The sequence below is a fragment of the Phenylobacterium sp. genome (assembly GCF_046463815.1).
Classification (GTDB): domain Bacteria; phylum Pseudomonadota; class Alphaproteobacteria; order Caulobacterales; family Caulobacteraceae; genus Phenylobacterium.
The window spans coordinates 1-54,502 of the sequence record NZ_JBKBRO010000009.1; the positions used below are offsets into that span (position 1 = coordinate 1).

At 70.6% G+C, this 54,502-nt stretch carries 54 protein-coding genes and 1 pseudogene (1 of these 55 cut by a window edge); 29 read left to right on the forward strand and 26 right to left on the reverse strand.

Translation table 11 applies throughout. From position 1 onward, the window contains the following. A pseudogene (locus ACK4TT_RS07395) lies at positions 1-105 on the forward strand (IS5/IS1182 family transposase); the annotation flags it as partial. Positions 106-114: 9 nt separating this feature from the next. Here ACK4TT_RS07395 and ACK4TT_RS07400 read toward each other — a convergent pair. From ACK4TT_RS07400 to ACK4TT_RS07410, 3 genes are all read right to left on the reverse strand, one after another. Further along, complete coding sequence (locus ACK4TT_RS07400) at positions 115-990, reverse strand: trypsin-like peptidase domain-containing protein (RefSeq protein WP_410212720.1); 876 nt, start codon at positions 988-990, stop codon at positions 115-117. A 151-nt stretch (positions 991-1,141) separates the two neighbouring features. Continuing rightward, positions 1,142-1,864 carry a lysozyme inhibitor LprI family protein gene (locus ACK4TT_RS07405; RefSeq protein ID WP_410212721.1) on the reverse strand — a complete coding sequence of 241 codons (723 nt, stop codon included), beginning with the start codon at positions 1,862-1,864 and terminating at the stop codon, positions 1,142-1,144. 38 nt (positions 1,865-1,902) lie between these two features. Further along, positions 1,903-2,475 carry a hypothetical protein gene (locus ACK4TT_RS07410; RefSeq protein ID WP_409634961.1) on the reverse strand — a complete coding sequence of 191 codons (573 nt, stop codon included), beginning with the start codon at positions 2,473-2,475 and terminating at the stop codon, positions 1,903-1,905. Positions 2,476-2,612: 137 nt separating this feature from the next. Between ACK4TT_RS07410 and ACK4TT_RS07415 the strand changes: the two genes are divergently transcribed. The 6 genes from ACK4TT_RS07415 to ACK4TT_RS07440 all read left to right on the forward strand — a co-directional run bounded on the left by ACK4TT_RS07415 (position 2,613) and on the right by ACK4TT_RS07440 (position 9,634). After that, on the forward strand, positions 2,613-4,697 hold the full coding sequence (locus ACK4TT_RS07415; protein WP_410212722.1) for a S9 family peptidase: 2,085 nt from the start codon (positions 2,613-2,615) through the stop codon (positions 4,695-4,697). Beyond that, positions 4,694-5,233, forward strand: coding sequence for an N-acetyltransferase family protein (locus ACK4TT_RS07420; protein WP_410212723.1), 540 nt, complete (start codon positions 4,694-4,696; stop codon positions 5,231-5,233). The genes ACK4TT_RS07415 and ACK4TT_RS07420 overlap by 4 nt, the downstream gene beginning before the upstream one ends. A gap of 185 nt (positions 5,234-5,418) precedes the next feature. Then, a complete protein-coding gene (gene ahpC, locus ACK4TT_RS07425) occupies positions 5,419-5,982 on the forward strand; it encodes an alkyl hydroperoxide reductase subunit C (protein ID WP_409634969.1) in 564 nt (187 codons plus the stop codon). Between the two features lie 84 nt (positions 5,983-6,066). Continuing rightward, positions 6,067-7,650, forward strand: coding sequence for an alkyl hydroperoxide reductase subunit F (gene ahpF / locus ACK4TT_RS07430; RefSeq protein WP_409634972.1), 1,584 nt, complete (start codon positions 6,067-6,069; stop codon positions 7,648-7,650). Positions 7,651-7,706: 56 nt separating this feature from the next. Beyond that, entirely contained in the window at positions 7,707-8,498 is a 792-nt protein-coding gene (locus tag ACK4TT_RS07435; protein WP_409634974.1) for a tryptophan 2,3-dioxygenase, read from the forward strand. Continuing rightward, entirely contained in the window at positions 8,474-9,634 is a 1,161-nt protein-coding gene (locus ACK4TT_RS07440; RefSeq protein WP_410212724.1) for a class V aminotransferase, read from the forward strand. The genes ACK4TT_RS07435 and ACK4TT_RS07440 overlap by 25 nt, the downstream gene beginning before the upstream one ends. Here ACK4TT_RS07440 and ACK4TT_RS07445 read toward each other — a convergent pair. Beyond that, positions 9,631-10,650 carry a 2'-deoxycytidine 5'-triphosphate deaminase gene (locus ACK4TT_RS07445; RefSeq protein ID WP_409634979.1) on the reverse strand — a complete coding sequence of 340 codons (1,020 nt, stop codon included), beginning with the start codon at positions 10,648-10,650 and terminating at the stop codon, positions 9,631-9,633. The two genes, ACK4TT_RS07440 and ACK4TT_RS07445, sit on opposite strands and share 4 nt — an antisense overlap. 372 nt (positions 10,651-11,022) lie before the next feature. Here ACK4TT_RS07445 and metZ point away from each other — a divergent pair, with 372 nt between their 5' ends. After that, complete coding sequence (metZ, locus tag ACK4TT_RS07450; protein WP_410212725.1) at positions 11,023-12,207, forward strand: O-succinylhomoserine sulfhydrylase; 1,185 nt, start codon at positions 11,023-11,025, stop codon at positions 12,205-12,207. Here metZ and ACK4TT_RS07455 read toward each other — a convergent pair. The 6 genes from ACK4TT_RS07455 to ACK4TT_RS07480 all read right to left on the reverse strand — a co-directional run bounded on the left by ACK4TT_RS07455 (position 12,204) and on the right by ACK4TT_RS07480 (position 19,976). Then, positions 12,204-13,115 carry an Hsp33 family molecular chaperone gene (locus ACK4TT_RS07455; RefSeq protein ID WP_410212726.1) on the reverse strand — a complete coding sequence of 304 codons (912 nt, stop codon included), beginning with the start codon at positions 13,113-13,115 and terminating at the stop codon, positions 12,204-12,206. The genes metZ and ACK4TT_RS07455 overlap by 4 nt on opposite strands. 50 nt (positions 13,116-13,165) lie before the next feature. After that, positions 13,166-14,104, reverse strand: a complete 939-nt coding sequence (gene argF / locus ACK4TT_RS07460; RefSeq protein WP_409634988.1) for an ornithine carbamoyltransferase — start codon at positions 14,102-14,104, stop codon at positions 13,166-13,168. Next, positions 14,101-15,282: an aspartate aminotransferase family protein gene (locus ACK4TT_RS07465; protein ID WP_409635546.1), complete on the reverse strand. Its 1,182-nt coding sequence runs from the start codon at positions 15,280-15,282 to the stop codon at positions 14,101-14,103. Before ACK4TT_RS07465 ends, argF begins: the two co-directional genes overlap by 4 nt. 225 nt (positions 15,283-15,507) lie before the next feature. Beyond that, positions 15,508-18,615, reverse strand: a complete 3,108-nt coding sequence (locus ACK4TT_RS07470) for a TonB-dependent receptor plug domain-containing protein (protein ID WP_410212727.1) — start codon at positions 18,613-18,615, stop codon at positions 15,508-15,510. Between the two features lie 267 nt (positions 18,616-18,882). Continuing rightward, on the reverse strand, positions 18,883-19,476 hold the full coding sequence (locus ACK4TT_RS07475; RefSeq protein ID WP_409634994.1) for a hypothetical protein: 594 nt from the start codon (positions 19,474-19,476) through the stop codon (positions 18,883-18,885). An 8-nt stretch (positions 19,477-19,484) separates the two neighbouring features. Then, positions 19,485-19,976, reverse strand: a complete 492-nt coding sequence (locus ACK4TT_RS07480; RefSeq protein ID WP_409634997.1) for a hypothetical protein — start codon at positions 19,974-19,976, stop codon at positions 19,485-19,487. A gap of 163 nt (positions 19,977-20,139) precedes the next feature. Between ACK4TT_RS07480 and ACK4TT_RS07485 the strand changes: the two genes are divergently transcribed. Further along, the gene (locus tag ACK4TT_RS07485) at positions 20,140-20,988 is read left to right on the forward strand and encodes a helix-turn-helix domain-containing protein (protein WP_409635000.1); all 849 of its coding nucleotides are present in this window, start codon (positions 20,140-20,142) and stop codon (positions 20,986-20,988) included. On the opposite strand, the gene ACK4TT_RS07490 is transcribed toward ACK4TT_RS07485, so the two are convergent. After that, positions 20,978-21,796 (reverse strand): ABC transporter permease, encoded by an 819-nt coding sequence (locus tag ACK4TT_RS07490; RefSeq protein ID WP_409635003.1) that lies wholly within the window; start codon positions 21,794-21,796, stop codon positions 20,978-20,980. The genes ACK4TT_RS07485 and ACK4TT_RS07490 overlap by 11 nt on opposite strands. A gap of 215 nt (positions 21,797-22,011) precedes the next feature. On the opposite strand from ACK4TT_RS07490, the gene ACK4TT_RS07495 reads away from it, so the two are divergent. From ACK4TT_RS07495 to ACK4TT_RS07505, 3 genes are all read left to right on the forward strand, one after another. Continuing rightward, positions 22,012-22,509, forward strand: a complete 498-nt coding sequence (locus ACK4TT_RS07495; RefSeq protein WP_409635006.1) for a GcrA family cell cycle regulator — start codon at positions 22,012-22,014, stop codon at positions 22,507-22,509. A 214-nt stretch (positions 22,510-22,723) separates the two neighbouring features. Continuing rightward, positions 22,724-24,181 (forward strand): exodeoxyribonuclease VII large subunit, encoded by a 1,458-nt coding sequence (gene xseA / locus ACK4TT_RS07500; protein ID WP_410212728.1) that lies wholly within the window; start codon positions 22,724-22,726, stop codon positions 24,179-24,181. Positions 24,182-24,209: 28 nt separating this feature from the next. Next, positions 24,210-24,431: a DUF2093 domain-containing protein gene (locus tag ACK4TT_RS07505; protein ID WP_410212729.1), complete on the forward strand. Its 222-nt coding sequence runs from the start codon at positions 24,210-24,212 to the stop codon at positions 24,429-24,431. 9 nt (positions 24,432-24,440) lie between these two features. On the opposite strand, the gene ACK4TT_RS07510 is transcribed toward ACK4TT_RS07505, so the two are convergent. Beyond that, positions 24,441-25,352 (reverse strand): lysophospholipid acyltransferase family protein, encoded by a 912-nt coding sequence (locus ACK4TT_RS07510; protein ID WP_410212730.1) that lies wholly within the window; start codon positions 25,350-25,352, stop codon positions 24,441-24,443. 238 nt (positions 25,353-25,590) lie between these two features. On the opposite strand from ACK4TT_RS07510, the gene ACK4TT_RS07515 reads away from it, so the two are divergent. Together ACK4TT_RS07515 and hisN are read left to right on the forward strand one after the other, a co-directional pair. Next, positions 25,591-25,962 carry a helix-turn-helix domain-containing protein gene (locus ACK4TT_RS07515; RefSeq protein ID WP_409635016.1) on the forward strand — a complete coding sequence of 124 codons (372 nt, stop codon included), beginning with the start codon at positions 25,591-25,593 and terminating at the stop codon, positions 25,960-25,962. 31 nt (positions 25,963-25,993) lie between these two features. Next, a complete protein-coding gene (gene hisN, locus ACK4TT_RS07520) occupies positions 25,994-26,818 on the forward strand; it encodes a histidinol-phosphatase (RefSeq protein WP_409635020.1) in 825 nt (274 codons plus the stop codon). A gap of 43 nt (positions 26,819-26,861) precedes the next feature. Here the strand turns inward: hisN and ACK4TT_RS07525 are convergent, their stop codons facing one another. From ACK4TT_RS07525 to ACK4TT_RS07540, 4 genes are all read right to left on the reverse strand, one after another. After that, on the reverse strand, positions 26,862-28,313 hold the full coding sequence (locus ACK4TT_RS07525) for an alpha/beta fold hydrolase (protein WP_410212731.1): 1,452 nt from the start codon (positions 28,311-28,313) through the stop codon (positions 26,862-26,864). 9 nt (positions 28,314-28,322) lie between these two features. Next, positions 28,323-28,631, reverse strand: coding sequence for an SCP2 sterol-binding domain-containing protein (locus ACK4TT_RS07530; RefSeq protein ID WP_410212732.1), 309 nt, complete (start codon positions 28,629-28,631; stop codon positions 28,323-28,325). A gap of 85 nt (positions 28,632-28,716) precedes the next feature. Then, positions 28,717-29,583, reverse strand: a complete 867-nt coding sequence (locus tag ACK4TT_RS07535; RefSeq protein ID WP_409635029.1) for a class I SAM-dependent methyltransferase — start codon at positions 29,581-29,583, stop codon at positions 28,717-28,719. A gap of 87 nt (positions 29,584-29,670) precedes the next feature. Then, positions 29,671-30,501 (reverse strand): class I SAM-dependent methyltransferase, encoded by an 831-nt coding sequence (locus tag ACK4TT_RS07540; protein WP_409635032.1) that lies wholly within the window; start codon positions 30,499-30,501, stop codon positions 29,671-29,673. A 240-nt stretch (positions 30,502-30,741) separates the two neighbouring features. On the opposite strand from ACK4TT_RS07540, the gene ACK4TT_RS07545 reads away from it, so the two are divergent. After that, a complete protein-coding gene (locus ACK4TT_RS07545) occupies positions 30,742-31,194 on the forward strand; it encodes an Hsp20 family protein (RefSeq protein ID WP_409635035.1) in 453 nt (150 codons plus the stop codon). A gap of 66 nt (positions 31,195-31,260) precedes the next feature. Here the strand turns inward: ACK4TT_RS07545 and ACK4TT_RS07550 are convergent, their stop codons facing one another. The 3 genes from ACK4TT_RS07550 to ACK4TT_RS07560 are packed head-to-tail and all read right to left on the reverse strand — an operon-like array spanning position 31,261 to position 34,229. Continuing rightward, positions 31,261-32,457 (reverse strand): pentapeptide repeat-containing protein, encoded by a 1,197-nt coding sequence (locus tag ACK4TT_RS07550; protein WP_409635038.1) that lies wholly within the window; start codon positions 32,455-32,457, stop codon positions 31,261-31,263. A gap of 4 nt (positions 32,458-32,461) precedes the next feature. Then, positions 32,462-33,727: a pentapeptide repeat-containing protein gene (locus tag ACK4TT_RS07555; RefSeq protein ID WP_409635041.1), complete on the reverse strand. Its 1,266-nt coding sequence runs from the start codon at positions 33,725-33,727 to the stop codon at positions 32,462-32,464. A 49-nt stretch (positions 33,728-33,776) separates the two neighbouring features. Next, entirely contained in the window at positions 33,777-34,229 is a 453-nt protein-coding gene (locus ACK4TT_RS07560) for a bifunctional diaminohydroxyphosphoribosylaminopyrimidine deaminase/5-amino-6-(5-phosphoribosylamino)uracil reductase RibD (RefSeq protein WP_409635044.1), read from the reverse strand. Positions 34,230-34,294: 65 nt separating this feature from the next. Between ACK4TT_RS07560 and ACK4TT_RS07565 the strand changes: the two genes are divergently transcribed. Next, positions 34,295-35,326, forward strand: a complete 1,032-nt coding sequence (locus ACK4TT_RS07565; RefSeq protein ID WP_410212733.1) for a tetratricopeptide repeat protein — start codon at positions 34,295-34,297, stop codon at positions 35,324-35,326. Here the strand turns inward: ACK4TT_RS07565 and gpmA are convergent. After that, a complete protein-coding gene (gene gpmA, locus ACK4TT_RS07570; protein WP_409635050.1) occupies positions 35,323-36,036 on the reverse strand; it encodes a 2,3-diphosphoglycerate-dependent phosphoglycerate mutase in 714 nt (237 codons plus the stop codon). The genes ACK4TT_RS07565 and gpmA overlap by 4 nt on opposite strands. 82 nt (positions 36,037-36,118) lie before the next feature. Between gpmA and ACK4TT_RS07575 the strand changes: the two genes are divergently transcribed. From ACK4TT_RS07575 to ACK4TT_RS07590, 4 genes are all read left to right on the forward strand, one after another. Then, positions 36,119-36,364 (forward strand): hypothetical protein, encoded by a 246-nt coding sequence (locus ACK4TT_RS07575; RefSeq protein ID WP_410212734.1) that lies wholly within the window; start codon positions 36,119-36,121, stop codon positions 36,362-36,364. Then, entirely contained in the window at positions 36,361-37,326 is a 966-nt protein-coding gene (locus ACK4TT_RS07580) for an SIS domain-containing protein (RefSeq protein WP_409635056.1), read from the forward strand. The genes ACK4TT_RS07575 and ACK4TT_RS07580 overlap by 4 nt, the downstream gene beginning before the upstream one ends. A gap of 115 nt (positions 37,327-37,441) precedes the next feature. Continuing rightward, a complete protein-coding gene (locus tag ACK4TT_RS07585) occupies positions 37,442-38,944 on the forward strand; it encodes a phosphomannomutase/phosphoglucomutase (RefSeq protein WP_410212735.1) in 1,503 nt (500 codons plus the stop codon). Positions 38,945-39,006: 62 nt separating this feature from the next. Then, positions 39,007-40,308, forward strand: a complete 1,302-nt coding sequence (locus ACK4TT_RS07590) for a UDP-glucose dehydrogenase family protein (RefSeq protein WP_410212736.1) — start codon at positions 39,007-39,009, stop codon at positions 40,306-40,308. Positions 40,309-40,352: 44 nt separating this feature from the next. On the opposite strand, the gene ACK4TT_RS07595 is transcribed toward ACK4TT_RS07590, so the two are convergent. Next, positions 40,353-40,511 carry a hypothetical protein gene (locus tag ACK4TT_RS07595; protein WP_409635065.1) on the reverse strand — a complete coding sequence of 53 codons (159 nt, stop codon included), beginning with the start codon at positions 40,509-40,511 and terminating at the stop codon, positions 40,353-40,355. Positions 40,512-40,666: 155 nt separating this feature from the next. Beyond that, a complete protein-coding gene (gene glmM / locus ACK4TT_RS07600; protein ID WP_410212737.1) occupies positions 40,667-42,019 on the reverse strand; it encodes a phosphoglucosamine mutase in 1,353 nt (450 codons plus the stop codon). A gap of 122 nt (positions 42,020-42,141) precedes the next feature. Here glmM and glmS point away from each other — a divergent pair, with 122 nt between their 5' ends. Then, positions 42,142-43,959, forward strand: coding sequence for a glutamine--fructose-6-phosphate transaminase (isomerizing) (gene glmS, locus ACK4TT_RS07605; RefSeq protein WP_409635071.1), 1,818 nt, complete (start codon positions 42,142-42,144; stop codon positions 43,957-43,959). A gap of 77 nt (positions 43,960-44,036) precedes the next feature. On the opposite strand, the gene ACK4TT_RS07610 is transcribed toward glmS, so the two are convergent. Continuing rightward, positions 44,037-44,291 (reverse strand): hypothetical protein, encoded by a 255-nt coding sequence (locus ACK4TT_RS07610; protein ID WP_409635074.1) that lies wholly within the window; start codon positions 44,289-44,291, stop codon positions 44,037-44,039. 267 nt (positions 44,292-44,558) lie between these two features. On the opposite strand from ACK4TT_RS07610, the gene ACK4TT_RS07615 reads away from it, so the two are divergent. The 3 genes from ACK4TT_RS07615 (at position 44,559) to ACK4TT_RS07625 (ending at position 47,566) form a co-directional block, all read left to right on the forward strand. Further along, on the forward strand, positions 44,559-45,428 hold the full coding sequence (locus tag ACK4TT_RS07615; RefSeq protein WP_409635077.1) for a UTP--glucose-1-phosphate uridylyltransferase: 870 nt from the start codon (positions 44,559-44,561) through the stop codon (positions 45,426-45,428). A gap of 71 nt (positions 45,429-45,499) precedes the next feature. Continuing rightward, positions 45,500-46,708 carry an NAD-dependent epimerase/dehydratase family protein gene (locus ACK4TT_RS07620; protein ID WP_410212738.1) on the forward strand — a complete coding sequence of 403 codons (1,209 nt, stop codon included), beginning with the start codon at positions 45,500-45,502 and terminating at the stop codon, positions 46,706-46,708. A gap of 3 nt (positions 46,709-46,711) precedes the next feature. Next, complete coding sequence (locus ACK4TT_RS07625) at positions 46,712-47,566, forward strand: SDR family oxidoreductase (RefSeq protein ID WP_409635083.1); 855 nt, start codon at positions 46,712-46,714, stop codon at positions 47,564-47,566. Here ACK4TT_RS07625 and ACK4TT_RS07630 read toward each other — a convergent pair. Together ACK4TT_RS07630 and ACK4TT_RS07635 are read right to left on the reverse strand one after the other, a co-directional pair. Then, a complete protein-coding gene (locus ACK4TT_RS07630) occupies positions 47,563-48,459 on the reverse strand; it encodes a DMT family transporter (protein ID WP_409635549.1) in 897 nt (298 codons plus the stop codon). The genes ACK4TT_RS07625 and ACK4TT_RS07630 overlap by 4 nt on opposite strands. Further along, positions 48,456-49,205 (reverse strand): alpha/beta fold hydrolase, encoded by a 750-nt coding sequence (locus ACK4TT_RS07635; protein ID WP_410212739.1) that lies wholly within the window; start codon positions 49,203-49,205, stop codon positions 48,456-48,458. The genes ACK4TT_RS07630 and ACK4TT_RS07635 overlap by 4 nt, the downstream gene beginning before the upstream one ends. A 61-nt stretch (positions 49,206-49,266) precedes the next feature. Between ACK4TT_RS07635 and ACK4TT_RS07640 the strand changes: the two genes are divergently transcribed. The 5 genes from ACK4TT_RS07640 to ACK4TT_RS07660 all read left to right on the forward strand — a co-directional run bounded on the left by ACK4TT_RS07640 (position 49,267) and on the right by ACK4TT_RS07660 (position 54,293). Further along, complete coding sequence (locus ACK4TT_RS07640) at positions 49,267-50,430, forward strand: glycosyltransferase family 4 protein (RefSeq protein ID WP_410212740.1); 1,164 nt, start codon at positions 49,267-49,269, stop codon at positions 50,428-50,430. Then, positions 50,430-51,410, forward strand: a complete 981-nt coding sequence (locus tag ACK4TT_RS07645; RefSeq protein ID WP_409635092.1) for a glycosyltransferase family 9 protein — start codon at positions 50,430-50,432, stop codon at positions 51,408-51,410. The genes ACK4TT_RS07640 and ACK4TT_RS07645 overlap by 1 nt, the downstream gene beginning before the upstream one ends. A gap of 115 nt (positions 51,411-51,525) precedes the next feature. Continuing rightward, positions 51,526-52,047, forward strand: coding sequence for a translation initiation factor IF-3 (gene infC, locus ACK4TT_RS07650; protein WP_292137086.1), 522 nt, complete (start codon positions 51,526-51,528; stop codon positions 52,045-52,047). A 10-nt stretch (positions 52,048-52,057) separates the two neighbouring features. Continuing rightward, positions 52,058-52,918, forward strand: coding sequence for a subclass B3 metallo-beta-lactamase (bla, locus tag ACK4TT_RS07655; protein WP_409635095.1), 861 nt, complete (start codon positions 52,058-52,060; stop codon positions 52,916-52,918). An 82-nt stretch (positions 52,919-53,000) separates the two neighbouring features. Continuing rightward, positions 53,001-54,293, forward strand: a complete 1,293-nt coding sequence (locus tag ACK4TT_RS07660) for an MFS transporter (RefSeq protein WP_409635098.1) — start codon at positions 53,001-53,003, stop codon at positions 54,291-54,293. 117 nt (positions 54,294-54,410) lie between these two features. On the opposite strand, the gene ACK4TT_RS07665 is transcribed toward ACK4TT_RS07660, so the two are convergent. Then, positions 54,411-54,502 carry the 3' end of a hypothetical protein gene (locus ACK4TT_RS07665; protein ID WP_409635101.1) on the reverse strand. 106 nt of this gene lie beyond the right edge of the window, so the window shows 92 of its 198 coding nt (coding positions 107-198); the start codon falls outside the window, past its right edge — the gene reads right to left on this strand; the stop codon is at positions 54,411-54,413.

Below are 54,502 nucleotides of genomic sequence, written 5' to 3' on the forward strand. Positions count from 1 at the left end.
TGCCGCCTCAAGGACTTCCGACGCATCGCCACCCGCTACGACAAGCTCGCCTGCACCTACGCCGCAGCCGTCTGCCTCGCCGCCATCGTCATCTGGTGGTTATGAGTCTGGACCCTAGTCCTTCGCCGCCTCTTCGGCCGAGGCGGTGCGGGCGCCGGCGACCGGCGCCGCCTGGTTCACGGGGGCCTGGGCCACCGTGGCGGGGGCCAGCGGATTGCGCAGCAGGGCCAGGGTCTCGCGCACGTACTTGGCGTGGGTGACGATGCCGATCTCCAGCCGCTCGCTGTTGAGCTCGACCTGCTGGGTGAGCAGGCCGGCGATGAAGCCCGCGCCGGGGACGGCGCCGCCCTGGGTCACGTCGGCCACCTGGGTCAGGCCCTGTGGCGCTCCCCGGGGTTGCTGCGGCCGGCTGACGAACACCGGCCCGCCCGAGTTTCCGGCGAAGACCGCGAAGTCGAGCAGGAAGGTCGGGAAGATGCTGGCCGGGGCGATCGGATAGGAGGCCACGCGGCCGGCGCGCAGGATCGGGAAGCCCGCCTGGTTGGCCGAGAGCCCGCGCGGGAAGCCCAGGGCCATCATCTCGTCGCCGGCGGTCACATGGTACTGGGCGAAGGTGTCGTCGGTGGCCAGGTAGCCCTCAGGGATCGCCGCCTTGGCGAACTCGGGCGGGGCGGTGATGGCGATGGCCGCCACGTCGCGGGTCGGGTGGTGGATCCACAGCGGCCCGCCCTTGTCGTCGCGGATCTTCAGCGGCTGGGGCGAATAGCTCCAGCTCCCGTCGGCGTTGGCCACCCGGTAGCCGATCCGCGCGGTGGCGGCCGGCATCTTCTCCAACACGTGGTTGGCGGTGACCAGGACGACGCGCGGCCGCCCGTCCGCCGTAGGCGCCGAGATGAGGAATCCCGTTCCGACGGTGCGCGTCCCGTCGCCCAGCGGCTGTTCGAGCTGTACCGTCGCGTGGATCAGCTCGACCGCAAGATCCATGACCATGGCGGCCCCGACCTGGATAAGTAGCCCCTCGCGTCTTGTGCGCGATCTCGATGTATTTCGAATGAATCAGACTCTCGGGTCGGCGTCGACCCAACATCCCCGTGAGGGCCTTGCGCCAGAACGACGCGCCGGAGGCGGCTCAGGGCTGTGGTCAGGGCGCGCCCGGCTCCGGCCGAGGCTCGGGCAGCAGAGGCGGCGTGCTGTCCACGAACCGCAGCCAGTTGGCCCAAAGCTGATGCGTCCTCGCCTTGGTGATAGCCGTCATGCAGCTCAGGTTCATCACGACACGGACCGTCCCGCCGCTCCACGAATTGAAGACCGCGCCGCACTCGGCGTCGCGATAGGTCGACCAAGCCTTCTGCGCCTCGTCGAAGCTCTTCACCGCTTCCCGAGCGCCTTCGTCCTCCTCGGCGCTCTCCACCAAGCGCGCCCGGGCGGTCGCGACGTAGCGGACCAGTTCCCGTTCCGCCCGGTCCGAGTAGATGGCCGCGCAGTCGTTCATCCCCTCGGTCGTCATGCCGTCGCAGGAGTCCGGCTTGTCGGAGACCGCCATCAGCATGTCGATCCGCTCGCGGTAGGCGGCCTCCAGGCAGGTCGCGTCCCGGCACGCGTCGCGCCTCTTCAGCCATCGCGCCTGCTCGGCCCTCACCTTGTCCGGCGTGTTCGACCGCTCCAGCGCGCCGTCGAAGGCGCCCGCCAACTGCGAGTCCAGCGTATCGAGGTAGGCGTCGCAGATCAGCTTCTCCACCGCAGTCGCCGCCTTCTTGCAGTCGAGGCCGGCGGCCCGAGCGTCAGCCACGCCGAACGCCAGCGCCGCGAACAGCGCGCAAGCCATCCCCACGGCGATGCGACGACCGATCTGCAATGAGAACACTGCGCCCTCCCTTGGCCGCTTGGAAACGACGCTCGGGTTCACCGCGGGCCAATCTGGTTGAGCTTCACCGGCTTCGGAACACCGGTCGAAACCGAGAAGACCTCCACATGGTCCAGATGACGAGCGGGCATGTTCTCTCCGACATACATGTCATCAGCCGCCGCCTTGGCCCATGCCGTGAGATTGTCTGCGACCGGCTTGGCGCGCGACGGGTCCCGGACGAACAGCGTGAACGTCGGCTGCTTCGCACAACTGCGACCGCTGCCGCCACAGTTGAAGTAAAGGATGGCGGTGGCCACGATCTTCCCGGAGGGTTCGAGCACAACGGCGCCCTTCTCGTCGCACGAATGAGGACGACAGGCGGTGAAGCGATAAAGCTCGCCGATCCTCACCGGATCGTCGGGCGCGCCGCCGAGTACGTTCAGTTGCTGCTCTGCGCGGTCCCCCGAGTAGCTATAGTTGGCCCTGCCGTGCCCCACGAACGCGGTGACCGCCCGCTGAAACGCGCGGTCCCAGAACAGCAGATTGGTGTGCGGGCAGGCCGCGAGATTCTTGAGGCCGCAGTCAGCGCCTGAGGCGAGGGCGGCCAGGGCCGCCAGCGTCACGAGCATCGATCCGCTCCCTACGGCTTGGGCTTGGGCTCGGGAAGCTTGCCCGCCGCAAGCTCCCACTGTCCAGAACAAAGTGAGCACATCCGAAATGCCCGAAGGTCCTTGAGCCCGGCCCGGTCCCGGCGCATCTAGCGGCCATGAGCCTCCCCAAGCCGCCCGCCGCGCCGAAGCGCCCCGTCACCCTCGAACAGCTCGGCCGCACGCGGACCGACGACTACGCCTGGATGAAGGACGAGAACTGGCAGCAGGTGCTGCGCGACCCCGCCGCGCTGCGGGCCGACATCCGCGAGCACCTGACGGCCGAGAACGCCTACACCAAGGCCGTGCTGGCCGGGACCGAGGCGCTGCAGGCCATGCTGTTCGCCGAGATGAAGGGGCGCATCAAGGAGGACGACAGCACCGTCCCCGCCCCGGACGGCGCCTTCGAATACTACGTCCGCTACGAGACTGGCGCCGAGCATCCGATCCACGCCCGCCGGCCGAGAGGCGGCGGCGAAGAGCAGGTGCTGATCGACGAGAGCGAGCTCGCCAAGGGCAAGGCCTATTTCCACGTGGGTCACGCGGGCCACACAAGGGACCACGGCCTCTTCGCCTGGGCCGCCGACGAGCAGGGCAGCGAGTACTACACGATCCGGGTGAAGGACCTTTCGACCGGCCAGGAGGTGGGCGGCGCGATCGAGAGCGCCTACGGCGACTTCACCTTCTCGCCGGACGGTGCGTGGCTGTTCTGGATCTGGCGCGACGAGAACGCCCGGCCCTCGAAGGTCTTCCGCCGGCCCGCGCGCGGCGGCGAGGACGTGCTGGTCTACGAGGAGATGGACGACGGGATGTTCCTGGGCGTCGGGACCACCGCCGACGACGCCTTCATCCTGATCCACGTGGGCAACCAGGAGACCACCGAGCTCTGGCTGATCCCGGCCTCCGAGCCCACGGCCGCACCGGTCGTGGCCGAGCCGCGCCGGACCGGGGTGAAGTACGAGCTGGACCACTGGACCGACCGCTGGGTGATCCGCACCAACGATGACGGCGCGGTGGACTTCAAGCTTTGCGTCTCGGAGGCCGCGGTCCCGGCCAAGGCGACCTGGCGCGACTTCGTGGCCCACGAGCCGGGGCGCTACATTACCGGTTTCGCGGCCTACGCCGGGCGCCTGGTGCGCGCCGAGCGGGTCAATGCGCTGGACCGGCTGGTGGTCATGGACCGCGCGGGCGCAGAGCACGTGGTGGCCTTCGACGAGGAGGCCTATGCCCTGCACCTGGAGACCGGCTTCGAGTACGAGACCACGCTGACCCGCTTCGTCTACCAGTCGCCCACCACGCCCCGGCAGTGGTTCGACTACGACATGGCGAGCCGCCAGCGGACCCTGCGCAAGACACAGGAGATCCCCTCGGGCCACGACCCCGCCCGCTACGTGGCCCGGCGGCTTCATGCCAGGGCGGCCGACGGCGCCGAGGTCCCGATCACCCTGCTGATGCTGAAGGACACGCCGAGGGACGGCTCGGCGCCGGTGCTGCTCTACGGCTACGGCAGCTATGGCCACGCGATGGAGCCCAGCTTCTCGATCCGCAATCTCAGCCTCGTGGACCGGGGCTGGATCTGGGCCGTGGCCCACGTCCGGGGCGGCTCGGACAAGGGTTGGGGCTGGTTCCTGGATGGCCGGCGCGAGAAGAAGGCCAACACCTTCACCGACTTCATCGCCTGCGCCGAGCACCTGATCGCCGAGGGCTATGCGACCAAGGGCCGGATCGCGGCCTACGGCGGCTCGGCCGGGGGGATGCTGATGGGGGCGGTCGCCAACCTGCGGCCCGACCTGTGGGGCGCGATCATCGCCGCCGTGCCCTTCGTGGACGTGCTGAACACCATGAGCGACACGTCCCTGCCGCTGACGCCGCCCGAATGGCCCGAGTGGGGCAACCCCATCGAGGACGCGGACGCCTACGACCGCATAGCCAGCTACAGCCCCTACGACCAGGTCAAGGCCCAGGCCTACCCGCCGGTGCTCGCCACCGGCGGGCTCTCGGACCCCCGCGTCACCTACTGGGAGCCGGCCAAGTGGGTCGCGAAGCTGCGCGACCACACGACCGGCGAGGCCCCGATCCTGCTCAAGATCAACATGGAGGCCGGCCACGGGGGCGCCTCCGGCCGTTTCGACTTCCTGAAGGAGATCGCATTGGATTATGCCTTCGCCATCTGGGCGATCGAGGGGGGCTGGAAGACGGCATGATCATCCGGGCGGCGGAACCGAGAGACGCCGAGGCCTTGGCGGCCATCTACGACCACCACGTCCTGCACGGTTTCGGAAGCTTCGAACTGGAGCCCCCGGGCGTCGCCTGGATGGACGCCAAGCGGCGCGACCTGCAGGCGCTGGGCCTGCCCTTCCTGGTGGCCCAACTGGGCAATCGGGTGCTGGGCTATGCCTACGCCGGGCCGTTCCGGCCGCGCCCCGGATACCGCTACACGGTGGAGGACAGCGTCTATGTGGCCCCCGACGCCATCGGCCGCGGCGTGGGTCGCGCGGTCCTCGCCCGCGTGCTGGACGAATGCACGGAGCTCGGCGTTCGGCAGGTGATCGCGGTGATCGGGGATTCCCGGAACGCGGCGTCCATCGGCCTGCATACGGCGCTGGGCTTCCAACACTCCGGCGTCGGCCGGAGCCTGGGGTTCAAGCACGGCCGCTGGGTCGACATCGTGTGGATGCAGAAGGCCCTGAACGGCGGCGACGCCACCCCGCCCGAAGGCCCGGGCATCCGCCTGAGCTAGATTTTCAGAGGAACCGCGGGCCTCTCTCCTCCCCCGTCGGGGGAGGAGAGCATGGGGACGGCTTCGGCACACCCGCGCCTTGATCTGGCGCATAGACGCTCCCAATGAGGCAGTCTTGATAAAATCAATTTTCCTTATGGCCTCGGAGCGACTACCTGAGGCCCTGCCTTAACTGGGAGTGCAACATGTCTCTGATCAACACCACGGTGAAACCCTTCACGGCGCAGGCCTTCAAGGAAGGCAAGTTCGTCACCGTTTCGGACGCCGATCTGAAGGGCAAGTGGTCGGTCGTCTTCTTCTATCCCGCCGACTTCACCTTCGTGTGCCCGACCGAGCTCGAGGACCTGGCCGACAACTACGCCGAGTTCCAGAAGCTGGGCGTCGAGATCTATTCGGTCTCCACCGACACGCACTTCTCGCACAAGGCCTGGGCCGACACCTCGCCGGCCATCGGCAAGATCAGGTACACCATGGTGGGCGACCCCTCGGGAGTCGTGACCAACAACTTCGGCGTGATGCGCGAGGGCCAGGGCCTGGCCGACCGCGGCACCTTCCTGGTCGATCCGGACGGCGTGATCCAGTTCATGGAGATCACCTCGGAAGGCGTGGGCCGTAACGCCGCCGAGCTGCTGCGCAAGGTCAAGGCCGCCCAGTACGTCCGCAACCACCCCGGCGAAGTCTGCCCGGCCAAGTGGGAAGAAGGCGAGAAGACCCTCGCCCCGTCCCTGGACCTGGTCGGCAAGATCTAAGCGCCCGCCGACGACGACCCCGGCGCCGTCCCTTGAGCGGTCGGCGCCGGGCCTCTCCCCCTCCCCGAACGCTTCGGAGCCCCCATGCTGGACGCCGCCCTGAAGGCCCAACTGAAGGCCTACCTGGAAAACATCCGCCAGCCGGTGGAGCTGGTCGCCTCGCTCGACGACGGCCCGAAGTCGAAGGAGCTGCTGGAGCTCCTGAACGAGATCGCCGAGGCCTCGGACAAGGTCGCCGTGGTCACCGGCGGCGACGATGCGCGCAAGCCCTCGTTCGCCATCACGCGGCCCGGCACGGACGTGTCGGTGCGCTTCGCCGGCATCCCGCTGGGCCACGAGTTCACCTCGCTGGTGCTGACCCTTCTGTGGGTCGGCGGCCATCCGCCCAAGGTGGAGCCCGAGGTCATCGAGCAGGTGAAGGCGCTGGACGGCGACTTCCAGTTCGAGACCTATTTCTCGCTCTCGTGCCAGAACTGCCCCGACGTGGTGCAGGCGCTGAACCTGATGAGCGTTCTGAACCCGAGGATCCGGGCCGTCTCCATCGACGGCGCGCTGTTCCAGGACGAGGTCGAGGCCCGCAAGGTCATGGCCGTCCCCACCGTGCTGCTGAACGGTGAGCCCTTCGCCCAGGGCCGCATGAGCCTGGAGCAGATCCTGGCCAAGCTGGACACCGGCGCCCAGGCCCGCGCGGCCGAGAAGATCAAGGCCAAGGACGCCTTCGACGTGCTGGTGGTGGGCGGCGGCCCGGCCGGCGCGGCGGCGGCCATCTACGCCGCGCGCAAGGGCATCCGCACCGGCCTGGCGGCCGAGCGCTTCGGCGGCCAGGTGCTGGACACCATGGCCATCGAGAACTTCATCTCCGTCCCGCACACCGAAGGCCCCAAGCTGGCGGCTGGCCTTGAGCAGCACGTCAAGGACTACGAGGTCGACGTGATGAACCTCCAGAAGGCGGTGAAGCTGGTCCCGGCCTCGCAGCCCGGTGGCCTCATCACCGTCGAGCTGGAGAACGGCGCGGCGCTGAAGTCCCGGACCGTCATCCTGGCCACCGGCGCCCGCTGGCGGCAGATGAACGTCCCCGGCGAGGACGAATACCGCAACAAGGGCGTGGCCTACTGCCCCCACTGCGACGGCCCGTTGTTCAAGGGCAAGCGCGTGGCGGTGATCGGCGGCGGCAATTCGGGCGTCGAGGCGGCCATCGACCTGGCGGGCATCGTGGCCCACGTCACCCTGATCGAGTTCGACAGCCAGCTCCGCGCCGACGCGGTGCTGCAGCGCAAGCTGGCCAGCCTGCCCAACGTGCGCATCGTCACCTCGGCCCTGACCACCGAGGTCAGGGGCGACGGCCAGAAGGTGACCGGCCTCGTCTACAAGGACCGCAACTCGGACGAGGTGCATAACGTCGACCTGGAGGGAATCTTCGTCCAGATCGGACTCGTGCCCAATACCGAGTGGCTGAAGGACTCCGTCGCGCTCTCGCCCCGCGGCGAGATCGAGACCGACCACCGCGGCCAGACCTCCCTCCCCGGCGTGTTCGCGGCCGGCGACGCGACGACGACGCCCTACAAGCAGATCGTCATCGCCATGGGCGAGGGTTCGAAGGCGGCGCTGTCGGCCTTCGACTACCTCATCCGCCAGCCGGTCCCGGAAGCGGAACAGGCCGCCGCCTGACGTGACGTCAATCCGGCGCCTTCATCGGCGCCGGAAACCCGCATAGGGTCCGCGCCATGTCGGAACCCATGACCTATGCGCGCTACCTCGCGCTGGACGAGCTGCTCGCCGCCCAGAAGCCCAGGAGCGACCGCCACGACGAACTGCTGTTCATCGTCATCCACCAGACCAAGGAGCTGTGGCTCAAGGAGATCATCCACGAGGTCGAACTGGCCAAGCGGCTGATCGTCGAGGGCGACGTGGAGCCCGCCTACAAGGCGCTGGCCCGCGTCTCGCGCATCCAGACCATCATGACCCTCTCGTGGGACGTGCTGGCCACGATGACCCCCGCCGACTACCTGAGCTTCCGCGGCGACCTGGGCACGAGCTCGGGCTTCCAGTCGCACCAGTTCCGGACGCTGGAGTACCTGCTGGGCCTGAAGGACGAGAGCTTCCTGCGCTTCCACGCCGAACGGCCGGACGCGATGGCCCAGCTCAAGGCGGCCCTGGAGGCCCCCAGCCTCTATGACGTGGCCATCGCCCAGCTTCCCCGCCACGGCCTGGCCGTGCCCGAGGCGGTGCTGGACCGCGACTACGCCCAGCCCTACGAACCCTCGCCCGAGGTGGAGGCGGCCTGGCTCGCCGTCTATCGCGACACGGCCAGATACTGGGAGCTCTATCAGCTCGCCGAAAAGCTGGTGGACCTGGACGATGCGCTCGTCACCTGGCGCCACAAGCACGTGCTCACCGTCGAGCGGATCATCGGCGGACGGCCCGGCACGGGCGGCACCGAGGGCGCGGGCTACCTCGCCAACACCCTGAAGCGCCGCTGCTTCCCCGAGCTGTGGTCGCTCAGGACCAGGCTGTGAGCGCGCGCAAGGACCTGTTCTCCCGGGCGCTGGCCGCGGCCCCCGGGCGGCTGCACCTGGCCGCCCACAGCCACCACCTGTGGCCGGACGCGACCTTCGCCGCCCACATGCAGGCGTGGGAGGACGCCGCCTCGCTGGCCGACCGCAAGTGGGACCAGGCGCTGGGCGAGGTCTATCCGGCGGCGCAGGCGCTGGTCGCCCGGGAGCTTTCCCTGCCCTCGCCCGAAAGCGTGGTCTTCGCGCCCAACACCCACACCCTGCTGACGGTGCTGCGCTCGGCGATCGGGCGACGGCCGGCCCGCGTGCTGGCCAGCGACGGGGAGTTCCACTCGTTCCGGCGGCAGGCGGCGCGCTGGGCCGAGGCCGGCGACATCGCGCTGACGCTCATTCCGTCAGAGGCGCCGGACTTCCCCGCGCGGTTCCGGACGGCGGCGCAGGAGGGGGCCTTCGACCTGATCTTCGTCAGCCACGTCTTCTTCAAGACCGGCCGCGTGTTCGAGGACGCCTGGGACCTGGCGGCCCTGTCGCGGCCCGAAGGGCCCTGGGTGGTGGTGGACGGCTACCACGGCTTCCGGGCGGTCCCCACGGACCTGTCGGCCGTGGCCGATCGGGTCTTCTACCTGGCCGGCGGCTACAAGTACGCCATGGCCGGCGAAGGCGCGGCCTTCCTCCACGCCCCGCCGGGATTCGGACCCCGGCCGGAGCTCACCGGCTGGTACGCCGAGTTCGGGGACCTGGAGGGCCCGCCGGGCGGGGTGGGCTATGCCCGCGACGCCGGCCGCTTCCTGGGCGCCACCTTCGACCCCTCAGGGCTCTACCGGTTCACGGCGGCGGGGCGGATGCTGGAGGCCGAGGGCCTGACCACGGCCAAGGTCGCCGACCACGTGGCGGGGCTCCAGCGCCGGCTGGTCGAGGCCCGGCCGCTGCCGGACGCCGAACTGATCAATCCCCTGGACGGGCGGCCGCACGCCCGCTTCCTCGCCTTCCGCCACCCGAAGGCGCAGGCGTGGAAGGCCGCGCTGATGGAGCAGAACGTGGTCGTGGACGTGCGCGACGACGTGCTCAGGATCGGCCTCTCCATCTACCACGACGAGGCGGATATCGACCGCTTCTGTGAGACGTGCCGGGGGCTTTAATCGCCCCAGGGCATGAAGTGCTTGGAGAGCTTGAGGCCCTGGCGCTGATAGTGGGAGCCCAGGTCCCCGTACAGCCGCGTGGGCCGTTCGGTCAGGGGCTCGTAGACCAGCCGGGCGACGGTCTGGCCGTCCTCCAGGATGAAAGGGGTCTCGTGGCTGCGGACCTCGAGCACGCCCTTGGAGCCCTTGCCGTGGGCCTCGTCGGTCCCGAAGCCGGGATCGAAGAAGCCGGCGTAGTGGACCCGGAACTCGCCGACCGACGGATCGATGGGGGTCATCTCGGCGGCTTCCAGGACGGGGATCTCCACCGCCTGCTTCGAGGCCAGGATGTAGAACTCGCCCGGGTCCAGCAGGAGCTGGCCGTTGCGGGGCAGCAGCGGCTCCCAGAAGTCGCGCGGATCGTGGCCGTCCACGTGGTCGAGGTCGACGACGCCCGCGTGGCGCCGTCCCCGGAAGCCCGCCACCTCGCCCGTCAGGTCGACGCCGACGCTTTCCACCCGCAGGCGCGGCGGCTCGCCGGCCTTGAGGCGGAGCTGGTTGAGGCGCGTGCCGGTGCGGACCAGGACCGAGAAGGTCTGGGGGGCGATCTCGATGTAGGTCGGGCCCTTGTAGTGCTCGGCCACGTCGTCGAAGGCCATGCCCCGGTCGGTGTGCAGGCGCACGAAGACGTCCACCCGGCCGGTGGAGCTCTTCGGATTGGCCCGGGCGGAGATGCCGGCCGGCAGGGCCAGCCGCTCCTGCAGTTCGGCGATGTAGACGCAGCCGCGCTCCAGCACCGCGCCCTTGGTCAGGTCCAGCTCGTGCATGGCCACGTCGGCGATGCGCTCGCGCACCGTGTGGCGGCCGGGCAGGAACGAGGCGCGCACGCGCCAGGCCCGGGCGCCGAGCCGGAGGTCCAGGCTGGCCGGCTGGACCTGGTCGGGCTCGAACGGGGAATCGGCCGCGATCGCGCCCTGCGCGATCAGGCCCTCGATGGATTGGCAGGGCAGGATGCCGGGGCGGTCTGTCGCGCTCATGGGCGGCGAAGACTTAGCCGAGAACGGCGATGTGGCAAGCGACAGCTTCACCGCGCGGCGATGAGGAAACCACGAAAGACACGAAAAGCACGAAAGGCGGCCTCCTGAGAGGCCGCGTAGCGGCGACTCCACAAGGATCAAACCACGGAATACACGGACGGCGTCGGCGCTTTCCGTGTCCTTCCGTGTAGTCCGTGGTTCCTTCAAAGGGACGCCGCCGCTGGCGCGGCGGCACGGGCGTGAGCCCTTTCGTGCTTTTCGTGTCTTTCGTGGTTCAGCCATCCCGGTCCACGGCGCGGCAAACCGGCCCTTGACCCGGCTGGCGCGAGGGGGTTCGTGGCCGCAGCTTTTCTGAAGGCCTTGGAGGCGGCGATGGCGGAAGACCCGCACGATTGGGAGCTCGAGACCCAGGCGGTGCGCGGCGGCCTCATGCGCACGCCCCACGGCGAGATCTCGGAAGCCCTCTTCCTCACCCAGAGCTTCGCCTACGACAGCGCCGCGGCGGCCGACCGCCGATTCTCGGGCGAGGAGCCGGGGTTCATCTATCAGCGCTTCGGCAACCCCACGACCGAGATGTTCGAACAGCGGCTGGCGCTGATCGAGGGCGCCGAGGCCTGCAAGGCCACCGCCTCGGGCATGGCCGCCGTGCAGCTCGCCCTGATGGGCCTGGTGCGCGCGGGCGACCACATCGTCGCCGGCCGGGCCCTGTTCGGCTCGTGCCGCTGGATCCTCTCGGAATGGATGCCCAGGTTTGGCGTCGAGACGACCTACGTCGACGCCACCGACCTCGCGGCGTGGAAGGCCGCCGTGCGACCCAACACCAGGGTCTTCCTGGTGGAGAGCCCGGCCAACCCCCTGCTGGAGGTGACCGACATAGCCGCCGTCGCCGAGGTGGCGCACGCGGCCGGCGCCAAGCTGGTGGTGGACAACGTCTTCGCCACGCCGGTCTTCCAGAAGCCGTTGAAGCTGGGCGCCGACGTGGTGGTCTATTCGGCCACCAAGCACATCGACGGCCAGGGCCGGGTGCTGGGGGGCGCGATCCTGGGCTCCGCCGAGCTCATAACCTCGGCCTACAAGGACATGCACCGCCACACCGGCCCGGCGCTGTCGCCCTTCAACGCCTGGGTGCTGCTGAAGGGCCTGGAGACCATGGACCTGCGGGTCCGCCGCCAGACGGACAACGCCGGCAAGGTGGCCGACGCCGTCGCGGCCCACGCCAAGGTGAAGCGCACCGTCTACTGCGGCCGGGCCGACCACCCGCAGGCGGCCGTCATCGCCCGCCAGATGACCGGCGGCGGCAATGTCCTGGCCTTCGACCTGGGCGGGCGCGAGGCGGCGTGGCGGTTCCTGGACGCCCTGGAGATCGTCGACATCTCCAACAACCTGGGCGACGCCAAGTCCATGGCCACCCATCCCTCCACCACGACCCACCGCTCCATGTCGGAGGACGACCGCCAGGCCATCGGCCTGACGCAAGGCTGGGTGCGGATGAGCGTGGGCCTGGAAGGCGCGGGCGACCTCGTGCGCGACGTGACCCGGGCGCTGGACGGCGCCTAGGCCGCCGCGCCCAGGTTCTCGGGCTCCACGGCGTACACGCGCGAGCAGAACTCGCAGGTGACGCGGATCTTGCCGTCGGGCTCGACCATGCCCTCGCGGTCCTCGGCCGGGAACGACTTCAGCACCGTCTCGATGCGGTCCTGCGAGCAGCGGCAGAAGGCGCGCAGCATCTTCGAGCCGAACACCCGCACGCCGTCCTCGTGGAACAGCCGGTAGAGCAGGTGGTTCGAGGACAGCGCCGGGTCGAGCAGTTCGTCCTCGCCGATGGTCTCGAAGAACGCCTGGCTGCGGTCCCACGCCTCGATGGTCGAGCCGCGCGCCTCGTCCTCGGCGATGTACTGGATGAGGAAACCGCCGGCCCGCCAGGCCTCGCCGCCTTCGCCGTTTGCGGTCTGGCCGACGGCCAGGCGCACCCGGGTGGGGGTCTGTTCGGACTGGGCGAAGTACTGCTCGGCGCAGAGCGCCAGCGTCTCGCCCTCGATGGCCGTGATGCCCTGGTAGCGGTCCATGTCGGACCCCTGGTCCACGGTCATGATGAACACGCCGTCGCCCAGGAGCGAGCGGGCGCCGGGGCGCTGGAAGCCATGGCTGGCGGACTCGACCTCGTCGGCGTCGTAGCGGCAGTAGCCCCTGAGGCCGCCCGAGGTGTCGTAGTCGGCGACGACATAGCGCACCGGGCCGGAGCCGCGGGCCTCCACGATCAGGCGGCCGTCGAACTTCAGGTTCGAGCCCACGAGGGCGGCCAGCGCGCAGGCCTCGCCCAGCAGGTTGGCCACCGGTTCGGGATAGTCGTGGCCGCGCAGGATCTCGTCGATCGCCGGGCCCATGCGGGCCACGCGGCCGCGCACCGGCTCGCCATCGATCTGGAACGCGCCGACCAGGTCGTCGGGAACGGAAGGATTGGACATGGGCGCCAATATAGGTTGCGCCGCGCCGGTTGCGAGCGCGGCGCTCCGCCTCAGATGGCCCCGAAGCACCAGGCCAGGATCGACTTCTGGACGTGGAGCCGGTTCTCGGCCTCGTCCCAGACCAGGCTACGGGGCCCGTCGATCACCGAGTCCGTCACCTCCTCGCCCCGGTGAGCCGGCAGGCAGTGGAGGAAGATCGCGTCGTCCGCCGCCTCGTCCATCAGCACGTCGTCCACCTGGTAGGGCTCGAGCGCGTCGAAGCGCTCGTCGTGGTCGGTGTCGCCCATCGAGACCCAGGTGTCGGTGATCACGCAGTCGGCGCCACGCACGGCCTCGCGCGGGTCGTCGATGGCGATGACGTCCCCCTGCTGCTCGGCCGCGCGGGCCAGGTCCACGAGGTCCGGATGGTAGATGGCGGGCGTGGCGATGCGCAGCTTGAAGCCCAGCTTCGGCGCGGCGTGGATGAAGCTGGCGCAGACGTTGTTGCCGTCGCCCACCCAGGCGAAGGTCCGGCCGTGGACCGAGCCGCGATGCTCCTCGAAAGTCATCAGGTCGGCCATGATCTGGCAGGGGTGGCTCTTGTCCGACAGGCCGTTGACCACGGGCACGGCCGACCAGTGGGCGAAGCGCTCGACGTCCTCGTGCGAGTTCGAGCGGATCATCACGGCGTCGACCATCCGCGAGAGCACGCGGGCGGTGTCCTCGATGGGCTCGCCGCGGCCGAGCTGCATGTCGACCGCGTTGGAGATGATCACGTCGCCGCCGAGCTGGCGCATGGCCGCGTCGAACGAGAAGCGCGTCCGGGTGGAGTTCTTCTCGAAGATCATGGCCAGCGTCCGGCCATGGGCCGGACGGTCCTCGTCGGGCTTGCCCTTGGGCCAGCCGATGCGGGCGGCCTTGCGGGCCTTGGCGTCCTCCAGGATCGTCCGCAGCTCGGTTCCGTCGAGCTTCCAGAGATCGATGAAGTGCCGGGGGGCCTGGGCGCTCACGCGGCCGCCTTCGCTTTGGCGCGGGCGGTCTCGCAGGCGCGTTCCAGCTTGCCGATGGCCTCGCGGGCCTCGTCCAGGGTCAGGGTCAGCGGCGGCAGCAGGCGCACGCAGTTGTCGCCGCCGCCGGCGATCAGCAGGTGCTCGTCGCGGGCGTGCTGCATGAACTCGCGGTTGGGCGTGGCGAGCTTGACGCCGATCAGCAGGCCCTTGCCGCGGATATCCACGACCACGTCGGGATAGCGGTCCTTCAGGCCCGAGAGCTGCTGGTTGAAGTAGCCGGCCAGCTCGCGGACGTGGGCCAGCAGCTCGGGCTTCACCAGTTCCTCGACCGAGGCGATGCCGACGGCCATGGCCAGCGGGTTGCCGCCGTAGGTCGAGCCGTGGGAGCCGGGGGTCATGCCCTTGGCCGCCTCGGCGGTGGCCAGGCACGCGCCGACCGGGAAGCCGCCGCCCAGGGCCTTGGCGACCGCCATGATGTCCGGGTCGGCCTCGCCGTCGGCCCACTCATAGGCGAACAGCCTGCCGGTCCGGCCCAGGCCGCACTGGATCTCGTCGTAGATCAGCAGGGTCCCGGTCTCGTCGCAGAGCCGGCGGATCTCCTTGAGCTGGGCTTCGGTCCAATGCCGCGCCCCGCCCTCGCCCTGGACGGGCTCGAGCAGGATGGCCGCCGTGGTCGGGCCGATCAGGGCCTTGAGGCCTTCCAGGTCGCCGAACTTCGCCTGGACGAACCCGGGAAGCGGCGGGCCGAAGCCTTCCACGTAGCTGGGGTTCCCGGCGGCGAAGATGGTGGCGATCGTCCGGCCGTGGAACGAGCCGTCGAAGCCGATGATGTCGATCCGCTCCGCCTGGCCGTTGGCCCAGTGATACTTGCGCGCGGTCTTGATGGCGCACTCGACCGCCTCGGCGCCCGAGTTGGTGAAGAAGGCCACGTCCGCGAAGGTGTTCCGGGTGAGCAGGTCGGCCAGCTTCTCCTGGTTCGGGATCCGGAAGATGTTGGACGTGTGCCAGAGCTTGTCGGCCTGGTCCTTCAGCGCCTGGATCAGCTTGGGGTTGCTGTGGCCCAGGGCGTTCACGGCGATGCCCGCCATGCAGTCCAGGTAGGCGTCCCCCTCGGCCGTGTAGAGTCGCGCGCCCTCGCCTCGCTCGAACGCCAGCGGGGCGCGTGCGTAGACGCCCATGATGTGGTCGCTGGGGACGGGCGCGGCGGCGTGGCTCGCGGTCTTATCGGTCAAGGAAGGAGCCCTCCAAAACGGAAGCGTCCCCGCGCGTTCGCTGCGGGGACCGGAAGGCCTGGCCTTTTCGACCCCGAACGCCGTGATGTCAACGCTTTACGGGCCGGGAAAGGGGGGGGGGCGGCGGCGAGGGGAGCCGCCGCCCGTGACGCCTTGCGAACTTCCGTGGTGTCAGAAGTCTGCCCGGACGCCGAAGAACAGGTACCGCCCCAGGGCGTCGTAGGTCTGGGGATAGGTGTTCCCGCTGCAGGGGCCGGAGGGGCAGTTGTTCACCGCGCCGCCGCCCGAGGAGGCCAGCGGCGGCTCCTTGTCGAAGACGTTGTTGACGCCGAACCGGACGGTCACGTTGTCGCGCACGCTCCAGGTCGCGGCCACGTCGAAGTAGTCGCGGGAGGCCAGCTTGGCGTCGGGCCCGTTGGCGTGGGACGCGCCCGAGAACTCGGAGTCGACGGTCACCGAATCCAGGTGGCGCCAGGTGGTCGACAGGTCGAAGTCCCAGGGCGAGCGCCAGGTCATCCGCGCCTTGTGCCGCCATTCCGGCATCGGAGCCCCGGTCGGGACGGCCGAGCCCGTGCAGACCGAGCCGTAGAGGCCGGCGCAGTCGAAGGGCTCGTCGCCCGGCAGGGTGGTGATCAGATAGTGGTCCAGGAAGGTGCCCTGGAAGGTGAAGGACAGCCCGCCGTAGTTGGCGAGCGCGCTGGTCACGCCGAAGTCGCCGAAGTCGAAGCGGTAGTTGGCCTCGACGTCGATCCCCTCCACCTCCAGGCCGCCCGTGTTGAAGGTGGTGTCGACGACGTAGCCGTTCTGCGACAGCCACAGCGAACCGGTCCCGGGCGCGCGGTGGATGAGGCCGCAGAAGAAGGCGTCGCCGTTCTCGGCGCAGCGCTGGAGGGTCACGTCCTGGCCGATCTGGCCGATCCGGTCCTTCAGCTTGATGTTGAACCAGTCCACCGAGGCCGAGAAGCCGGGAATGAAGGAGGGCGTGACCACCACCCCCACCGAATAGGTGTCCGAGGTCTCGGGATCGAGGTTCGGGTTGCCGCCGATCTGGCCGTTGTACTGGGCGGCCAGGTTCGGGACGATGTTCCCGTACTGGGCCGCCGTGACGCCAGTGCGGGCGCACTGCTCCAGCGTGAGCTCGGGCGCCGCGCCTTCGCAGGGGTCGACGTTGCCGTTGTTGGCGATGACGTTGGTGGCGAAGAGCTCGACGATGTTGGGCGCGCGGACGGCCCGGTTGTAGCTCGCCCGGACCCGCAGGTCCCCCGTCGGCGACCAGTCGCCGGCGAGCTTGTAGGTGTCCGTCGAGAACCCGAGCGAGTAGTCGCTCCAGCGGTAGCCGACTTCCGCCGACAGGTTCTGGAAGAACGGCTTGTTCTGGACGAGCGGGATGCGGGCTTCGCCGAACAGCTCGTAGAGGTCGTAGGAGCCCGCCGTGGACGCCGTGGCGCCGCCCTGGCCTGCGAGGTCGCCGGTCTGGAAGGCGGTGTCGGTGTTCAGGTTCAGGCGCTCGCGCCGGTATTCCGAGCCCACCGCGAAGCCGATGCCGTCGTTGGCCCAGGGCAGCTTCACGCCGTACTGGCCGAGGTCGCCGGTCAGCGAGGCCGACACCACCGTCTGCACGTATTCGCCGTTCTGGAAACCCGGGGTCTGGAGATAGTCCAGCGCGGCCTGTGAGGGCCCGGCGATGCTGAAGATGTCATACGGCACGCAGGCGGGATCGCGGTTGCTCCCGGCGAGCGAGGGCACCGCGGAACGGCAGGCCGGCTGCCCCGTGGCCGGGTCGATCACCACGTCCAGGGCCCGCGCGCTGCGGGCCAGGGAGAAGTCGTTGTAGAAGACCTGCTGGAACTCGACGACGCCGTACTGTCCGTACACGTCGTACTTGAAACCGTTGTCGAGCTGACCGCGCATGCCGATCACGCCGCGGTAGTCGGTGTGGCGCAGGTCGGCGATCCGTCCCCCGCCCTCCAGGTTCCGGCGCAGCACGGCCACCGAAGCCTGCTGGCCCGGCGTGGTCGGGTCGGCGTCGGTGTTCAGGCCGATCGAACCCGGGTTGGCCGGATCGTCGGGAAGCTGGTCGATGGTCGGCGCGCAGAACGCCGTCGCCATGGCCGCCGTCAGGAACGGGTTGCCGTCGCAGTTGATGTTCATGTTCTGGCCGAAGATCCCCGAAGGGGCGATCTGGGCCGACGTGCGGTCGTCCATGAACATGAGCTGGGTGTAGAGTTCTGCCTTCTCGCTGAACTCGTAGTTGGCGAACGCCCCCAGCACGTAGCGGGTGTCCGGCCGCTGGAAGTGGTTGTACGGCGCGAAGTTGAAGGCGTCGCGGTTGCCCACGTAGGGGCGAAGGCCGCGCCCGCCCGGCGCCGCGGGATCCAGGGTCAGGGCCGCGCCCGATCCGCCGCCGACCACGAACTGGGCCGGCGCGGTCGTGCCCGAGCCGCCGCAGGCGAAGCCCGCATAGGCGATCGAGGCGGTCGAGGTCGCGAGGTTGCAGGCGCTGTAGTCGCGGTTGTCCTGGGTGACCGCCTGGACGCTGCGGTAGCCGACATAGGCGGTGACATTGCCCCTGCCGTCCGGCGCGTTGACGCCGACCACCATGTTGAGATCGGTCGTGCCGCCGTCCCAGACGTCCTTCTCCGGAATCGCGAACTGCTCCGGGAACAGGGAGACGGCGGCGCGGCGGCGCAGCATCTCCTGCACGTCGTCGTTGTTGTTGGTGTGCTGGTAGCCCGAGTACTGCGCGTCGAGGCGCACGCCCTCGAAGTTCTTCTGCATGATGAAGTTCACCACGCCGGCCACGGCGTCGGCGCCGTACACGGCCGAGGCGCCGCCGGTGACGACTTCCACGCGCTCGATCAGGGTCGAGGGGATGAAGTTCAGGTCAGGGGCGGTGTTGTTCGGCCCCGCCCCCGGGGTGCCATTCTGAAGCCTTCGGCCGTCGACCAGCACCAGGGTCCGGGCCGGGCCCAGGCCCCGGAGGTCGACGGTGGCGGTGCCGGTCGCCCCGTTGGCGATCATCGCCCCCTGGGCGGCGAACACCTGCGGGAGCTGGTTCACCAGGTCTTCCGTCCGGGTGATGCCCCGCGTGGCGATCTCCTGCGAGCCGACCACGGTCACCGGGCTGGCGCTGGTCAGGTTCGGCTGCGGGATGCGCGAGCCGGTCACCACCACTTCCGAAACCTCGCCGGCCTCCTGAGCCGCCGCCGGACCCGCGGCCATGGCGCCCACGCCGGCCAGGATCGAGGAGGCGAGCAAAAGCTGCCTCGTCTTCGTCACCAACATCGATATTCCCTCCAAGCCCCCGATGGGCGGACAAATACGCCGACGCCCGGAGATCTCCGAGCGACGATAGATCGGGCTTAGGTAGTTGCGGACGGGACGGTCAATAAACTGTCGTCATTACATCCAATATTATCGAAACAATGTCTCATTGCCGACACGGTTACTATGCCGTTATATGATAGTAACTGGATAGTAACTTCATCCGTCGTAACATTATACTTTAAGTTACATCTCGAGCTTGGACACCACGAGACGGGCGGATTACTCCGCCGCGTGGATCGTCGGGGCGTCGCGCCAGAGTTCGAGCTGTCGGGCGAGAAGGCGCAACTGGCGGCGCGAGGCCGCGTCCCCCGCCTCGGCGAGCTCGATCATCCGCCGCACGCTGCGCAGGAGGGGCCCGCCCTCGTCAGGACGGCCGCCCCGGGCCCCGCGCAGCGCCCTGGCCCGCGCCTGGGCGGCCTCGCGCACGCGCACCGGGCGCACCAGGGCGTCGAGGTTGACGAGGAGGCCGTCCGCAGGCCTTCGGGCGATGGCCGCCACCGCCTCAGGCGCCAGGCCGTAGGTGAGGACGGCGTCGGCCTCGGAGGCGTTCTTCTTGACAAGGGCGCGGCTGTGTCCCCGCGAGCGTCCGAGCGCCTCGGCCGAGAGGCGGAGCGCCGCGCGCCGGCCGACGCCCTCCCCGAGGTGCAGCGCAAGCGCGGTCACGGCGATCTGCTTGGCGGCGCACCGCGGCTCGGGCCGCATGAGCTCGTCGTTCCAGGGCGGCGCCAGGCCGTCCAGCTCGCGGTGCAGGGCCTCGGCGCGATCGGTCAGCTTCACGAGCGCGTCGCCGCCGCTTCGGGACTGAGCGGTCATTGGGGCGGTCATCCGGCCGAGCGCTCCCGGCCGCGGAGCACGAAGGCGATCGCCACGCCCACGCCCACGTGGGCCAGGATGTCGGCGGCCGAACGCACGCCGTCCCAGCGCGGGAAGACGCCAGGCCAGCGGAGCGGCAGGACGAGCCCGTACATGACGCCGTAGAGCCCAACCCCGTAGATCGCGCCGCTCAAGAGGGGACGGCGGCGCAGGACTGGCGCGCGGCCGGCGGCCAGGAAGAAGGCCCCCGCCATCGCGCCGGCGATCCCGAAGTGGGTGAGGAGGCCGAGGAGCGTGGAGGTCCATCCCTGGCCGTAGGCGGCCTTGCCGAGCCAGCCGCTGGCCACGCCCTGCCACACCTGCTGGAAGCTCCGCCCCGCCGTCGCGCCGACCACGGTGGCGTAGGCGAGGTCGAGCGCGCCGCCCGCCAGGCCGGCGGCGGCGATACGGGCGGCGGCGGGGCGAAAGCCGGCCGGGTTGGCCAGGGTCGCGACGGTCATCGGGGATGCTCCTGCTTGGCCAGCAGGGTGCGGCGCGCCCGGACGGACGGTCGCGCACGAACCGATGCGCCGGAGCACGTTCCGATGACGCCGCCGGCCGGATCGCGTTTCAGGTTTTGACTTGGCCGGAGAGTTGGCGCTCGCTGCGTCCGAGGCAGTCTCGATGAACTATTCGTTCCGGTTCACCGGTGTTCAGGACCCCCGCGTCGAGGTCGGAGCCTCGCGCCAGTGGGGCGGCTTCAGCGTGCGCGAAGCGCGCGCCGGCGCCGGTCTGCACGAAGGCGTCGTCTTCGACGACCACCGCATCTCGTTCTACCTGTGCGAACCGACCCGCACCGACTGCGGGACGGGCGGACTGCGGCAGAGCCGGCTCTCGGTCAGCGGCGACTTCGATTTCGTGCCCGGCGGCTGCGACGGCTTCTGGGAGGACTCCGCGCCGGTGGATCTCCTGTCGATGCGCTTCTCCCCGACGCTGATCGACGAGGTGGCCGAAGGACTGGGCGCGACCGGCCGCGTGTCCCTGGCGCCCCGGCTGGGCGGCCGCGACCCGTTCATCTCGCACCTCGTGGGGATGCTCCGGGCCGAACTCGCCGCGCCGGAGCCCGCAAGCCGCCTCGCCGCCGACAGCGTCGCCGTGGCCTTGGCCACCCGGCTGCTCCGGGATCTCGCGACGCCCCCGCCCAGCCGCCAGACCCTGTCGAAGCCGCAGCTCCGGCGGCTCGTCGAGCACGTGGAGGCCAACCTGGACGCCGATCTCTCCCTCGCCGAACTGGCGGCGGTGGCCGGCATCAGCGTGCCGCACCTCACCACCCTGTTCCGCCGGACCATGGGCCAGTCGGTCCATGCCTATGTCATGGAGCGCCGGGTGGCGCGGGCCCGCGACCTGCTGCTGTCGGGACGGACCAGCGTGGCGGAAGCCGCCCTGGAGAGCGGCTTCGCCCACCAGAGCCACCTGGCCCGCTGGATGCGCCGGCTGCTGGGCGTGACGCCCGCCCAGGTCCTCAGGTCTTGATCTTGTAGCCCACCTGGAACATCCGCAGGCAGGCCAGCCCGGTGGCCAGCACGAGGCCCGCGGTCATGGCCACCCCCACGAAGAGGTTGCTCTCGGCCACACCGGTGAAGCCGTACCGGAAGCCGTCGATCAGGTAGAAGAAGGGGTTGTAGTGGCTGGCCGTGCGGAACGGTTCGGGCAGCCGCTCCACGAGGTAGAAGGTCCCCGACAGGAAGGTCATCGGCATGATGACGAAGTTGGTGACCGCGGCCATGTGGTCGAACTTCTCGCTCCACAGGCCGGCCATGATGCCCACGAAGCCCATGATGAGCGCCGCGCCCAGGCCGAAGTAGGCGATGGCCCAGGGTTGGGCGATCGGCAGCCGCGCGAAGGGCAGGACAGCCAGCAGGCTGATCGTCCCCACCACCACGCCGCGGGTGGCCGCGCCCGCGCCGAAGCCGGCGACGTGCTCGGCGGGCGTCAGCGGCGGGGTCAGGAAGTCGCCCATCAGGCCGTTGAACTTGGCCTGCAACAGCGATGAGGAGGAGTTGGCGAAGGCGTTCGAGAGGATTTGCATCATCACCAGGCCCGGGGCCACGAAGGTCCCGTAGTCCACGCCGTGCACCTGCCGGCCGCCGCCGACCGCCACCACGAAGACCAGCATGTAGAGAAGCGCGGTGACCACCGGCGCGGCCAGGGTCTGCATGCCCACCTTCATGAACCGGCGGACCTCCCGCAGATAGAGGGTCTTCAGCCCCTCCCAGTTCACCCCCGGATAGGCGCGGGGGCTGGGCGGCAGGGCGATTTCGGCGTCGGGAAGGTCTCGCATCCCGCAGAGATGCGCGCTGAGGGCGGGCGCCGCAAGAGCGGGCGTTAGCGACGCAACATCTAGTTCCTGTGGACGAACCCGATGGCGCCTATTGTGGCCCTTAAGGAGTTGTTTACTACTGATGGTGGTTGGTGAGCGGTGAGAGAGCCGGGCGCCACAAGATGTTGATCCCGGGGGCGTGGGGACGCTCCCGACCCTCTGGGTGGGAGGCGAATATGGGCTGGACCGACGAGCGCGTCGAACTTCTGAAGAAGCTCTGGCAGGACGGCCTCTCGGCCAGCCAAATCGCCAAGCAGCTTGGGGGCGTCACCCGCAACGCGGTGATCGGCAAGGTGCACCGCCTGGGCCTCTCCGGCCGGGCGACGCCGTCCAAGCCCCAGCGGACCGTCTTCAAGGCCCCGCGCCCGGCGCGTCCGGCCGCGGCCGCGCCCTCGGCGCCGCGCCGCATCGCCGAACCGGCCACGCCGGCCCCGGCCCCCGTGCGCTACGTGGACGAGGCCCCCGGCATGGCCACCGTGCTGACCCTGGGCGCCCACATGTGCAAGTGGCCGATCGGCGATCCGGCCATGGACAATTTCACCTTCTGCGGCCGCCGGGCCGACGAAGGCGGCCCCTACTGCTGCGAACACGCCCAGGTCGCCTACCAGCCGGCCCAGGCCAAGAAGAAGTCCAGCGCCGCCGAGCTCGCCCGCAGCCTGCGCCGCTACATCTGAGATCCGCGCTTCGGCGCGGCGCGTGATCCGTTGGGGATGGGGGGCGCGTCCAGCCCCGGGATGTCGACATCCTGAGGCCGGACGCGCCCCTTTCCGTTTCATCGTCATCCCGGACATCGCCCAGCGGCTATCCGGGACCCAGGGGCCGCGCCCGTGACGCTGGACCCCGGCTCCGCGCTTCGCTCCGGCCGGGATGACGGCTAAGGGTAAGACGATGAGCGACGAGGCTTCCGACACCGACGCATCCAGCCCGGCCGGCGGCAACGCCAGGCCCTACTCCGTCTCGGAGCTGGCGTTCGCGTTGAAGCGGACCCTGGAGGACGCCTACGGCTTCGTTCGCCTGAGGGGCGAACTCTCGAAAGTCACCCATCATTCCAACGGCCACGTCTACCTGACGCTGAAGGACGACCGGGCGGCCATCGACGGGGTTGTCTGGAAGGGCCAGGTGCGTGGCCTTTCCATCCGGCCAGAGCAGGGCCTGGAGGTGATCGTCACCGGCAAGATCACCACCTATCCGCAGGGCTCCCGCTATCAGATCGTCATCGAAACCATGGAGGCGGCCGGTGTCGGCGCCCTCCTGGCCCAGCTTGAGAAGCTGAAGGCCAGGCTGGCGGCCGAGGGCCTGTTCGCACCCGAGCGGAAGAAGCCCCTACCCGCCATGCCCTCGGTGGTGGGCGTCATCACCAGCCCGACCGGGGCGGTGATCCGCGACATCCTGCACCGCATCCGCGACCGCTGGCCCTGCCACGTCATCGTCTGGCCCGTGGTCGTGCAGGGCGACGCCGCGCCCGGCCAGGTGTGCGCGGCCATCCGGGGCTTCTGCGGCCTGGACCCGGCGGGCCCCGTCCCCCGGCCGGACGTCCTGATCGTGGCGCGCGGCGGCGGCTCGGTGGAGGACCTCTGGCCGTTCAACGACGAGACCCTGGCGCGCACGGTCGCCGAATGCCCGATCCCGCTGATCAGCGCCGTGGGCCATGAGACCGACACCACCCTGATCGACTTCGTCTCGGACCGGCGGGCGCCCACGCCCACGGCCGCCGCCGAGATCGCCACGCCGGTGCTGGCCGAGCTGAAGGGGCTGGTCGGCGACTATGGCGCGCGGATGCACCGCTGCGGCGGGCGAATGGTCGAGGACCGCAGGAGCCGCGTGGCCCATGCGGACCGCGCGCTGAAGCGCGTGCCGGACCTGGTGGAGCTGGCCGGCCAGCGCTTCGACATCGTCTCGGGCCGCCTCGGCGCGGGGCTGGCCCGCAACGCCGCGGCCCACGAGCGCGACCTGGTGCGGGTGGCGAGCCGTCTTTCGCCCCTGCTGCTGCAGCGGCCGCAGCGGGTGCAGGCGGACCGGCTGGAGGCGCTGAGCGCCCGCCTTGGCCCCTGCATGGACCGGCGGCTGGAGCGGCTGTCGGAGCGGCTGGAGGCCTTGTCCAAGCTCTACGCCAGCGCCGATCCCGACCGACCGCTGAAGCGCGGCTTCGCCCGGGTGACCCGGGCCGACGGCTCGCTGGTGCGCGAGGGCGCGGGGCTGGCCAGCGGCGAGGCGGTCAGCATCAAGTTCGGCGACGACGTGACCCGCGAGGCGGTGATCGACGGCGCGGGCGGATCTCCGTCGCCCAGACCCGCCCCCAAGCCGAAGCCGAAAAGCGAGGCCCCGCTCCAGGGCGACCTGTTCTGAGCGGCCGGTTGGGACTACATAGACGCCCATGAACGCCCACGACCGCGACTTCACCGGCAACGAGCTCGCCAAGCTGCACTACGGCGACGGCGACTTCGCCGTGCTGAAGCCGGGCCGGTTCGTCGTCTGCGCGGTGACCGGCCAGAAGATCCCGCTGGAGCAGCTCCGCTACTGGAGCGCCGAGCTGCAGGAGGCCTACGCCGGGCCGGCCGAGGCGCTGCAGCGCTGGCGCGACACCCACGGGACCTGACCAAGGGGCCTAGGTCCGCCTGTAGACCTCCGCGGGCCACCGCTTGTGGACCCAGAACCATTCCGAGGGCCGGGCGCGCACGCGCTCCTCGATGAAGGCGTTCACCCGCCGCACCCCGGCCTCGATGTCCGCGTCGCGGTCGCCGGTGTCCGCCAGGCGGATCGGCGGGTGGACGATCACCTTGAAACGGGCGCCGGGCCCGACCCGCTGGACGCTCATGGGCTGCAGGGGAACGCCGAAACGGAGCGCGAAGGTGGAGGGGCCGGGCGCGGTGTGGGCCATCACCCCGAAGAGGGGGGCGGCCACGCCGCCGTTGAACTTCTGATCGTTCATCAGCGCCACGGACTCCCCCCGCGACAGGGCCCGCATCAGCTCGCGCGCGCCCTCCAGCCCCTTGGGCGCGAAGAGCCGCACCCCGTAGCGGACGCGGTTCTTCCGGACGCGGGCGTCGACATGGGGGTTGTTCATGGCCCGGTAGGTGATCTGGCAGGGCACGCCGGCGCGCACGATGGCGGCGGCCATCACCTCGAAGGCCGAGAAGTGCCCCGAGATGAACACCACGGGCCCGGCGCCGGCGGCGATCTCGGCCAGGCGCTCGGCGCCCTCCACCTCCACCCGGGCGGGGTCGGCCGCGATGCGGTCCAGGATCGGGAACTCGGCGATCCAGCGGCCCAGCTCCTCCCATTGGGCGGTCAGGAGACGCGCGATCTCCTCGTCGGGCGCGTCGGGAAAGGCGATGCGCAGGTTCCGCTCCGCCACCCGCCGGGCGCTGGTGCGGGGTCCGAGCGTGCGGAACAGCCAGGCGCCGAAATCGGACACCGCATCGATGGGGAACAGTCGGGCGAGGCCGGTGGCGACGTCGAAGGCCAGGGCTTCCAGCCGCCAGGCGAGATCTTGGGCGAAGGAGGGCGTCTGGGCCATCAGCCCCTTCTCTAGAGCGCGTCAGGCGAAAATGTGAACGGTTTCGCCGCGCGGACGCCTGCAGACCGGGCGATTCCCCGCCCGGCCGGGATCGATGGGCGGCCGGGCGCCATCGCCGGTTAAGCATAACCACCCTAGCGTTTAGGATGCGCGCCCAAGTGGCGCCTGAATTGCGGAGGACGCGGCGAGGGGTCCCGATCCGGGACGCACCCGACCTTTCCGCGTGGGCGAATATCCGATGGACGAGATCGACGTTCACCTGGGCCGCAAGCTGAGGCGGCGCCGCAAGCTGATGGGCCTGACCCAGCAGGAGCTGGCGGGCGCCTGCGGCGTACGGTTCCAGCAGATCCAGAAGTACGAGTGCGCCGCCAACCGCATGTCGGCCGCCCGCCTCTGGCAGCTCGCCGCCGTGCTGCACGCGCCTGTCAGCTACTTCTACGAGGGGCTCTCGGAGGCCCAGCGCCTGGCCCGCGAGGCGAGCGAGGAGGTCGACCTTTTCGCCCGCAAGGAAACCCACGAGCTGATCCGCGCCTACTACGCCCTGAGCGAACTGCCCCGCAAACGCCTGCTGGAACTCGCCAAGGCCATGAACGACGAGGCGGAGGGTTAAGCCCGCCGCCCACGCCTGCTAAAGCGGACACATGTCGCTCTCCGCCCCCCGCCTCGCCGAGCTGGACGCCTTCCTGCTCGAGCTCAACCGCGCCGCCGCGAACGTCATCCTGCCGTTGTTCCGGGCCGACCACGGCCTGCACGACAAGGGGACGGGCGGCCAGGGCTACAAGGCCTTCGATCCCGTCACCGAGGCCGACCGGGGCGCCGAGCGCGCGATCCGGGCGCTGATCGCCGCGCGCTATCCCGACCACGGCGTGATCGGCGAGGAGTACGGCGAGGACCGTCCGGACGCGGAGTTCGTCTGGGTGCTGGACCCGGTGGACGGCACGCGGGCTTTCATCGCGGGCCTGCCGCTGTGGTGCGTTCTGATCGGCCTGCGGCACCAGGGCCGGCCCGTGCTGGGCTCGATCGGCCAGCCGTTCCTTGACGAGGTCTACATCGGCCAGGCCGCGGGCTCGCGGCTGGTGCGGCGCGGAACCGAGACGCCCCTGAGAGTGCGGTCGTGTCCGAAGCTGACGGACGCGATCATCGCCACCACCGATCCCGAGGGATGTTTCACCGGCGCGGAGCTGGGGGCCTGGACCCAGGTGCGGGCGGCGGCGCGACTCGCGCGGCTGGGCTGCGACGCCTACGCCTACGCCATGGTGGCGGCGGGCACGATGGACCTTGTGGTCGAGGCCGGGCTGAAGGCCTGGGACATCGACGCCGCGATCCCGGTGATCGAGGGCGCGGGGGGGCTGGTCACCGACTGGCGGGGCCGGCCGGTCGGGCCGAACGGCGGCCAGATCGCCATCGCGGGCGACCGGGCGTGCCTCGACGAGGCGCTGGTCGCGCTGAGGCGGTCGGCCAACTGAAAGCGGCCTCCTCCGGTCCAGGAGGAGGCGCGCGCAGATCAGACTATTTCTTGGCCGGAGCCTTCTTGGCGGCCGGCTTCTTGGCCGCGGGCTTCTTCGCCGCTGTCTTCGGGGCGGCCGGGGCCTTGGCGGCGGCGGGCTTGGCCGCAGGCGCCTTGGCGGCGGCAGGCGTCTTGGCCGCCGCGGGCTTCTTCGCCGCCGGAGCCTTCTTGGCCGCGGCGGGTTTGGCCGCCGGCTTCGCAGCCTTGGCCTGGGTCTTAGCCGGAGCCTTGGCCTTGGCGGGAGCCTTCGCCTTGGCCGGCGCGGCCGACTTCGCGGCCGCCGGCTTCTTGGCGGCCTTCGGCGCAGGGGCCTTCTTCGGCGCCGCCGCCTTCTTGGCGGCCGGCTTCTTCGCCGCGGGCTTCTTCGCCGCCGTCTTCGGGGCGGCCGTGGCCGGCGCAGGCGCAGGCTCCGGGGTCGGCGCGGGCTTTGGGGCCTCGGGCGGTTTGGCGGCCTCCACCGGCTTGGGCGGGGTCGGGGCGGCCGGCTTCGGGCCTTCGGAGGGCTTCGGCGCGGTCTTGCCGGTGAGCGCGTCGAAGACCTTCAGGAAGATGTTACGCATGTCGTCCGTCTCCATCAGGATTTCGTGGTAGGCGCCGGGCACGGTCACGAGCCGTCCCTGCGGTAGATTCCGGGCCGCCGCGGCCTGGGCCGCATTGTCGACGAGGCGGTCCTCGGCGGCCGAGACGATCTCGACCGGGATGGTCACTCCGCGCAACCGCTCGGGGCGGGCGAGGAAGGCGGTGGCGCGCAGGGCGAAGTCCAGCCAGCCCCAGGTGGGGCCGCCCAGCGCGAGATCGGGATTGGCGGCCACCTGGGCCTGGTAGCGTTCGAAGCGTCGCCGGTCGTGGGTGAGGATATTGCCCTCGAAGGTCTCCTCCAGCGGCTCGCCCGGGCCGCCGGGCGTGTAGCGGCCGGCGCGCCCGAACATCAGGTTGAGGCGCGTGCGCGCGATCACGGCGGCGCGCGGGTTGCGGCCGAACTGGATGCCCAGCATGGGCGCCGATAACACCGCGCCGGCGAAGCGCTTCTCGCCATGCGCCAGGGCCAGCAGGGTCAGGCAGCCGCCCATGGAATGGCCCACCGCGATCCAGGGCTTCGGCAGCCGCGCCTCATAGGCGTCGAGCAGGCGGCGGAAGTCGTCGAGGAAGGCCTGGTAGCCGCGCGCGTGGCCCTTGAGCCGGTCGGCCAGCGTGCGGTGCGACAGGCCCTGGCCGCGCCAGTCGTGGACCAGCACCACGAAGCCCCGGGCCAGGAAATCGCGGACGACCTCGTAATACTTCTCGATGGGCTCGGTGCGACCGCCGGAGAGCACCACGGAGCCCCGCGCCGGGCCGGAAGGGCGGAACAGCGCCGCGCGCAGCTTGGCCCCGTCGGCGCCGATGAACCACGACGCCTCGCCGCCCGGCGGGACCGGGGCTTCGGGGATATCCAGCAGGGGCGCGGCTTCGGTCATCGGAGTCGCTTACACGGCCTTCGAAAACAGGTTCTGAATCTCGGACTGGAGCGCGAAGGCGACCCCCATGTCCGACAGCTTCATGCGGCCGGTCATCATCGCCCGCATCGGATCGAGCTGTCCCTTGCCCAGGGCGACGAGGTCGGCGCGGCTGATGGTGACGGTCAGGTCGGCGGGCCTGTCGTCGTTGGTGACCGCGGCGCCGTCGAGATGGATGATGCCCTCGCCCTTCAGATCGAGGCGGACCGAGCGCGAGAGACCGGCCCCCGACGCGGCGGCGGCGCGTATTCGCTCCGTCAGTTCCTCAAGCGTCGGCATCGGCCAAGTCGCTCCCCCGACTCGCGGTTGAGCTTCGCCTTAGGCGCGAAATGTGTAAACCGCCCGTTACGGCGTTATTCGAAGCTCATGCGGGTTTGACGAGCTTCAACGTCATCCGGTCGCTCTCGCCGATGGCGTCGTACTTGGCGTGATCGAAGGCCGGATCGTCGGGCTGCCCCAGGGGCGACGAGCGCCGGACCGGCGGCAGGGTCCACACGCCGAACGGGTGATCGCGGGTGTCCTTGGGATTGGCGTTGATCTCGCTGGTCGCCGCCAGCCTGAAGCCCGCCTCCTCGGCCAGCTTGATGGCGTAGGCCTGCTCCACATAGCCGTCCGACGCGAGCAGATCGGGCACGCCGCCGGGCGCGGCGCGATGCTCCTCGATCCCCAGGACGCCGCCGGGCTTGAGGGCCAGGAAGGCGTCGCGGAACGCTTTCTCCGCCACGCCCATGGCCATCCAGTTGTGCAGGTTGCGCAGGAAGAGGACGAGGTCTGCGGAGCCGTCGGGGGCCACCGGCCCGCTGGTCGGTCCGAAGGCGGTGATCTCGATCTTGCCGTAGAGCCGGCCGTTCTTCCCGAACCGCGCGGCGTAGGCGTCGAGGATCGCGCGGGTGGCGGTGTCGGCGGCGTCCGCCGGCTGCTGCTGGGCCGCGTAGAGCTTGCCGCCCGTGGCGGCCAGGAAAGGCGCCAGGATATCGGTGTACCAGCCCGCGCCGGGCCAGAACTCGACCACCGTCCAGCCGGGCTTCAGCCCCCAGAACTTCAGGCTCTCCGCCGGATGGCGCCAGGGGTCGCGGGCGCGGTCGGCGGGCAGCCGCCAGTCACCGGCCACGGCGCCTTCGATGGTCTTGGGATCGGCGGCCTTGGCCTTCTCGGGCGCGGCGGGCTTGCGGCCGCACGCGGCGAGCCCGGCGGCGCCCGCCAGCACCGCCCGGCGCGAAAACAGGTTCATCGATGACGCCACCCTGTCTCGTCCGCCCCCCGGCGCCCGCCCGCTTCCGACGTAGCCGGATCGGCCCCTCCGGTCAAAGCGCGAAGGTCAACCGGCCTTCACGAACCTCAGCGTCATGCGGTCGCTCTCGCCGATGGCGTCGTACTTCGTGCGGTCGAAGCTCGGGTCGGCCTGGCCGGTGGCCGAGGTGCGGCGCGTGGGCGGCAGGGTCCACACGCCGAACGGATGGTCCTTGGCATCCTTCGGATTGGCGTTGATCTCGGACTTCGCCGCGAGCCTGAAGCCGGCCTTCTCGGCCGCCGCGATCACCGTGGCCTCCGACATGTAGCCGTCGTTCCAGTTCGGCGCTTCGGGCTTCGGGTCCTTGCGGTGCTCCTCGACGGCCAGGACGCCGCCCGGCTTCAGGACGTCGTGGAAGTCCTTCATGGCCTTGTCCAGCATCCCGGGTTGGGTCGCCCAGTTGTGGATGTTGCGGGCCGTGATCACAAGGTCGGCGGAGCCCGCCGCGCCCAGGGGCTTGGAGACCGGGCCGAAGCCCACGTAGGCGATCTGGCCAAACGTCGCGGCGTCGGCGTACTTGGCCTCGAAGTCGGCACGGCCCTTGCGCGCGCCGTCGGAGAGCTTCGGATTGTCGAGGTCGGCCACGGCGGCCACGTACTTGCCCCCCGTGGCCTTGGCGTAGGGCGCCAGGATCTCGGTCCAGTAGCCCGTGCCGGGGGATATCTCGACGACCGTCTGGCCCGGCTTCAGACCCCAGAAGGTCAGGGTCTCGACGGGGTGGCGGTGGACGTCGCGGACCTTGTGCGCTTCGGCGCGCTGGGCGCCGTCCACGGCGGCCTTCAGCTGGGCGTCGGCGGCGAGCGCCGGACTGGCGACGACGACCGCGAGGGCTGCGGCGGCGGCGAGGTTGCGGAACATGAGGGCCTCGGAGAATCCGGTTCGGGGAGCTCGACCCTACGGACACCTGAGCCGCGCGCAAGGGGGCTTGGCCGGCGTCCATGACGCCCCCTTGAGCGCCCCCTTGAACGTGGGGGACCGCCCCCTACCTCTATTCACGGAGGCGCTGGATTTCCGGGCCTTCCGGCGCCCGCGGGGCCTCAAGGGACCGCAGGCGACCGCCAAAGACGCAACCTTGCTTGACAAGAAGGATGTGACCGCATGCGTACGATCGACTTCTCCCCCCTCTATCGCTCCGTCGTGGGCTTCGACCGCCTGGCCTCGCTGCTCGAGACCGCCCAGGCCGACGCCGCCGCGGGCTATCCGCCGTACAACATCGAGCGGACCGACGAGAACGCCTACCGCATCGACATCGCGGTGGCGGGCTTCCGTCCCGAAGAACTCAACGTCGAGGTGAAGGAAAACCTCCTCACCGTCCAGGGCCGCAAGGCCGCCAACGAGGACGACCGCCGGTTCCTGCACCGCGGCCTCGCCGAGCGCAATTTCGAGCGGCGCTTCCAGCTGGCGGACTACGTGGTCGTGACCGACGCCAACCTGGCCGACGGCCTGCTGTCGATCTCGCTGAAGCGCGAGCTTCCCGAGGCTCTCAAACCGCGCCGGATCGACATCACCACCGGCCAATCCAAGCTGATCGAAGGCGAGAAGGCGGCCTAAGGGCTCACGCGCCTCTCAGCGAGAAACCGGGGCGGCGTCCGCGAGGGCGCCGCCCATTTTCGTGCGTCAGATCGGCGGGCGGCAGCCGCGCGTGTCGGCCCCGTCGAGCACGGCGCCGGTCAGATCCGCCCCGTCCAGCCTGGCGTAGCGCAGCCTGGCGCCGGCCAGATTCGCGGGCGTCGTGCGTCCTCCCGCCAGAGGCAGGGCCGACAGGGTCGCGTCCGTCAGGTCGGCCCGGGTCAGGTTGGCCTGGGCCAGGCGGGCGCCGCGCAGGTCCGCGCCCGCGAGCTTCGCGCCGACGAGGTCGACGCCCTCAAGATTGGCCCCCTGGAGATGGACGCCGCTCAGGTCCAGGCCGGCCAGGCAGGCGCCCTTGGCGCTCGCGGCGGTCAGGCGCAGCCCCTTGAGCTCGGCCGCGGCCGGGCGCAGGTCCTCGCCGTCCAGGTTCACCGGTTCTCCCTCCTTGCCGCCCGAACGGACCCAGGCGTCATGGGCGCGCGCGGCGCGCACGAGCTGGCCGATGCGGAGCACCGCGTCGCGGCTGGGCGGAGCCTTGGCCTGGCCCAGCCTGGCGCCGACGGTGCGGGCCGCCGCCAGGGTGGCCCCCGCCACGTCCGCGCCAGCGAAGTCGCAACCCTCGAAGTTCGCCCCGGCGACGTCGGCGTTGGCGAGCGTCGCCCCCGAGAGGTTGGCCCCCCGGAGGTTCGCCGAACCCATCTCCGCGCCCCGCAAGGAACAGTCCGAGAAGTCGGCGTCGACGGCGTGCAGGCTGTCGAGCCGCGAGTTGTCGAGGGTTGCGCCCGAGAGCACCGCGCCGTCCATCTGACCCTCGCGCGGTTCCTCGACCACGGCCGGGAAGCCCTTGGACGGGTGGGGCCGGGCCACCTTGCCCGGACGGATGTCGGCGCCCGTCAGGTCGGCCCCGGCGAGGTTGGCGCCCGTCAGGCAGGCGCCGCGCAGGTCCGCGCCCGAGAGATCGGCGCCGCGCAGGTCGGCGCCGCGCAGGTCGCAGCCGGCCAGCCTGGCGCGGGCGAGCTTGGCCCGCGCGAGCCTGGCCCCGTCGAACACCGAGCCCGAGAAGTCCGCGCCCGACAGGTCGCGGCCGGACAGGTCCAGGCCGGAGAAATCCACGAACGGCAGGGTCGCGCGCTTGCCGCCCTGGCCCGCCGCATGCCGGGCGTGAGCGTCCAGCAGGATCTTGAGCTCTCCTTCCGAGAGCCGGCGTCGCCCGGTCAGGCCGGGCTTCGGGTCCCGCTCGGCCAAGGGGTCAGATGACCTCGTCCAGGCCGCGGGCGCCGGTGCGGATCACGCGGGCGAAGTCGGCTTGCTTCAGGTGGGCGCCGACGAAATTCGCACGGCTGACGTCGGCGTCGGCCAGCAGGGCGTGGCGCAGGTCGGCGCCTGCCAGGTCGGCGTTCTTCAGCACCGCGCCGGTGAGGTTGCAGGGCATCACCCGCTCGCTGCCCAGCAACAGGGGGCCCATCTGGGCGTCGCGCAGGTCGGAGCCGGACAGCTTGGCGCCCACCAGCCGCGCGCCGCGCAGGTCGGCCCGGCGCAGGTTGCAGTTGCGCAGGTCCGCGTTTTCGAGGTGAGCGCCCTGGAGCTGCACGCCTTCCATGTCGAGACCGTAGAAGACCGCGCCCTTGGCCGACAGCGCCGTCAGGTTGAACCCCCGCACGCTGCCCAGCTCGCGCAGGTCGGCGTTGTCGAACACGGACGGCTTGCCCTCCTCCCCGCCTGTCTCGCACCAGCGGGCGTGGTCGCGGATCATGGTCTTGTAGGGCAGATCGGACGGCGTCTTGCCTGTGGGCTCGTCGGTGAGCACACCCGACAGGTTGGCGTCCATCACGTTCCAGGCGACGGTCTTGGCGCCCACCAGCACGGCGTCGCGAAGGTCGGCCCCGGCGAGGTCGGCGCCCGACAGGTCCGCGCCGGACAGATTGGCGCCCTTCATCGAGGCCTGCTTCAGGTTGGCGCGGATCAGCTTGGCGTCGCGCAGCACCGCATCGGTGAAGTCGGCGCGCACGGCCATGACGCCCGACAGCCGCGAGCGTTCGAGGTTGGCGCCGGCCAGGATCGCCCCCTGGATCTCGCCGGGCGCGGTGGGATGGCCGGTCTCGAGCCGGCGGAAGCCGAACTTGCGGTCGGCCGCGGCCAGCGCCCCCTCCCGCAGATCGGCCTCGAAGAGGTCGGCGCCGGTCAGGTCGGCGTTGCGCAGACAGGCCGCGCGCAGGTCCGCCCGGCGCAGCGAGGCGTCCTGGAGCTTGGCGTTCTGCAGGTCCGCCCCAAAGAGGATGGCGTTGTCGAGGCGGGCGTTGATCAGCCTGCAGTCGGTGAGGATGGCGCCGGTGAAGTCGGCGTCGCAGAGGTTCTTGCCCGAGAGGTCGAGGCCCGAGAGGTCCTTCCAGGCGAAGACGGCCCGCGCGCCGCCCGGCTTGGAGCTCCACAGCCGGTCGTGCTTGGCGCAGACGGCCTCGACGTCAGCCTGGCTGAGGCGGCCTACGACGAGGCTCTTGGCGTGACTTACAGGCATCGGTCCAGGGCCGTCCGACAGTTCTTGGAACAAGGTTAGCCGGCACCGATTAACGACGCATTTCCAGAGATTTAGCCGGCGCATAGCCGGCGTAGAGGGGTTCCGCCTCCGCAGCCAGCAACCCCTGGTCGCATGGGACGCCGGATGCGCGCAGGCGCTCGGCGCCCCGGCCGGCGGCGAACACCGATGGATCGGGACAGGCCACGACCACCCGGGCCACGCCGGCGTCGACCAGGCGCTCGCTGCACGAAGGCGCGCCGCTGGACCTCTGGGCGCAGGGCTCGAGGGTCACGAAGGCCACGGCGCCCCGGGCGGCGTCGCCGGCGCGGTCCAGGGCGATCTCCTCGGCGTGCGGGCGCCCGCCGTCCCCGGTCGCGCCCTCCCCCACGACCACGTCGTCGCGGACGATCACGCAGCCCACGGCCGGATTGTCGGCCGTCCGTCCCAGTTGGGCCCGCGCCAGCGAAATGGCGCGGCGCATGTGGTCGGCGTCGTGGTCCATGGCCTCGGCTTGTCTCCCATCGCCCCATCGGCGCCAAGCCCGAAAACCTGTGCTAGGAGGCGGCCATGGACGAGTTCGATCTGGCCGTGGCCGAACACCGGGCGGGGCGTCTGGACGCCGCCGAGCGCGGCTACCGCAGCCTGCCGGAAAGCCCCAAGGTGCTGCACAACCTGGGCGTCCTGCTGATCGCCCAGGAGCGGTTCGACGAGGCCGAGGCCGTCCTCAAGCGCGTGCTCGAGCTCGACCCCGGCAACGGGCCGTCGGCCTTCAGCCTGGCCATGCAACTCCTCGCCCGCGGCGCCTACGCCGAGGCCTGGCCCCACTACGAAGGGCGGCGGCGGCAGCCGGGACTCCACATCCCCTCCATCGACCATCTCCCGGAGTGGCGGGGCGAGGACCTCGCGGGCAAGCGGCTGGTGGTGCTGGGCGAGCAGGGTTTCGGCGACCAGATCCAGTTCGCGCGCTTCCTGCCCATGCTGCCGCCGAACGCCGGCGTGACCTACGTCTGCTCGCCGCCCCTGATGCGCCTGATGCAGAACCGCCACGCCCGCCTGGCGCCCGGGGTCGTCGGCGCCGCGCCGTTCCAGGGCGACTACTGGGTCCTGCTCGGCTCGCTGCCGCTCCGGCTTGGGGTGACGCTGGAGAACCTTCCCCCGCCCCTGCCCACGCCCGTGGTCTGGCGCGGCCGCGGGGGCGGCGTCGGCGTGATCGCCCGCGGGCGGCCCAGTCACACCCATGACGCCCACCGCTCCCTGGACCCGGCCTCCACCCGGCGGCTGCTCGGACTGGGCCTCGACCTCGCGCCCGAGGCCACCGGCGCCCGGGACTTCGCCGACACCGCGCTGATCGTCGCGGGCCTCGACCTGGTGATCACCGTGGACACCTCGGTCGCGCACCTCGCCGCGAGCATGGGCGCGCCCACCTGGGTGCTCTTGCCCCGGCGCGGCCTCGACTGGCGCTGGCTGCGCGACCGCGCGGACAGTCCCTGGTACCCCACCGTCCGCCTGTTTCGTCAGCGGGAGGCCGGCGACTGGGCCTCGGTGCTGGACGAGGTCGAGGCCGAGCTCGCGGCGCTCGGCCTGCGCAAAGGCGCCTAGGGAAGGGCCGGAAGGGTGGTCGCCCGCTCGGCGTCGAGGTAGCGGGCGGCGACGGGCTTCAGGCCGGCGTCCAGCTCGATGACCAGCGGATTGCCGGTAGGGATCTCGACGCCCACGATGGCGTCGTCCGACACGCCGAACAGCAGCTTCACGATCGCCCGCAGGGAATTGCCGTGGGCCACGACCAGCAGGGTCTCGCCGCGGGTCAAGCACGGACCGATTGCGCTTTCCCAGTAGGGCTGCACGCGATCGAGCGTGGTCTTCAGGCTCTCGGTGTCGGGCAGATGCGCGCCGGCGTAGCGGCGGTCCCTGGAGAAGTCGTACTCGGAACCGGCGGCCAGGGGCGGCGGCGGAATGTCGTAGGACCGGCGCCAGATCTTGACCTGCGCCTCGCCGTGCTTCTCGGCGGTCTCGGCCTTGTCGAGCCCCGTGAGCGCCCCGTAGTGGCGCTCGTTCAGCCGCCAGTCCTTCACCTCGGGGACGAAGGCCTGGCCGGCGGCGGCCAGCGCCAGCCACGAGGTGCGGATGGCGCGCGTCAGCACCGAGGTGAAGCAGCGGTCGATGGCCAGGCCCGCCGCCTTGATCATCTCGCCGCCCTTCCTGGCCTCGGCCTCGCCCTGGGCGGTCAGGTCGACGTCCACCCAGCCGGTGAACCGGTTCTCGAGATTCCACTGGCTCTGGCCGTGACGCAGGAGGATCAGGGTGGGCAAGGCGGGCTCCTTCGAAGGCGGAGCGTCGGGCTAGGGCGCGGGGGCTTCGCCGTCAAGCCGGCGCGGTCTATAGGAACGGCCCATGCTGGATCGCTTCTACCTGCCGTTGCTGGGGATCGCCGCCCTGGCCGCCGTCGCGCTTTCCCTGGTCTGGCCGCAGGGCCTGGGCGCCCGCTCGCCCGAGCCGTTCGGTCACACCCCCGTGCAACAGACGCCCGAGGTGAAGGCCGCCATGCAGCGCGAACACGAGGCCGCCCAGCGGCGCGTGAACGAAGCGCGCGAGGCGGTCCGCAACATCCAGAACCAAGCGATCGCGCCGTCGCAATGAGCGCCGACCGCACCATCGCCGTCGGCCGCCGCGTGCTGCAGGCCGAAGCCGCCGCGCTATCGGCCCAGGCCGAGGCCCTGGACGGTCCCTTCGCCGAGGCCGTCGACCTGCTGTTCGCCGCCGAGGGCCGGATCGTCTGCACCGGCATGGGCAAGTCGGGCCACGTGGCCCGCAAGATGGCGGCCACCTTCGCCTCGACCGGCTCGCCCGCCTTCTTCGTCCACCCCGCCGAGGCCAGCCACGGCGACCTCGGCATGATCGGTCCCGGCGACGTGATCGTGGCGCTGTCCAAGTCGGGAGAGGCGCGCGAACTGGCCGACGTGCTGGCCTACGCCAAACGCTTCCAGATTCCCCTCATCGGGGTGACGGCCCAGCCAGGCAGCGCGCTGGGCCGCGCGGCGGACATCGTGATCGAACTCGCCGACACGTCCGAGGCGACGGCCGAAGTCAACGCCCCCACCACCTCGACCACCCTGCAGATCGCCATCGGCGACGCGCTGGCCGTGGCGCTGCTGGAGCGCCGGGGCTTCCAGGCCCGGGACTTCCACGTCTTCCACCCGGGCGGAAAGCTGGGCGCCATGCTGCGCACCGTGGGCGACCTGATGCACGGCGCGGACGAGCTCCCCCTGGTCGAGGTCGGGACGCCCATGCGCCAGGCCCTGCTGGTGATGTCCGAGAAGCGCTGGGGGATCGTGGGCGTGCTGGATGGCGAGGGCCGCCTGGCCGGCGTCATCACCGACGGCGACCTGCGCCGCCATATCGACGGCCTGATGGACCACACGGCGGACGAGGTCATGACGCCCGGCCCGAAGAAGGTTGTCACGCCCGAGATGCTGGCCTCGGAGGCCCTGGCCCTGATGAGCGATCCGCCGCCCGCCGTGACGGTGCTGTTCGTGGTCGACGACGGCCGGCCGGTCGGGGTCCTGCACGTCCACGACCTGCTGCGCGCGGGGGTGATGTAGGCCACGGTCCCGTGATCCGGGCCGAGAACCAGGCTCGGCCATCACGCGTTCGGGATGGCCTTGGCGACCTCCGCTCAAGTAAACAGAGCCCCCCGACCGTAACGCCGGAGTTCCGATGCTGCCCGCGCCCAGAGCCGACCTCGTCGCCAACACCTTCGACTACGAAGTCCAGCCGCTGGTGAAGGCCACGGGGTTCCGCGAGTACGACGCGCGCTGGCTGTTCGGACCCGAGATCAACCTCCTGGGGGTTCAGGCCCTGGGCCTTGGCCTGGGGACCTACATCCACGAGCTGGGCCAGACGCGGATCGTCGTCGGACACGACTTCCGGTCCTATTCGCTGTCGATCAAGCAGGCCCTGACCATCGGCCTCGTGGCCGCCGGCTGCGAGGTGCTGGACATCGGGCTGGCCGTCTCGCCGATGGCCTACTTCGCCCAGTTCGACCTGGACGCGCCGTGCGTGGCCATGGTCACCGCCAGCCACAACGAGAACGGCTGGACGGGCGTGAAGATGGGCGCCCAGCGGCCCCTGACCTTCGGCCCCGACGAAATGGGCCGGCTGAAGGAGATCGTGCTCAAGGGCGAGTGGAGGCAGCGTCCCGGCGGCTCGGTGGCCCATATCGCGGGCGTCGCCGAGCGCTACATCGCCGACGTGGCCTCGCGCGGCCGGATCGCGCGGCCGCTGAAGGTGGTCGCCGCCTGCGGCAACGGCACGGCCGCGGCCTTCGCGCCCGAGGCCCTGCGCCGAATGGGCGTGGCCGTGGTGGTCGAGATGGACTGCGAGCTCGACTGGACCTTCCCCAAGTACAATCCGAACCCCGAGGACAGCGTCATGCTGCACGCCATGGCCGAGGCTGTGCGGACCTATGACGCCGACCTCGCCCTGGGTTTCGACGGCGACGGCGACCGCTGCGGCGTGGTGGACGACGAGGGCGAGGAGATCTTCGCCGACAAGATCGGCCTGATGCTTGCCCGCGACCTGTCGGAGCTGCACAAGGACGCGACCTTCGTGGTGGACGTGAAGTCCACCGGCCTCTTCGCCACCGACGAGGTGCTGAAGGCCAACGGCGCCACGACCGTCTACTGGAAGACCGGCCACAGCTACATCAAGCGCAAGACCGCCGAGCTTCGCGCGCTCGCAGGCTTCGAGAAGAGCGGCCACTTCTTCTTCAACGCCCCGATCGGGCGCGGCTACGACGACGGCCTGGTGGCGGCCGCGGCCATCCTCTCCATGCTCGACCGCAACCCCGGCAAGCGGCTCTCGGACCTGAAGCGGGCCCTGCCGGTGGCCTGGACCTCGCTGACCATGAGTCCGCACTGCGCCGACGAGGTGAAGTACGCCGTCGTCGAGGACGTGGTGCGCGAGTACCAGGCGCTGGCCGCCGCGGGCGGAACGATCCTGGGCCGCAAGATCGCCGACCTCGTCACCGTAAACGGCGTGCGGGTGGCCCTGGAGGACGGTTCCTGGGTGCTGGTGCGCGCCTCGTCCAACAAGCCCGAGCTGGTGGTGGTGGTGGAAAGCACCCAGTCCGAGGCCGACATGCGCCGCCTCTTCCGCGAGGAGGTGAAGCCCCGGCTCGCCAAACGCCCGGAGGTGGGCGCCTACAACCAGGAAATTTGAGCTAGCGGCCCCGTCCGCCGCGTGCCAAAGCGCGGCCTCATCGGCGTTCGGAGACACTCCCCATGAAAGTGGCGATGATCGGCACGGGCTATGTGGGTCTGGTCAGCGGCGCGTGCTTCGCCGACTTCGGGCACACGGTCACATGCATCGACAAGGACGCTGGCAAGATCGAGTGGCTCAAGGCCGGCGGCATCCCGATCTTCGAGCCCGGCCTCGACGTGCTGGTCGCCCAGAATGTGAAGGCCGGCCGGCTGTTCTTCTCGACGGGCCTGGATTCGGTCCACGACGCCGACGCGGTGTTCATCGCCGTGGGCACCCCGTCGCGCCGCGGCGACGGCCACGCCGACCTGTCCTACGTCTACGCCGCGGCCGAGGAAGTCGCGGCCCTGGTGGGCGGCTTCACGGTGGTGGTCACCAAGTCCACGGTCCCGGTGGGCACCGGCGACGAGATCGAGGCCATCTTCAAGCGCGTCCGGCCCGACGCCGACGTGGCCGTGGTCTCCAACCCCGAGTTCCTGCGCGAGGGCGCGGCCATCGAGGACTTCAAGCGGCCCGACCGGGTCGTCGTGGGGACGGAGGACGAGCGGGCCCGCGAGGTAATGCGCGAGCTCTACCGGCCGCTCTACCTCAACGAGACGCCGATGGTGTTCACCAACCGGCGGACCAGCGAGCTCATCAAGTACGCCTCGAACGCCTTCCTGGCCATGAAGATCACCTTCATCAACGAGATGGCCGACCTCTGCGAGGCGGTGGGCGCCGACGTCCAGCAGGTGGCCCGCGGCATGGGCCTCGACAACCGCATCGGCGGCAAGTTCCTGCACGCCGGGCCGGGCTACGGCGGCTCCTGCTTCCCGAAGGACACGCTGGCGCTGGTGCGGACCGCCCGCGACGCCGGGACGCCGCTGGAGCTCATCGAGACCACGGTCCGGGTGAACGACGACCGCAAGCGCGCCATGGCCCGCAAGGTGGTCCGCGCCCTGAACGGCGACCTGAAGGGCAAGCGGGTGGGTGTTCTGGGCCTGACGTTCAAGCCGAACACCGACGACATGCGCGACGCCCCGTCCCTGTCGATCATCCCGGCGCTCCAGGACAGGGGCGCGATCATCCAGGCCTTCGACCCGGAGGGGACAGGCGAGGCCCGGGGCCTGCTCGACAAGGTGGAGTTCAAGTCGGACCCCTACGCCGCGGCCGAGGGCGCCGACGTGCTGGTGATCATCACCGAATGGGATCAGTTCCGGGCGCTGGACCTCGACCGGATCAAGCTGCTCATGAAGCAGCCGGTGCTCGTGGACCTGCGCAACATCTACAAGCCCGACGACATGCGGGCGCGCGGCTTCGCCTATACGAGCGTCGGACGGCGATGACAGGACCCTGGAGAGCCTAGGCTTCCGGGGTCAGGCTCGTGGAGTCAGGCTCCCAGGGCGAAGATCCGCATCACCGCCTGGGCGATCCAGACCGCCCCGGTCCAGAACGCCGTCGCCAGCAGGGCCACGAAAACGAGGCAAGCGATCGACGTGGCCGGACGCCACGCCTGCCGCGCCGCCCCTCGGAACGCGAGGTCGCGCATCAAATCCTCCCCATGCATTCTCTAGTCCCGGGCGGGTCGAGCCGCCTGGATGTGACGACTGTGACACAACCGTTCAGGCTTGGGTAGGTATGCCGCGGTCTGGCCGCGCGCCCTTCCTGCGCGCGGCGATCAGGACCTCGTGAAATCACGCCCCGTCAGGCGGCGGCCTTCTTCACCGCCCCGGCGATCTCCTTGACCACCTGGTTGACCAGGTTCTCGTCGTCGCCCTCGGCCATGATGCGGATGAGGGGCTCGGTGCCGGAGGCGCGGACCACGATGCGGCCCGAGCCGTTCAGGCGCTGCTCGGCGTCGGCCAGGACCTTCTTCACCGTCTCGGCCTCCAGCGGCCTGCCGCCGGCGAAACGGACGTTCTCCAGCTTCTGGGGCACGGGCTCGAACTGGCGGGCGAGCGCGCTCATCGGCCGGTCGCTCTCCTTCAGCACCGCCAGCACCTGCAGCGCCGCCAGCAGGCCATCGCCGGTGGTGGAGAAGTCGGAGAGGATCAGGTGCCCCGACTGCTCGCCGCCGAGGTTGAAGCCGCCCTCGCGCATGCGGGCCATGACATACCGGTCGCCCACCTGGGTCCGCTCCAGCTTCAGGTTCCGGGCCTTCAGGAAGCGCTCGAGGCCCAGGTTGGACATCACCGTGGCCACCACGCCGCCGCCCAGCAGCCGGCCGCCGCGGGCCCAGGCGCCGGCGATCATGGCCATGATCTGGTCGCCATCCACGACCTGGCCCTTCTCGTCGCAGATCACCAGCCGGTCGGCGTCGCCGTCGAGGGCGATGCCGATGTCGGCCCGGTACTCCTTCACGGCCCGGGACATGGCGTCGGGATGGGTGGAGCCGCACTCCTGGTTGATGTTGAAGCCGTTGGGCTCGACGCCGATGCGGATCACCTCGGCGCCCAACTCGTACAGGGCCTCGGGCGCGACCTTGTAGGCGGCGCCGTTGGCGCAATCGACGACGATGCGCATGCCGGACAGGCTGAGGCCCTTGGGGAAGGTCGCCTTGGCGATCTCGACATAGCGCGCCTGGCAGTCGTCGATCCGCTGCACGCGGCCGAGTGCGTCGGGGGCGGCCAGGCCCTCCTGGAGGCCCTGGTCCATCAGGGCCTCGATCTCCAGTTCGCGCTCGTCCGAGAGCTTGTAGCCGTCGGGGCCGAACAGCTTGATGCCATTGTCGTGGTAGGCGTTGTGCGAGGCCGAGATCATCACGCCCAGATCGGCGCGCAGGGACCGGGTCATCATGGCCACGCCCGGGGTCGGCAGCGGCCCGAACAGGCGCACGTCCATGCCCACGCTAGTGAAGCCCGCCACCAGGGCCGGCTCGATCATGTAGCCAGACAGCCGCGTGTCCTTGCCGATCACCACCAGGTGGCGGCGGTCGTCCCTGGACATGAACAGCTTGCCCGCCGCCATGCCGACCCGCAGCGCGACCTCGGCGGTCATGGGATGGCGGTTGGCCTGGCCGCGGATGCCGTCGGTGCCGAAGTAGGCGCGCTTGCTCATGGGGTGTTCTCGAAACGATCCGAAACGGAGATTTAGTCGACGGGAGCTTAGCCGATGCTAAAGCCGCCCCTACAGCCCGGGGACCACAACCCCGCGTCTAGCACAAGGAAAGCCAGAGCCACATGTGCGGCATTATCGGCATCGTCGGGAACAGCCCCGTCCAGGAGCGCCTGATCGAGAGCCTCAAGCGTCTCGAGTACCGCGGCTATGATTCGGCCGGCGTGGCGGGCTTCACCTCGGAAGGCATCCAGCGGCGGCGCGCGTCCGGGAAGCTGAAGAACCTGGAAGAGGTGCTGGCGGCCGAGCCGCTGAAGGCCACCGTGGGCATCGGCCACACCCGCTGGGCCACGCACGGTCCGCCCACGGAAGGCAACGCACACCCCCACCAGGCGGGCCGCGTGACGCTGGTCCACAACGGCATCATCGAGAACTTCGCCGAGCTGAAGACCAGGCTCCAGGCCGAGGGACGCACGTTCCGGACCGACACCGACACCGAGGTCGTGGCCCAACTGCTCGACCGCGAGCTGGCCTCGGGCAGGACGGCGCTCGACGCCTTCAAGGCCACGCTCGACCAGGTGCGCGGCGCCTTCGCCCTGGTGATCATGGTGGACGGCGAGGAAAACCTGCTGCTGGGCGCCCGGCGCGGCCCGCCGCTGGTGGTGGGCTACGGCGACGGCGAGATGTTCCTGGGCTCGGACGCGCTCGCCGTCGGCCCCTTCACGAACAGGGTCGCCTACCTCGAGGACGGGGACTACGTGGCCATCGACCACGCCTCGGCCCGGGTGTTCGACGAGGACGGCCGACCGGTGGAGCGGCCGGTGCAGATCGTGCCCCAGTCCCCGGCGCTCATGGAGAAGGGCAACTACCGCCACTTCATGGAGAAGGAGATCCACGACCAGCCCGAGGGCTGCCAGCGGACCATCGCGGCCTATGTGGACCTGGTGGCCGGCGCCACGACCTTCCAGGGCGTCGACCTTTCGAAGATCGACCGCATCCAGATGGTCGGCTGCGGCACCGCCTATCTGGCGGGCCTGGTGGGCAAGTACCTGATCGAGCCCCTGGCCGACCTGCCGGTGGACGTCGACGTGGCCTCGGAGTTCCGCTACCGCCAGCCGGCGCTTCGGGGGAACACCCTGATGGTGGCCATCTCCCAGTCGGGCGAGACGGCCGACACCCTGGCGGCCCTGCGCTACTGCAAGGACAAGGGCCTGCAGACCGCCGTGGTCGTCAACGCCCAGGGCTCGACCATGGCCCGCGAGGCCGATGTGGTCTGGCCGATCTACTGCGGCCCAGAGATCGGGGTCGCCTCCACCAAGGCCTTCACCGCCCAGGTCAGCGTGCTGACGGCGCTGGCCGTGGCTGCGGCCCGCGCGCGCGGGCGGATCGACGCGGCCGAGGAGAAGCGGCTGGTGGGCGTGATGGTCGAGGCGCCGCGCCTGATCGCCGAGTCCATCAACCTGGAAGAGGCCGTGCAGGGCGTGGCCCACGACGTGGCCAAGGCCCGCGACGTGCTCTACCTGGGCCGCGGCCCGATGTACCCGCTGGCCCTCGAAGGCGCGCTGAAGCTGAAGGAGATCAGCTACATCCACGCCGAGGGCTACGCCGCCGGCGAGCTGAAGCACGGCCCCATCGCCCTGGTGGACGAGGAGACGCCGATCGTCATCCTGGCCCCCCACGACAGCTATTTCGAGAAGTCGGCCTCGAACATGAGCGAGGTGATGGCCCGGGGCGGCCAGGTGGTGTTCATCACCGACCCGGAAGGCGAGCGCCACGCGCCGGCCGGCGCCAAGGTCGTGGTGACGGCGCCGAAGTGCGACCCGCTGATCGCGCCGCTCGTGATGTCGGCCCCGATCCAGCTTCTGGCCTACCACGTGGCCGTGCTGAAGGGCGCTGACGTGGACCAGCCCCGCAACCTCGCCAAGTCGGTGACGGTGGAGTAGCCGAGCCGACAGGCCCCAAAAGCAAACGGCCGCCCCAAGGGGGGCGGCCGCGCTTATCTTCGATCCGAGGAAGAAGCTTACTTCTTCTCGGGGGCCATCGCGCCGGTGTCGGCCGGCGGCGTCGCGGCGGCGTCGGCGGGCGGCGTGGCCGCAGCGTCGGCCGGCGGCGTGGTGGCCATGGCGTCGGCCGGCGGCGTGGTCGCCGTGGCGTCGGCCGGCGCGGCGGCTTCCGTGCCCGTGGCGGCCGGAGCTTCTTCGGCCTTCTTTTGGCAAGCCGCCAGGCCCAGGGCCAGGACACCCGCGGCGGCGACGGTCAGAATGCGAAGCTTCATTGAGTAGGCTCCCCTGAGGGTGAATCCCCCGACGCCCCAAGGTACACAAGTTCTCGTGATCTCAAAATCGTGATCGCGCGCTATGCGGGAATTTTGTCGCGGCGAGTTGTGGATTTCGGGGGCCGCCTCCTCTAGTCCGCCTCCCTGCTGACATCCGGGATCGCGGCGCGGGAACGGGCGTTTGAAGGCCGCCGCAACGGCTTGGCTTCGGCCAGGGCCCGGGCCAGACCTCGGGCCGGAAAGGCCGGAGCCATTCGGAGGGGATGAATGACGAAGCGCGTGCGTAAGGCGGTCCTGCCGGTGGCGGGCCTGGGGACCCGGGTGCTGCCGGCCGCCAAGACCACCCCGAAGAACCTGCTGAACGTCGTGGACCGGCCGATCCTGTCCTACGTGGTGGAGGAGGCCCTGGCGGCGGGCGTGGAGCACTTCGTCTTCATCGTGGGCCGCGGCCAGGAGGCGATCGAGGACTACTTCGACGCCAATCCCGAGGTGGAGCAGGCGCTGGAGACCAAGGGCAAGGCCGACATCCTGGCGCAGGTGCGCCGCGACGTGCTCAAGCCCGGCCAGATGAGCTTCGTGCGCCAGATGGCCCCGCTGGGCCTGGGGCACGCCGTCTGGTGCGCCCGGGACGTGATCGGCGACGAGCCCTTCGCCGTCATGCTGCCCGACATGCTGATGACCGCCTCCCCGCCGGCGCTGGCCCAGGCGGTGGCCGCCTACGAGAAGGTCGGCGGCAACATCGTGGTGGTGGAGCCCGCCCCCGAGGGCGAGGCCCACAAGTACGGCATCGTCGCGCTGGACGGGCATGAGGGCCGCCTCAACCGCATGACCGGCATGGTCGAGAAGCCGGCCCCGGGGACCGAGCCCTCCAACCTGTTCATCTCGGGCCGCTACATCCTGCAGCCCGAGATCTTCGAGATCCTGGAGACGCAAGGCCGCGGCGCCGGGGGCGAGATCCAGCTCACCGACGGCATGGCCAACCTGATGAAGCGCCAGGACTTCCACGCCCTGGAATACGAGGGGACGACCTACGACTGCGGCGACAAGATCGGCCTGCTGCGCGCCAACGTCGCCTTCGCCCTGATGCGCCCCGACCTCAGGGACGCGGCCCGCAAGGCCATCCTCGATCTTCTCTAGCGCCTTCCCCGATCCCCGTCCGTGCGTTAGCCGTAACGGAAGGGGTGGGGCTCTCGGGACTGGGAGCGACGATGCGGGTACTGATCCTCGGCGGAGACGGCTTCTGCGGGTGGCCGACGGCGCTGCACCTGTCGGCGCGCGATCATGAGGTGGCCATCGTCGACAACGGTTCGCGGCGGGCCATCGACGAGGAGCTGGGCGCGGGCTCGCTCACCCCCATCGAAAGCCTGGAGACGCGGACCGCCGCCTGGCGCGAGGTCTCGGGCCGGACCATCGCCGCCCACGCCCTGACCGTTGGCAAGGACTACGACGGCCTCCTGTCGCTGCTGAGGGGATTCCGGCCTGACGCCATCGTCCACTTCGCCGAGCAGCGGGCCGCCCCCTATTCGATGAAGTCGGCGAGGCACAAGCGCTACACGGTCGACAACAACCTCAACGCCACCCACGACGTCCTGGCCGCCATCGTCGACAGCGGCCTCGACATCCACTTGGCCCACCTGGGCACCATGGGCGTCTACGGCTACGGCACGGCGGGCGTGCCGATCCCCGAGGGCTACCTGACCGTGAAGGTCGAGGGCGCCGACGGCTGGGCGCCGAAGGAAATCCTCTATCCGCCAAATCCGGGCTCGATCTACCACCTGACCAAGACCCAGGACGCCCTGCTGTTCCAGTTCTACGCCCGGAACGACGGCCTCCGGATCACCGACCTGCACCAGGGCATCGTCTGGGGCACCCAGACGGCGGAGACGCGGGCCGACCCGCGGCTGATCAACCGCTTCGACTACGACGGCGACTACGGCACGGTGCTGAACCGGTTCCTGATGCAGGCCGCCGTCGGCTACCCGCTCACCGTCCACGGCAAGGGCGGCCAGACCAGGGCGTTCATCAACATCCAGGACACGGTGCGCTGCGTGGAGCTGGCGCTGATGCACCCTCCGGCCCGCGGCGAGCGGGTGAAGGTGATGAACCAGATGACCGAGTGCTGGCGCGTGGGCGAGCTCGCGCAGATGGTCGCGCGCCTCACGGGCGCGGCGGTGGCGCACCTGCCCAATCCCCGGCAGGAGGCCGACGAGAACGAGCTGTGCGTGGAGAACAAGCGCCTGCTGGGCTATGGCCTGGACCCCATCACGCTCGAGGAGGGGCTGCTGCTGGAAGTCGCCGAGATCGCGCGGGCCTACGCCCACCGTGCCGATCTGTCGAAGATCCCCTGCGTCTCGGCCTGGAACGCCGAGCGCGCACGGGCGATCGCGGCGCGCCCGCCCCGGGTGGCGGCGGAGTAGCGGTTGCGGCTGTTCGTCTTCGGCTACGGGTTCTCAGGACAGGCGCTGGCCCGGCGGCTGAAGGCCCGCGGCTGGGACGTGGCGGCGAGCTTCCGCCGCGATCCGGACCGGCTGACGGCCGACGGCGTGGAGGCCGTGCCCGTGGACGACCGCGCGGCGCTCGCCGACGCGCTGGCCAGGTCCCAGGCGGTTCTGGTGACCGCCCCGCCGGACGAACGCGGCTGCCCGGGGCTGGAGACCCTCGTCCCGGCCCTGGCCGCAGGCGGCGCCTTCCCCGACTGGATGGGGTACCTTTCGACCACAGGCGTCTATGGCGACCGGCGCGGCCGCTGGGTCACCGAGCGCAGCCGTCTGGCCGCCCAGTCCGTGGAGGGCGCGCGCCGGGTAAGCGCCGAGCGCGACTGGCTGGAGGTGGGCCGGGGCATGGGCCTGACCGTCACCGTCTTCCGCCTGCCCGGCATCTATGGCCCCGGCCGCTCGGCCCTCGACCGGCTGCGCGAAGGCAAGGCCCGGCGGATCGTCGCGCCCGGACAGGTGTTCTCGCGCATCCATGTGGACGACCTGGCGGCGGGACTGGATGCCTCGATCGCGCGCCCCCGGGCGGGCGGGATCTACAACCTCTGCGACGACGAGCCGGCGGCCAATTCGGACGTGGTCGCCTATGCGGCGGGCCTGCTCGGGATGGCCCCTCCCCCGGAGATATCGCTGGAGGAGGCCCGGCTGCCGCCGTCTGCGATGCGCTTCTACGCCGAGAGCAAGCGGGTCTCGAACGCGCTCGCCAAGGCCGAACTCGGGTGGCGGCCGGCCTATCCCACCTATCGCGAAGGCCTGAAGGCGATCCTGGCGGCCGGCGGCTAGCGTTCGGCCTTTCGCCCCGAGACGAGGATGCCGGCCAGGATGAGGGCCATGCCTGCGGCGTGGTAGGGCCGGAACGCCTCGCCCAGCAGCAGCACGGCCAGGACGGCGCCGAAGATCGGCTGGAGGTGCAGGTACTGGCTGGCACGGGCCGCGCCCGCCAGCTCCACCCCGCGGTTGTAGAAGAGGTAGGCGAGGAAGGAGGGGAAGACGGCCACATAGGCGATCCCCGCCAGGGCCTCGGGCGTGGCCGTGATCCGGCGGCCGGCTGCGATCTCCTGGGCGTAGAGGGGCGCCAGGACCAGCACCGCCACCACGAAGGTGGCCCAGAGCAGGCTGAGCGGGTGGACGTCGGGCCGGCGGCGCAGGATCAGCGAATAGACCGCGTAGAGCGCCACGCCGATCAGGATCAGGCCGTCGCCGGCGTTGAGGCCCAGGTGCAGCAGGTCCCAGGGCCGCCCCTTGGCCACCACCGACAGCACGCCGGCCAGCGAGAGCGCGACCCCCGCCACCTGCCAGCGACTGACGCGGTCGCCCAGCGCCAGCCAACCCAAGAGCATGACCAGCGGCGGGATGGCCGCCTGCATCAGCACGCTGTTCAGCGCCGTGGTCGTCTGGAGCCCGAAGTAGAGCAGCACCCCGAAGCTCGCCACGCCCATCAGCGAGAGCGCCACGATGAGCCCCCACCGCCGCCGGAGCAGCGGCAGGTCGCGCTTCAGGTGCGGCCAGGCCAGCGGCGTGACGAGGACCAGCGCGCCGGCCCAGCGCCAGAACGACAGCGCCACCGGCGGCGTGAGGCCGGCCAGCGCCCGGCCGGCGATCGAGTTGCCGGCCCAGAACAGCATGGTGGCCGCCAGCAGCAGCGGGGCGGCGCGCCAGAGGGCGGCGAGACTCAGGGGACCACCTCCTCGACCGCGGCGATCAGGCGGGCGATGTCCTGCGGCCGCGACAGGCGGTGGTCGCCGTCCTTCACCAGCGTGAACACCACGTCGGAGCCCTTGATCGCCTGGGCGAGCTGGAGGGCGTGGGCCCAGGGCACGTCCGGGTCCTCCCCGCCCTGGAGCACGCGCACGGGGACCTCGATGGGGACCTCCTGGGCCTCCAGGATCGACCAGCGGGCGCCGTCCTCGAGCAAGCTTTGGGTGATCGGATAGGGCTCGCCGTACTCGCTGGGCCGCAGCCACACGCCGTCGCGCGCCAGGTCGGCCAGACCCTCGGGCGGAATTTCGGGCCTCATCAGCTTCTCGGTGAAGTCGGGGGCCGGCGCGATCAGCACGAGGGCCTTGACCCGCGCGGGTGCGGCCATGGCGGCGAGGCAGGCGATCCAGCCGCCCATGGACGAGCCCACCAGCACCACCTCGCCCTCGGTGAGCGCGTCCAGCACGGCCAGGGCGTCCTCCCGCCAGCGCGTGATCGTGCCACGCGCGAAGGCGCCGGAGGACTCGCCATGACCGAAGTAGTCGAAACGGAGATAGGCCCGCCCCGTGGCCCGCGCCCAGTCGGCCAGGGCCTGCGCCTTCGTCCCGGTCATGTCGGACTTGAAGCCGCCCAGCCAGACCACCGCGGGGCCCCGCCCGTCCACCTTGCGCCAGGCCAGCCGTTCGCCGTCGGGGCGTTCGAGGAATCCGCTCGTCTCGCTCATGTGACGGGTCTTAAGCCCCCGCGGTGTTTACGCGCCAGCGTTTCAGGCTATCAGAAGGACCGTGGCCCTCCCCGCCGATTTCACCCTGCTGCAGGTCATCCCCGAGCTCGACACGGGCGGCGCCGAGCAGAGCACCATCGACATCGCCCGCGCGGTGATCGCCGCCGGCGGCCGGGCGCTGGTGGCCACGCGCGGCGGCCGGATGGTCTCGCGCCTGGAGGCCGACGGCGCCCGTCTGGCGCAGATGCCGGTGCACACCAAGAACCCGCTGGTCATCCTGGGCAACGCCGCGCGGCTGGTGGACCTGATCCGCAAGGAGAAGGTCAGCCTGGTCCACGCCCGCAGCCGCGCCCCGGCGTTCTCGGCGCTGTGGGCGGCCCAGGCGACCGGCACGCCGTTCGTGGCCACCTACCACGGCGTCTACAAGGCCAGGAGCGGGCTGAAGCGCTGGTACAACGCGGTGATGACCCGGGGCGACCTCGTGATCGCCAATTCGGACTACACCCGCGACCACGTGCTGGCCGAGCACCGGATCGACCCGGCCCGGATCGTCACCATCCCGCGCGGCGTGGACTTCGACCGGTTCAACCCAGGCTTCGTGACCGCCGAGCGCGTCGAGGCCCTGCGGGCGGCCTGGGGGATCGCGCCGAACGACCCGCGCACGAAGATCCTGCTGGCCGGGCGCCTCACCCGCATCAAGGGACACCTGACGATCATCGAGGCCGCCCGTCGACTGGCCGCCCAGGGCCGGCGCGACTTCCTGATCCTGTTCGCCGGCGACGACCAGGGGCGCACCGGCTATTCCGAGGAGTTGGCCCAGGCGATCGCCGAGGCCGGTCTTCAGGAGGCCGTAAGGATCGTCGGGCACTGTGACGACATGCCGGCCGCCTACCTGCTCGCAGACCTCGCCATCCTGCCGACGATCGTGCCGGAATCGTTCGGCCGCGCGGCGGTGGAGCCCCAGGCCATGGGGCGGCCCGTGATCGCCTCGAACCACGGCGGCGTCACCGAGACGGTGCTGGACGGGATCACCGGCTGGCTGGTTCCGCCGGGCGAGGCCGGGGCCTGGGCCGAGGCGCTGGCCCGCGCGGTCGACGCCGGTTCGGCCAGGCGCGCCGAGATGGGCGAGGCCGGCCAAAGGCGGGCCCGCCAGCTCTACTCCGTCGACGCCATGTGCGCCGCGACGCTCGCCGCCTACGAGCGCGTGCTGGAGGCGCGCGGCTGATGCCCCGCAAGGTCGAGAAGATCCTGGTCGTCAAGCTCTCGGCCCTGGGCGACTTCGTCTTGGCGCTCGCGGCCATGAAGAAGATCCGCCAGGCCCACCCCAAGGCCCACATCACGCTCCTGACCACGCCGCCCTTCGAGGCGCTGGCCAGGTCGTGCCCCTACTTCAACGCGGTGGACACGGGCGGGCGGCCCGAGAGCTTCCCGGAGTGGATGGCGCTACGCCGGCGCCTCCGGGCCGCGAACTTCGACCGTGTCTATGACCTACAGACCTCGGCGCATTCGAACCGTATATTCCAGGTCCTGCGGCCGAACCCGCCGGCCTGGTCGGGGGTCGCCTTCGGCTGTTCGCTGCCACATAAAAATCCTCTTAGAAATCAGATGCATACCCTGGAGCGGCAGGCCGACCAGCTCATGTACGCGGGCATCTGGCCCGACGCGCCCACCGAGCCCGGGACGGCGCCCCTGCCCGACCTGTCGTGGATCCTGAAGCAGGCGCCGGCCGAGCGGCCCACGCCCGGCATGAACCGGCCCAGGCCCTACGCCATGCTCGTCCCCGGCGGCTCGGCCCACCGGCTGGAGAAGCGCTGGCCGGTGGAGAAATACTCCGAGCTCGCCCGCATCCTCTATTCGCGCGGCTTCGACATCGTGATCATCGGCGGGCCGCAGGAGACGGCGCTGGCGCACGCGATCCAGCGCGCCACGCCCCGGGCCCGGGACCTGACCGGCCGCACCGACTTCGCGCGCATCGCCATCCTGGCCTCGAAGGCGGCGCTGGCGGTGGGCAACGACACAGGTCCGCTGCACCTGGCCGCCGCGGCCGGGGCGCCCACCATCGTGCTGTTCTCGAAGGCGTCGGACCCCGCCCTGTCGGCTCCGCGCGGCCGGGTGGCCATCCTCCAGTCCGACAACCTGGACGACCTCAGTGTGGCCCAAGTGGCGCAGGCGGCGAATTCTCTGGCCCCCGCCCCAGCGGCATGACCTTGATACGGAAGTATCCCTTCGTCATATACTGACGATCACGCCTGGAGCGCTCGACGCGCGCCGGCGTTTTTGCGTTTCAACAACTCACGGAGCACTGCCTATTCGCCGCCCCATGCAAGCGCCGCCCGTCAAGGAAGGGCCGCGCATGAACGAAGATATCCGCGTTCCCCGCGTCCTGCTCATCGACCAGCACGGTGAGAAGCAGGGCGTCATGCCGACCTCCGCCGCCATCGAGGCCGCCGAGGAAGCCGGCCTGGACCTGGTGGAGATCGTCCCCAACGCGGATCCGCCCGTCTGCAAGATCCTGGACTACGGCAAGTTCAAGTTCCAGGAGCAGAAGAAGAAGAACGAGGCGCGCAAGCGGCAAAAGGTCGTCGAGATCAAAGAGATCAAGCTTCGGCCCAATATCGACCAGCACGACTACGAGGTGAAGGCGCGGTCCATGCACCGCTTCTTCGAGGAAGGCGACAAGGTGAAGATCACCCTGCGCTTCCGCGGCCGCGAACTGGCCCACCCGGAACTGGGGATGAAGCTGCTCCAGAAGGTGAAGGCCGACTTCGAGCCGGTGGCCAAGGTCGAGTACGAGCCCCGGATGGAGGGCCGTCAGATGATCATGATCCTGGCCCCGCGCTGAGCCTGAAACCTTGATCCGGAAATCCTTCGGAATCCTGGGAGCGGCCGTCCTCTGGGCGGCCGCTTTCGCATGTCCCGCCGCCGCCCAGCAGGAGCCCGGCAACGGGCCGATGAAGCCCTTCGCCATCGCCGACGGCGTCTGGTGGGTGGGCGCGTCCGACGTGGCCTCGTACCTGATCCAGACCAACAAGGGCCTGATCCTGGTCGACGGCGGCTACGAGAGCACCGCGCCGCGCATCCTGGACAACATCCGCCGCCTGGGCTTCGACCCGACCCAGGTGAAGCTGATCCTCAACAGCCACGCCCACCTGGACCACGCCGGCGGCATCGCCGCGCTGAAGGCCGCCACCGGGGCCAAGGTCCTGGCCAGCGCCGAGGACGGCAAGCTGATGGCCCGGGGCGGCAAGGGCGACTTCTACCTCGGCGACAAGTACGGCTACCCGCCGGTGAAGCCCGACGGGACGGTCCGCGACGGCCAGAAGGTCAAGCTGGGGAACGTCACCCTCACCGCCCGCCTGACCCCCGGCCATACGCGCGGCTGCACCACCTGGACCTTCCCGGTGACGGTGGCGGGCCAGGCGCGCCAGGCGCTGATCATGTGCTCGAACACCATCCTGCCCGGCTACAAGCTGGCGGGCGCCGAGAGCTATCCGGGCATCGCCGCCGACTTCGAGAAGAGCTACCGCATCTGGCGGGCCGCGCCCTGCGACGTCTTCCTGGCCAGCCACGCCGGCTTCTTCCGCGCCGCCGACAAGGCGGCCAAGGGACCGGAGGCGTTCGTCGATCCCGAGGGCTGCAAGGCGTTCTTCGACAAGGGCTACGGCATCTTCAGGGCCGAGCTCGCCCGCCAGCAGGCCGCCGCCGGTCGCTGACCTGAGGCTTTAGCGCCACAGCCCTCCTGCCTCGTCACACGCGCGAGTTGCCGCAGCGTGAGGCCCGGCCTACTTCAGCCCCATGTCCGACCTCGCGCCCGGGGAGGCGACGCCGCCCCCCGGCGCGTCGTCCTCTTCCGCCGTTTCCGCCAGCCACTCCGGCCCCGCCCCGCACCCCCATGTGACGAGCGCGGCCGAGGAGCGCCGGGCGCTGATCGTCCTCCTGACGGTGATCTACCTGATGATCGCGGGCTTCGGCCTGGTCATCCCGCTCCTGCCCTTCTTCGCCCAGGCGTTCGACGCCCCGGCCTGGCAGGTGACCCTGCTGTTCTCGGCCTTCTCGCTGGGCCAGTTCATCGGCGAGCCGTTCTGGGGGAAGCTGTCGGACCGCATCGGCCGGCGGCCCGTCCTGATCGTCACCATCTCGATGGTGGGCCTCAGCTACGCCGCCCTGGCCTTCGCGCCCAACATACTCTGGGCGTTCGGCCTTCGCTTCCTGACGGGCATATTCGCCGGCAACATCTCGACGCTCCAGGGGGCGCTGGCCGACATCACCCCGCCCGAGAAGCGCGCCCAGCGCATGGGGATCATGGGGGCGGCGTTCAGCGCGGGCTTCATGACCGGCCCGGCCATCGGCGGCCTCTTGGCCCAGCCCGGCCGAGGCGCGCTGGGCTTCCAGCTTCCGCTGCTGGCGGCGGCGGCCTTCGCGCTGGCCTCGGCGGTCGCGGTGGTGCTGCTGGTGCGCGAGAGCCGTCCCGAGGGGCCGCCGGCGATCCGGGGGCCGAAGCCCGCCCGCGTCCGCGACGCCTTCGCCCATCCGGTGATCAGCCGGGTGGTGATGATCAGCTTCATCGTGGTGGTGGGCTTCGCCGGCATCGAGGCGACCTACGGCCTGTGGACCGAGACGCGGTTCGGCTGGGGCCCGAAGCAGATCGGCTTCGCCTTCATGGGCATCGGCGTGCTGGGCGCGGTGTGCCAGGGCTGGCTGTCGGGCCGGCTGGCGCGGACCTTCGGCGAGGCCACGACGCTCACGGCGGGCCTGGTGCTGATGGGCGTGGGGCTGGTGACGCAAGGGGCCTCGCCGACGTGGCAGGTGGCCGTACTGGGCTTCGGCTTGGTCTGCGTCGGGCAGTCGATCTGCTTCCCGAACGTGGCGGCGCTGATCTCGCAGTCCTCGCCGCCGCACCGGCAGGGCGAGATGCTGGGCCTGAACATGAGCGGCATGGCGCTGGCCCGGATCGGGGGCCCGGTGCTGGCGGGGCAGCTCTTCTCGGCGGTGTCGCCCGGCTCGCCCTTCGCCTTCTCGGCGCTGCTGGTGCTGCCGGCGCTATGGTTCGCCCTGCAGGTGCGCGGCAAGGTGCAGCGGCTGGCCTGACCGGCTAGCCGAAAAAATGAACCACGGAATACACGGACGGCGCGGGCGCTTTCCGTGTCCTCCGTGGTTCCCCGAACAGGGAGACCGCCGCTCGCGCAGCGGCTCCTTGGGAACGCCCTAGACGTAGACGTCCAGGGCCGTGCCCTTGTTGGCTTCCTTGACCGACTGGGCCGCCACGGCCGTGCCGGTCAGCTCGGCCACCTTGGCCG

Excerpts from the sequence above, each read along its gene's own strand:
- ACK4TT_RS07400 (WP_410212720.1), bottom strand. The coding sequence starts at position 990 with ATGGTCATGGATCTTGCGGTCGAGCTGATCCACGCGACGGTACAGCTC.
- ACK4TT_RS07410 (WP_409634961.1), bottom strand. The coding sequence starts at position 2,475 with ATGCTCGTGACGCTGGCGGCCCTGGCCGCCCTCGCCTCAGGCGCTGAC.
- ACK4TT_RS07415 (WP_410212722.1), top strand. The coding sequence starts at position 2,613 with ATGAGCCTCCCCAAGCCGCCCGCCGCGCCGAAGCGCCCCGTCACCCTC.
- ACK4TT_RS07420 (WP_410212723.1), top strand. The coding sequence starts at position 4,694 with ATGATCATCCGGGCGGCGGAACCGAGAGACGCCGAGGCCTTGGCGGCC.
- ahpC (WP_409634969.1), top strand. The coding sequence starts at position 5,419 with ATGTCTCTGATCAACACCACGGTGAAACCCTTCACGGCGCAGGCCTTC.
- ahpF (WP_409634972.1), top strand. The coding sequence starts at position 6,067 with ATGCTGGACGCCGCCCTGAAGGCCCAACTGAAGGCCTACCTGGAAAAC.
- ACK4TT_RS07435 (WP_409634974.1), top strand. The coding sequence starts at position 7,707 with ATGTCGGAACCCATGACCTATGCGCGCTACCTCGCGCTGGACGAGCTG.
- ACK4TT_RS07445 (WP_409634979.1), bottom strand. The coding sequence starts at position 10,650 with ATGAGCGCGACAGACCGCCCCGGCATCCTGCCCTGCCAATCCATCGAG.
- metZ (WP_410212725.1), top strand. The coding sequence starts at position 11,023 with ATGGCGGAAGACCCGCACGATTGGGAGCTCGAGACCCAGGCGGTGCGC.
- ACK4TT_RS07455 (WP_410212726.1), bottom strand. The coding sequence starts at position 13,115 with ATGTCCAATCCTTCCGTTCCCGACGACCTGGTCGGCGCGTTCCAGATC.
- ACK4TT_RS07465 (WP_409635546.1), bottom strand. The coding sequence starts at position 15,282 with ATGGGCGTCTACGCACGCGCCCCGCTGGCGTTCGAGCGAGGCGAGGGC.
- ACK4TT_RS07475 (WP_409634994.1), bottom strand. The coding sequence starts at position 19,476 with ATGACCGCTCAGTCCCGAAGCGGCGGCGACGCGCTCGTGAAGCTGACC.
- ACK4TT_RS07480 (WP_409634997.1), bottom strand. The coding sequence starts at position 19,976 with ATGACCGTCGCGACCCTGGCCAACCCGGCCGGCTTTCGCCCCGCCGCC.
- ACK4TT_RS07485 (WP_409635000.1), top strand. The coding sequence starts at position 20,140 with ATGAACTATTCGTTCCGGTTCACCGGTGTTCAGGACCCCCGCGTCGAG.
- ACK4TT_RS07490 (WP_409635003.1), bottom strand. The coding sequence starts at position 21,796 with ATGCGAGACCTTCCCGACGCCGAAATCGCCCTGCCGCCCAGCCCCCGC.
- ACK4TT_RS07495 (WP_409635006.1), top strand. The coding sequence starts at position 22,012 with ATGGGCTGGACCGACGAGCGCGTCGAACTTCTGAAGAAGCTCTGGCAG.
- xseA (WP_410212728.1), top strand. The coding sequence starts at position 22,724 with ATGAGCGACGAGGCTTCCGACACCGACGCATCCAGCCCGGCCGGCGGC.
- ACK4TT_RS07505 (WP_410212729.1), top strand. The coding sequence starts at position 24,210 with ATGAACGCCCACGACCGCGACTTCACCGGCAACGAGCTCGCCAAGCTG.
- ACK4TT_RS07510 (WP_410212730.1), bottom strand. The coding sequence starts at position 25,352 with ATGGCCCAGACGCCCTCCTTCGCCCAAGATCTCGCCTGGCGGCTGGAA.
- ACK4TT_RS07515 (WP_409635016.1), top strand. The coding sequence starts at position 25,591 with ATGGACGAGATCGACGTTCACCTGGGCCGCAAGCTGAGGCGGCGCCGC.
- hisN (WP_409635020.1), top strand. The coding sequence starts at position 25,994 with ATGTCGCTCTCCGCCCCCCGCCTCGCCGAGCTGGACGCCTTCCTGCTC.
- ACK4TT_RS07525 (WP_410212731.1), bottom strand. The coding sequence starts at position 28,313 with ATGACCGAAGCCGCGCCCCTGCTGGATATCCCCGAAGCCCCGGTCCCG.
- ACK4TT_RS07530 (WP_410212732.1), bottom strand. The coding sequence starts at position 28,631 with ATGCCGACGCTTGAGGAACTGACGGAGCGAATACGCGCCGCCGCCGCG.
- ACK4TT_RS07535 (WP_409635029.1), bottom strand. The coding sequence starts at position 29,583 with ATGAACCTGTTTTCGCGCCGGGCGGTGCTGGCGGGCGCCGCCGGGCTC.
- ACK4TT_RS07540 (WP_409635032.1), bottom strand. The coding sequence starts at position 30,501 with ATGTTCCGCAACCTCGCCGCCGCCGCAGCCCTCGCGGTCGTCGTCGCC.
- ACK4TT_RS07545 (WP_409635035.1), top strand. The coding sequence starts at position 30,742 with ATGCGTACGATCGACTTCTCCCCCCTCTATCGCTCCGTCGTGGGCTTC.
- ACK4TT_RS07555 (WP_409635041.1), bottom strand. The coding sequence starts at position 33,727 with ATGCCTGTAAGTCACGCCAAGAGCCTCGTCGTAGGCCGCCTCAGCCAG.
- ACK4TT_RS07560 (WP_409635044.1), bottom strand. The coding sequence starts at position 34,229 with ATGGACCACGACGCCGACCACATGCGCCGCGCCATTTCGCTGGCGCGG.
- ACK4TT_RS07565 (WP_410212733.1), top strand. The coding sequence starts at position 34,295 with ATGGACGAGTTCGATCTGGCCGTGGCCGAACACCGGGCGGGGCGTCTG.
- ACK4TT_RS07575 (WP_410212734.1), top strand. The coding sequence starts at position 36,119 with ATGCTGGATCGCTTCTACCTGCCGTTGCTGGGGATCGCCGCCCTGGCC.
- ACK4TT_RS07580 (WP_409635056.1), top strand. The coding sequence starts at position 36,361 with ATGAGCGCCGACCGCACCATCGCCGTCGGCCGCCGCGTGCTGCAGGCC.
- ACK4TT_RS07585 (WP_410212735.1), top strand. The coding sequence starts at position 37,442 with ATGCTGCCCGCGCCCAGAGCCGACCTCGTCGCCAACACCTTCGACTAC.
- ACK4TT_RS07590 (WP_410212736.1), top strand. The coding sequence starts at position 39,007 with ATGAAAGTGGCGATGATCGGCACGGGCTATGTGGGTCTGGTCAGCGGC.
- ACK4TT_RS07595 (WP_409635065.1), bottom strand. The coding sequence starts at position 40,511 with ATGCGCGACCTCGCGTTCCGAGGGGCGGCGCGGCAGGCGTGGCGTCCG.
- glmM (WP_410212737.1), bottom strand. The coding sequence starts at position 42,019 with ATGAGCAAGCGCGCCTACTTCGGCACCGACGGCATCCGCGGCCAGGCC.
- glmS (WP_409635071.1), top strand. The coding sequence starts at position 42,142 with ATGTGCGGCATTATCGGCATCGTCGGGAACAGCCCCGTCCAGGAGCGC.
- ACK4TT_RS07610 (WP_409635074.1), bottom strand. The coding sequence starts at position 44,291 with ATGAAGCTTCGCATTCTGACCGTCGCCGCCGCGGGTGTCCTGGCCCTG.
- ACK4TT_RS07615 (WP_409635077.1), top strand. The coding sequence starts at position 44,559 with ATGACGAAGCGCGTGCGTAAGGCGGTCCTGCCGGTGGCGGGCCTGGGG.
- ACK4TT_RS07620 (WP_410212738.1), top strand. The coding sequence starts at position 45,500 with ATGCGGGTACTGATCCTCGGCGGAGACGGCTTCTGCGGGTGGCCGACG.
- ACK4TT_RS07635 (WP_410212739.1), bottom strand. The coding sequence starts at position 49,205 with ATGAGCGAGACGAGCGGATTCCTCGAACGCCCCGACGGCGAACGGCTG.
- ACK4TT_RS07645 (WP_409635092.1), top strand. The coding sequence starts at position 50,430 with ATGCCCCGCAAGGTCGAGAAGATCCTGGTCGTCAAGCTCTCGGCCCTG.
- infC (WP_292137086.1), top strand. The coding sequence starts at position 51,526 with ATGCAAGCGCCGCCCGTCAAGGAAGGGCCGCGCATGAACGAAGATATC.
- ACK4TT_RS07660 (WP_409635098.1), top strand. The coding sequence starts at position 53,001 with ATGTCCGACCTCGCGCCCGGGGAGGCGACGCCGCCCCCCGGCGCGTCG.